Annotated in this window: 50 protein-coding genes (2 of these 50 cut by a window edge); 18 read left to right on the top strand and 32 right to left on the bottom strand. The window is 55.3% G+C overall.

The features are described from left to right. The 5 genes in view from Pla52nx_RS00465 to Pla52nx_RS00485 are tightly spaced (at most 13 nt apart) and all read left to right on the top strand, a layout consistent with a single transcriptional unit that may run on beyond the window. Window positions 1-740, top strand: partial view of a putative zinc-binding metallopeptidase gene (locus tag Pla52nx_RS00465; protein ID WP_231742236.1) — the 3' portion only. 253 nt of this gene lie to the left of the window's left edge; 740 of the gene's 993 nt are visible here — the last part of the coding sequence; its start codon lies off the left edge, out of view; it ends in the stop codon at window positions 738-740. Next, window positions 737-1,765 (top strand): D-alanine--D-alanine ligase family protein, encoded by a 1,029-nt coding sequence (locus Pla52nx_RS00470; RefSeq protein WP_146521868.1) that lies wholly within the window; start codon window positions 737-739, stop codon window positions 1,763-1,765. Before Pla52nx_RS00465 ends, Pla52nx_RS00470 begins: the two co-directional genes overlap by 4 nt. Before the next feature lie 7 nt (window positions 1,766-1,772). Then, on the top strand, window positions 1,773-2,135 hold the full coding sequence (locus tag Pla52nx_RS00475; protein WP_146521867.1) for a hypothetical protein: 363 nt from the start codon (window positions 1,773-1,775) through the stop codon (window positions 2,133-2,135). A 12-nt stretch (window positions 2,136-2,147) separates the two neighbouring features. Beyond that, the gene (locus tag Pla52nx_RS00480) at window positions 2,148-2,405 is read left to right on the top strand and encodes a hypothetical protein (RefSeq protein ID WP_146521866.1); all 258 of its coding nucleotides are present in this window, start codon (window positions 2,148-2,150) and stop codon (window positions 2,403-2,405) included. Window positions 2,406-2,418: 13 nt separating this feature from the next. Beyond that, complete coding sequence (locus Pla52nx_RS00485) at window positions 2,419-2,625, top strand: hypothetical protein (RefSeq protein WP_146521865.1); 207 nt, start codon at window positions 2,419-2,421, stop codon at window positions 2,623-2,625. A 64-nt stretch (window positions 2,626-2,689) separates the two neighbouring features. Here the strand turns inward: Pla52nx_RS00485 and ruvX are convergent, their stop codons facing one another. Further along, window positions 2,690-3,265, bottom strand: a complete 576-nt coding sequence (gene ruvX, locus Pla52nx_RS00490; protein WP_390620402.1) for a Holliday junction resolvase RuvX — start codon at window positions 3,263-3,265, stop codon at window positions 2,690-2,692. 272 nt (window positions 3,266-3,537) lie between these two features. Between ruvX and Pla52nx_RS00495 the strand changes: the two genes are divergently transcribed. Further along, the gene (locus Pla52nx_RS00495) at window positions 3,538-4,422 is read left to right on the top strand and encodes an alpha/beta hydrolase family protein (RefSeq protein WP_231742235.1); all 885 of its coding nucleotides are present in this window, start codon (window positions 3,538-3,540) and stop codon (window positions 4,420-4,422) included. A 57-nt stretch (window positions 4,423-4,479) separates the two neighbouring features. Here Pla52nx_RS00495 and Pla52nx_RS00500 read toward each other — a convergent pair whose 3' ends face one another. Continuing rightward, window positions 4,480-7,776 carry a GEVED domain-containing protein gene (locus Pla52nx_RS00500; RefSeq protein WP_146521864.1) on the bottom strand — a complete coding sequence of 1,099 codons (3,297 nt, stop codon included), beginning with the start codon at window positions 7,774-7,776 and terminating at the stop codon, window positions 4,480-4,482. Between the two features lie 277 nt (window positions 7,777-8,053). On the opposite strand from Pla52nx_RS00500, the gene tal reads away from it, so the two are divergent. Then, window positions 8,054-9,034 carry a transaldolase gene (gene tal, locus Pla52nx_RS00505; RefSeq protein WP_146521863.1) on the top strand — a complete coding sequence of 327 codons (981 nt, stop codon included), beginning with the start codon at window positions 8,054-8,056 and terminating at the stop codon, window positions 9,032-9,034. Window positions 9,035-9,263: 229 nt separating this feature from the next. Here the strand turns inward: tal and Pla52nx_RS00510 are convergent, their stop codons facing one another. The 3 genes from Pla52nx_RS00510 to Pla52nx_RS00520 are packed head-to-tail and all read right to left on the bottom strand — an operon-like array spanning window position 9,264 to window position 12,889. Continuing rightward, on the bottom strand, window positions 9,264-10,031 hold the full coding sequence (locus Pla52nx_RS00510) for a 3-keto-disaccharide hydrolase (protein WP_146521862.1): 768 nt from the start codon (window positions 10,029-10,031) through the stop codon (window positions 9,264-9,266). 27 nt (window positions 10,032-10,058) lie between these two features. Next, window positions 10,059-11,858 carry a translation elongation factor 4 gene (gene lepA, locus Pla52nx_RS00515; RefSeq protein WP_146521861.1) on the bottom strand — a complete coding sequence of 600 codons (1,800 nt, stop codon included), beginning with the start codon at window positions 11,856-11,858 and terminating at the stop codon, window positions 10,059-10,061. Continuing rightward, on the bottom strand, window positions 11,855-12,889 hold the full coding sequence (locus Pla52nx_RS00520; protein ID WP_146521860.1) for an ROK family protein: 1,035 nt from the start codon (window positions 12,887-12,889) through the stop codon (window positions 11,855-11,857). Before Pla52nx_RS00520 ends, lepA begins: the two co-directional genes overlap by 4 nt. Window positions 12,890-13,014: 125 nt before the next feature. Between Pla52nx_RS00520 and Pla52nx_RS00525 the strand changes: the two genes are divergently transcribed. From Pla52nx_RS00525 to Pla52nx_RS00535, 3 genes are all read left to right on the top strand, one after another. Next, window positions 13,015-14,340 (top strand): glycosyltransferase family 4 protein, encoded by a 1,326-nt coding sequence (locus Pla52nx_RS00525; RefSeq protein ID WP_146521859.1) that lies wholly within the window; start codon window positions 13,015-13,017, stop codon window positions 14,338-14,340. A 489-nt stretch (window positions 14,341-14,829) separates the two neighbouring features. Then, a complete protein-coding gene (locus Pla52nx_RS00530) occupies window positions 14,830-14,982 on the top strand; it encodes a hypothetical protein (protein WP_197454857.1) in 153 nt (50 codons plus the stop codon). 567 nt (window positions 14,983-15,549) lie between these two features. Then, window positions 15,550-16,686, top strand: coding sequence for a prenyltransferase/squalene oxidase repeat-containing protein (locus tag Pla52nx_RS00535; protein WP_146521858.1), 1,137 nt, complete (start codon window positions 15,550-15,552; stop codon window positions 16,684-16,686). 460 nt (window positions 16,687-17,146) lie between these two features. Here Pla52nx_RS00535 and Pla52nx_RS00540 read toward each other — a convergent pair whose 3' ends face one another. From Pla52nx_RS00540 to Pla52nx_RS00555, 4 genes are all read right to left on the bottom strand, one after another. Beyond that, a complete protein-coding gene (locus Pla52nx_RS00540; RefSeq protein ID WP_146521857.1) occupies window positions 17,147-17,329 on the bottom strand; it encodes a hypothetical protein in 183 nt (60 codons plus the stop codon). A gap of 332 nt (window positions 17,330-17,661) precedes the next feature. Next, entirely contained in the window at window positions 17,662-19,644 is a 1,983-nt protein-coding gene (locus tag Pla52nx_RS00545; protein WP_146521856.1) for an acyl-CoA dehydrogenase family protein, read from the bottom strand. Window positions 19,645-19,763: 119 nt separating this feature from the next. Next, the gene (locus tag Pla52nx_RS00550; protein ID WP_146521855.1) at window positions 19,764-20,726 is read right to left on the bottom strand and encodes a CBASS cGAMP-activated phospholipase; all 963 of its coding nucleotides are present in this window, start codon (window positions 20,724-20,726) and stop codon (window positions 19,764-19,766) included. A 751-nt stretch (window positions 20,727-21,477) separates the two neighbouring features. Further along, window positions 21,478-22,704 carry a nucleotidyltransferase domain-containing protein gene (locus tag Pla52nx_RS00555; RefSeq protein WP_146521854.1) on the bottom strand — a complete coding sequence of 409 codons (1,227 nt, stop codon included), beginning with the start codon at window positions 22,702-22,704 and terminating at the stop codon, window positions 21,478-21,480. A 374-nt stretch (window positions 22,705-23,078) separates the two neighbouring features. On the opposite strand from Pla52nx_RS00555, the gene Pla52nx_RS00560 reads away from it, so the two are divergent. Further along, a complete protein-coding gene (locus Pla52nx_RS00560; RefSeq protein WP_146521853.1) occupies window positions 23,079-23,405 on the top strand; it encodes a hypothetical protein in 327 nt (108 codons plus the stop codon). After that, window positions 23,402-24,493 (top strand): HigA family addiction module antitoxin, encoded by a 1,092-nt coding sequence (locus tag Pla52nx_RS00565; RefSeq protein WP_146521852.1) that lies wholly within the window; start codon window positions 23,402-23,404, stop codon window positions 24,491-24,493. Before Pla52nx_RS00560 ends, Pla52nx_RS00565 begins: the two co-directional genes overlap by 4 nt. A 1,218-nt stretch (window positions 24,494-25,711) precedes the next feature. Here Pla52nx_RS00565 and Pla52nx_RS00570 read toward each other — a convergent pair. The 14 genes from Pla52nx_RS00570 to Pla52nx_RS00635 form a co-directional block, all read right to left on the bottom strand. Continuing rightward, a complete protein-coding gene (locus Pla52nx_RS00570) occupies window positions 25,712-26,911 on the bottom strand; it encodes a hypothetical protein (RefSeq protein WP_146521851.1) in 1,200 nt (399 codons plus the stop codon). Window positions 26,912-26,931: 20 nt separating this feature from the next. Next, a complete protein-coding gene (gene cydB, locus Pla52nx_RS00575) occupies window positions 26,932-27,960 on the bottom strand; it encodes a cytochrome d ubiquinol oxidase subunit II (RefSeq protein ID WP_146521850.1) in 1,029 nt (342 codons plus the stop codon). Next, entirely contained in the window at window positions 27,960-29,429 is a 1,470-nt protein-coding gene (locus Pla52nx_RS00580; RefSeq protein ID WP_146521849.1) for a cytochrome ubiquinol oxidase subunit I, read from the bottom strand. Before Pla52nx_RS00580 ends, cydB begins: the two co-directional genes overlap by 1 nt. Window positions 29,430-29,476: 47 nt before the next feature. After that, window positions 29,477-30,208: a class I SAM-dependent methyltransferase gene (locus tag Pla52nx_RS00585; RefSeq protein WP_146521848.1), complete on the bottom strand. Its 732-nt coding sequence runs from the start codon at window positions 30,206-30,208 to the stop codon at window positions 29,477-29,479. Then, a complete protein-coding gene (locus Pla52nx_RS00590; protein WP_146521847.1) occupies window positions 30,205-33,567 on the bottom strand; it encodes an efflux RND transporter permease subunit in 3,363 nt (1,120 codons plus the stop codon). The genes Pla52nx_RS00585 and Pla52nx_RS00590 overlap by 4 nt, the downstream gene beginning before the upstream one ends. Beyond that, window positions 33,560-34,705: an efflux RND transporter periplasmic adaptor subunit gene (locus Pla52nx_RS00595; protein WP_146521846.1), complete on the bottom strand. Its 1,146-nt coding sequence runs from the start codon at window positions 34,703-34,705 to the stop codon at window positions 33,560-33,562. The genes Pla52nx_RS00590 and Pla52nx_RS00595 overlap by 8 nt, the downstream gene beginning before the upstream one ends. Continuing rightward, window positions 34,702-35,865 (bottom strand): FAD-dependent oxidoreductase, encoded by a 1,164-nt coding sequence (locus Pla52nx_RS00600; RefSeq protein WP_146521845.1) that lies wholly within the window; start codon window positions 35,863-35,865, stop codon window positions 34,702-34,704. The genes Pla52nx_RS00595 and Pla52nx_RS00600 overlap by 4 nt, the downstream gene beginning before the upstream one ends. Next, on the bottom strand, window positions 35,865-36,395 hold the full coding sequence (locus tag Pla52nx_RS00605; protein WP_231742231.1) for a rhodanese-like domain-containing protein: 531 nt from the start codon (window positions 36,393-36,395) through the stop codon (window positions 35,865-35,867). Before Pla52nx_RS00605 ends, Pla52nx_RS00600 begins: the two co-directional genes overlap by 1 nt. 55 nt (window positions 36,396-36,450) lie before the next feature. Then, window positions 36,451-36,999 (bottom strand): rhodanese-like domain-containing protein, encoded by a 549-nt coding sequence (locus Pla52nx_RS00610; RefSeq protein ID WP_146521843.1) that lies wholly within the window; start codon window positions 36,997-36,999, stop codon window positions 36,451-36,453. 145 nt (window positions 37,000-37,144) lie between these two features. Then, entirely contained in the window at window positions 37,145-37,504 is a 360-nt protein-coding gene (locus Pla52nx_RS00615) for an ArsR/SmtB family transcription factor (RefSeq protein WP_146521842.1), read from the bottom strand. A gap of 1,014 nt (window positions 37,505-38,518) precedes the next feature. Beyond that, the gene (locus Pla52nx_RS00620; RefSeq protein ID WP_146521841.1) at window positions 38,519-38,869 is read right to left on the bottom strand and encodes a YciI family protein; all 351 of its coding nucleotides are present in this window, start codon (window positions 38,867-38,869) and stop codon (window positions 38,519-38,521) included. A 58-nt stretch (window positions 38,870-38,927) separates the two neighbouring features. Further along, the gene (locus tag Pla52nx_RS00625) at window positions 38,928-39,335 is read right to left on the bottom strand and encodes a VOC family protein (RefSeq protein ID WP_146521840.1); all 408 of its coding nucleotides are present in this window, start codon (window positions 39,333-39,335) and stop codon (window positions 38,928-38,930) included. 59 nt (window positions 39,336-39,394) lie between these two features. Further along, window positions 39,395-39,865, bottom strand: a complete 471-nt coding sequence (locus tag Pla52nx_RS00630) for an SRPBCC family protein (RefSeq protein WP_146521839.1) — start codon at window positions 39,863-39,865, stop codon at window positions 39,395-39,397. Window positions 39,866-41,573: 1,708 nt separating this feature from the next. Beyond that, window positions 41,574-42,083: a hypothetical protein gene (locus tag Pla52nx_RS00635; protein WP_231742229.1), complete on the bottom strand. Its 510-nt coding sequence runs from the start codon at window positions 42,081-42,083 to the stop codon at window positions 41,574-41,576. Window positions 42,084-42,365: 282 nt separating this feature from the next. Between Pla52nx_RS00635 and Pla52nx_RS00640 the strand changes: the two genes are divergently transcribed. Next, window positions 42,366-43,931: an IS110 family transposase gene (locus tag Pla52nx_RS00640; protein ID WP_146521838.1), complete on the top strand. Its 1,566-nt coding sequence runs from the start codon at window positions 42,366-42,368 to the stop codon at window positions 43,929-43,931. A gap of 510 nt (window positions 43,932-44,441) precedes the next feature. Here the strand turns inward: Pla52nx_RS00640 and Pla52nx_RS00645 are convergent. Continuing rightward, on the bottom strand, window positions 44,442-45,332 hold the full coding sequence (locus tag Pla52nx_RS00645; protein WP_146523822.1) for a tetratricopeptide repeat protein: 891 nt from the start codon (window positions 45,330-45,332) through the stop codon (window positions 44,442-44,444). A 129-nt stretch (window positions 45,333-45,461) separates the two neighbouring features. Next, a complete protein-coding gene (locus Pla52nx_RS00650) occupies window positions 45,462-45,737 on the bottom strand; it encodes a hypothetical protein (protein ID WP_146523821.1) in 276 nt (91 codons plus the stop codon). Between the two features lie 853 nt (window positions 45,738-46,590). On the opposite strand from Pla52nx_RS00650, the gene Pla52nx_RS00655 reads away from it, so the two are divergent. The 3 genes from Pla52nx_RS00655 to Pla52nx_RS00665 all read left to right on the top strand — a co-directional run bounded on the left by Pla52nx_RS00655 (window position 46,591) and on the right by Pla52nx_RS00665 (window position 52,361). Next, on the top strand, window positions 46,591-49,452 hold the full coding sequence (locus Pla52nx_RS00655; protein ID WP_231742880.1) for a hypothetical protein: 2,862 nt from the start codon (window positions 46,591-46,593) through the stop codon (window positions 49,450-49,452). A 9-nt stretch (window positions 49,453-49,461) separates the two neighbouring features. After that, window positions 49,462-50,982 carry a hypothetical protein gene (locus Pla52nx_RS00660; RefSeq protein WP_146523820.1) on the top strand — a complete coding sequence of 507 codons (1,521 nt, stop codon included), beginning with the start codon at window positions 49,462-49,464 and terminating at the stop codon, window positions 50,980-50,982. 170 nt (window positions 50,983-51,152) lie between these two features. After that, the gene (locus Pla52nx_RS00665) at window positions 51,153-52,361 is read left to right on the top strand and encodes a hypothetical protein (RefSeq protein ID WP_146523819.1); all 1,209 of its coding nucleotides are present in this window, start codon (window positions 51,153-51,155) and stop codon (window positions 52,359-52,361) included. A 563-nt stretch (window positions 52,362-52,924) separates the two neighbouring features. Here the strand turns inward: Pla52nx_RS00665 and Pla52nx_RS00670 are convergent. The 3 genes from Pla52nx_RS00670 to Pla52nx_RS00680 all read right to left on the bottom strand — a co-directional run bounded on the left by Pla52nx_RS00670 (window position 52,925) and on the right by Pla52nx_RS00680 (window position 55,354). Then, window positions 52,925-53,326 carry a hypothetical protein gene (locus tag Pla52nx_RS00670; protein ID WP_146523818.1) on the bottom strand — a complete coding sequence of 134 codons (402 nt, stop codon included), beginning with the start codon at window positions 53,324-53,326 and terminating at the stop codon, window positions 52,925-52,927. 1,464 nt (window positions 53,327-54,790) lie between these two features. After that, a complete protein-coding gene (locus Pla52nx_RS00675; protein ID WP_146523817.1) occupies window positions 54,791-55,192 on the bottom strand; it encodes a hypothetical protein in 402 nt (133 codons plus the stop codon). Window positions 55,193-55,204: 12 nt separating this feature from the next. Continuing rightward, the gene (locus tag Pla52nx_RS00680) at window positions 55,205-55,354 is read right to left on the bottom strand and encodes a hypothetical protein (protein ID WP_197455171.1); all 150 of its coding nucleotides are present in this window, start codon (window positions 55,352-55,354) and stop codon (window positions 55,205-55,207) included. A 105-nt stretch (window positions 55,355-55,459) separates the two neighbouring features. Between Pla52nx_RS00680 and Pla52nx_RS00685 the strand changes: the two genes are divergently transcribed. Continuing rightward, on the top strand, window positions 55,460-55,630 hold the full coding sequence (locus tag Pla52nx_RS00685) for a hypothetical protein (protein ID WP_342190317.1): 171 nt from the start codon (window positions 55,460-55,462) through the stop codon (window positions 55,628-55,630). Here Pla52nx_RS00685 and Pla52nx_RS00690 read toward each other — a convergent pair. Both Pla52nx_RS00690 and Pla52nx_RS00695 read right to left on the bottom strand, forming a co-directional pair. After that, window positions 55,599-56,225 (bottom strand): hypothetical protein, encoded by a 627-nt coding sequence (locus Pla52nx_RS00690; RefSeq protein WP_342190318.1) that lies wholly within the window; start codon window positions 56,223-56,225, stop codon window positions 55,599-55,601. The two genes, Pla52nx_RS00685 and Pla52nx_RS00690, sit on opposite strands and share 32 nt — an antisense overlap. A gap of 223 nt (window positions 56,226-56,448) precedes the next feature. Next, a complete protein-coding gene (locus Pla52nx_RS00695) occupies window positions 56,449-56,631 on the bottom strand; it encodes a hypothetical protein (protein ID WP_146523815.1) in 183 nt (60 codons plus the stop codon). Window positions 56,632-56,736: 105 nt separating this feature from the next. On the opposite strand from Pla52nx_RS00695, the gene Pla52nx_RS00700 reads away from it, so the two are divergent. Next, window positions 56,737-56,907, top strand: coding sequence for a hypothetical protein (locus Pla52nx_RS00700; RefSeq protein ID WP_342190317.1), 171 nt, complete (start codon window positions 56,737-56,739; stop codon window positions 56,905-56,907). A 111-nt stretch (window positions 56,908-57,018) separates the two neighbouring features. On the opposite strand, the gene Pla52nx_RS00705 is transcribed toward Pla52nx_RS00700, so the two are convergent. Continuing rightward, window positions 57,019-57,330, bottom strand: coding sequence for a four helix bundle protein (locus Pla52nx_RS00705; RefSeq protein ID WP_146523814.1), 312 nt, complete (start codon window positions 57,328-57,330; stop codon window positions 57,019-57,021). Window positions 57,331-57,475: 145 nt separating this feature from the next. Then, window positions 57,476-57,671, bottom strand: the end of a protein-coding gene (locus Pla52nx_RS00710; protein WP_146523813.1) for a DinB family protein. Its footprint extends 380 nt past the window's final position; only the last 196 of its 576 coding nucleotides appear in the window; its start codon lies beyond the right edge, outside the window — the gene reads right to left on this strand; it ends in the stop codon at window positions 57,476-57,478.

Here is a 57,671-nt window from a genome sequence, read left to right on the forward strand (position 1 = left end):
GGACGCACCCGTGGTGCATGAAAATCCTGCGTCACGAAGCCGGTCATGCCATCGATACGGCGTTCAATCTCCGTCGACGCCAAAAGTATCGCGAAGTCTTTGGGCGGCCCTCGTTGCCGTATCCTGAGTATTACCGCCCCAAAACGCAGACCCGTGATTATGTTCTGCACCTCGACATGTGGTACGCTCAAGCACACCCGCTGGAGGATTTTGCAGAAACATTCGCCGTTTGGCTGCGTCCCGGCTCTCGCTGGCGCAGTCGATACCAGGGGTGGCCCGCGCTGAAAAAGTTGCATTGCGTCGATGAATTCATGAAAACCGCCCAGGGACGAGCGCCGAAGAATAACGTACGCCAGAGCCTCGATCCGATCAGTCGCATCCGCAAGACACTGCGAACTCACTATCAGCGAAAGCGTGAACACTACGGGTTGAACCATCCCAGTGTCTTTGACGCCGACTTGAGAAAGCTGTTTGCCCAACAAAAAAATGGCAACGGAGGTACCACCGCAGCCGCTTTCCTGAGCCGCAGTCGGGCGGAAATCCGAGAAGTGGTCGCGAAATGGACGGGCGAGTATTCCTACACCATCGACCAAGTGGTCCAAGAAATGATTGAGCGTTGCCGCGAAATGAAGCTTCGGGTGGGAAGTCCCGTCGAGCAATGCAAACGCGACGCCATGATCCTGGTGGCCATTCGAACGGCGAACTACCTCAACTCCGGTCACAGGCGGGTCATGCTGTGAGCAAATCTCGCGTTCTGGTCCTCGTTCGCGACGGGCATGTCCCGCCTGAGACACTCGAGGGTGTCAGCGACAAAAAACTCTACGCCTGGAAGGCCGAGTTCGATGTCTGTGAGACCCTGCGGCGTATCGGTCACGAAATCTTGCCGCTGGGTGTCTACGACGATTTGTCGCCGATCCGAAACGCCCTGAACGAGTTCGCACCGGACATCACGTTCATGATGCTGGAGGAATTTCATGGCGTCGTCACCTATGACTTTGCCGTGATCAGCTACCTGGAACTGATGCAGCAACCCTACACAGGATGCAATCCACGAGGGCTGTTGCTGAGTAAGGACAAGGCGCTGAGCAAAAAAATCCTCACCTACCACCGCATTCAAACACCTCGATTCGCCGTGTTTCCCGTCGGTCGTACCGTTCATCGACCCAAGAAACTCGAGTTTCCCCTGTTCGTCAAAAGCGTCGTCGAAGACGCTTCGTTCGGCATCTCACAAGCCTCCATCGTCCACAACGATGCCCAGTTGGCCGAACGAGTCGCCTTCATTCACGAACGCGCCAACGACGACGCCATCGCCGAGCAGTACATCGAGGGCCGCGAGATCTACGTCGGTGTGATCGGAAACCAGCGACTCCAGACCCTGCCGCCATGGGAAATGAACTTCGGCAGCTTGCCCGACGACGCAGCAAAAATCGCCACCAGCCGCGTCAAATGGGATCATCGCTATCAGGACAAACACGGGATCACCACCGACGCGGCCGAAGGACTCAGTGATGAACTGCAGGCTCGCATCAGCAAGACATGCAAGCGAGTCTATCGGGCACTGAACATGAGCGGCTATGCCCGAATGGACCTCAGACTCACCGATGCAGGTGAGATTTTCGTCCTGGAAGCCAACGCGAATCCCAACATCGAATACGGTGAAGACTTTGCCGAGTCCGCCGAATCCATCGGGATCAGCTACGAAACCCTGGTGCAACGGATTCTCAATCTGGGACTCCGCTACAAAGCCGACTGGATGACGGGCTGAGGCCGAAATGAATTTGCCCGCATTTCACGTCCACCTCTCCGCAGGCCGCCGCGCCTCGGACGAAATGTCGCTCAGTTTCGAAGAGGCGCAGCAGCGGCTCAGCGAGCTGGAGCGGCTGTACTTTGAACCCGACGGCTCGTTCGTCTGGGCAGGTGCCGGATTTCAGGTTTTCGGCATGCTGTACGACGCCGCCGGCAAATTGCAGTACGTCGAACTGCGGGGAAAATGCACGCTCGCCGCTTGGCGACGGCTGATCGAATGCTTCGTGACCATCAATGCGGCTGGTCAAAAATCGACCATCGTCGTCATGGTTCTGCCAGAACGACAGTGGCAAGAATTGCAAACCTTTGAAAGTTTGTTCATCGCCTGACGGATTGGGCTGTTGCAAAACACAGCACTTTTCCCCCGCCTCAACATCGAAAAAAAAGAAAAAAGCGGCAATTCTCTCGGTTTTTCATGGAAGGAAATTCCGTTTCGTGCGTCTAGTGTAGTGATTGGCACACTGGTTGCTTCTGGGGTGTCTCGCCAAGAGAACATCGAAATCGATTCCTGTGAAACGAATTTCGACGTGAAACTTGGCGGCACTCACGGGCTCTCAGAGCCATACCCAACAGTTGTTTCGGCGACTCACTTTTCATGAGGAAGGAAAAACCATGTTGACGATTGAACACATGACGGATGTTTTGGCTAAGCCCGCGATCGCTCATAATGAAACGCTGCCATCGGACGATGTCATCTCCCGACGGGTGGAGCGTATCCGTGCTCAGTGGAGCGAAGCCGAACGCGTTGCCCGCAAAGAAGAAGCCGAACGCCGCCTCGAAGCGCTGCTGGACACGTTGATGGCCGACCACGCCGCTTGATCAAACGCGGGGTGGTTTCCGAGTTCGACACGATGACTGAGTCGTCTTTGTCGGCGGTGACGACTCAGTTGTCATCGTCACTCAGGGAATCACCCCCATCGGTTTGATCGTGGATCGATTGGCCTGGGATCGCGCCGTGGTAACGGCTGGACTCCAAAAATGACTCCAACAAGACCAATGCGGCCACGGCATCAAGTCGCTGTTTTTTGCGACCGCGGGTCAGTCCGCCGCCGGACAAGCGTTGTTTCGCTGCCGACGTGCTGAAGCGCTCGTCGAACAGCCGCACGGGGACACCCGTTTGCTCAAACAACCAGCGTGCAAATGTTCGGCACTCACGGCTCTTCTGACTCTCGCCGCCATCACAGTGGATCGGCAACCCGACGACGAAACCAGAAACACGCTCTTCTTTGACCAGCGTTTTGAAGTACGCAGCGTCCTTGCTCGGCCCCGATGCCGGATACACTTCGTAGGGGCTCGCCAAGATCCTATCGGGATCACAGATCGCGATCCCGATCCGCACCGTTCCATAATCGACAGCGGCCAATCGCCCCGACTGTGGAAAATGGTCCGCGCTCGATTCGCCTGTGTTTGCTGACTGGTCGCTGATGTCTGTCATTCCGCCATCATAACCTTCACGCATTCCCGGTCATGCCCCCCCACGCCTTCCACTGGCCGCATCCAAATGAAAGAATCGTGCTAGTAGTCTGGGACAACTTATCTATAGGGTAGTGGATCTTGTTAAAGATCCTGTAGCGGTGGGATCATTGGCAAGATCCACTACGGCTAACCCAAACTTCTAGCTGTCCCAGACCATTAGTATCAAAGCTCAGCTCGCGGTTTGGGCACTCTCCCGCTCCCGCCATCTCACCACAATGGACCCTGCTCGTTTTGCTGACCACTGAATCATTTCGTGTGAAATTCCCCAACGGCGATCACAGCGTTGAGCTTGCCGGAATCGTGGATCGACCCCGTGAGCCGGCTCACCGCAACGGTCAAGCTCCGGTCGTTGTTTTCTCCCATTGCTTTACTTGCAATAAAGACCTCAAGGCAACGGTCCGCATCTCGCGTGCCTTGGCGAAGTCGGGGATCACCGTGCTACGTTTCGACATGACAGGATTGGGCGGCAGCGGCGGAGACTTTGCCGAGACCAATTTCACCACGAATTTGGCCGACTTGGCCGCCGCGATCCGTTTCGCCCATTCGGAGTTGGGGCCGGTCACCGGCCTGATCGGACACAGCTTTGGCGGTTTGGCGTCGTTGGTCACGGCGGCAAAACACTTCGCCAAAGGAGAAACCCAGGCAGACGCCTCGGTGCACTTGGAACATCTCAATGGCGTGATCACGTTGGCAGCCCCCAGTGACACCTCACACCTGGCAACACTGCTGGCCAGGATGAATCCAGAGATCGAATCCCTCGGCGCAGGCGACGTTACCATCGGAGGCATCACATGGACCATCCACCGGCAAATGCTGGAAGACTTTCGCCAGCATGATGTCACCCGGTGGATTCCCAACATTCGTTGCCCCGTGATGCTGATGCACTCACCGGTCGACGAAACGGTCGGCATCGATCACGCCCTGCGGATCATGAGTCTGATCAACAGTGCCGCTCCGAATACTTCGTCGTCGCAAACAAGCAAACCGGACACCAATGCGGTCAGCTTGGTGGCTCTCGCCGACGCCGACCACTTGCTGGTGCGCAACACGGACGATCTGACGTACGTGTCCCAAACCATGTCAGCGTTCTTGCACCGCTACGCGTCGCGAACACCGTCGCCCGACGTGGCAGATCGATAGCATCGCCCAACAGCCACTCGAAAGTCGCTCGACGTTCCACGTCGATAGCGTGTGCCGTCATTCGGCCAACGAGAGAACAACGCTCCCGGATAGCAATTCGTCCTCCAGCCATAGCTGATCAATCACTTGGTCCACCGTCGATGCGTTCGTGGCGACTTCCCCTGCAGGAGAGATAGCTCCGACCTCTGAGGGTCTTGCCAACGATGCATTAGGCATTGAAGCGTTCAGCATAGCAACGACGATGGCTGCTGGGATCGGCTCCTGTTGGACTTCATGCAACGTCGTGCCGAAGCGAACGAGTGCTTGGTCAATCGCTGTACCCAATGCAATCACCTTTCGTAGTCCATTTTCGTCCAAATCAACGAACTCCGGTTCCACTTCCCCCAAGCGAATCGCTCTCAATTCGTTGATGACTTGCAAAGCATCGTTGGCGGTCACTCGACCATCACCGGTTTGGTCATAGTAGACGCCGGGCCACTGCGCCACGTTCATCGGGTCCAGCAGGTCTAGAGTCGTGGCATCCGAGTAAGCATGGTTCTTTAGCTCATTGATGATGTCCAACGCGTCGCCGGCGGTCACCATACCATTGTTGTTGACGTCGCCAGGGCGAATGATGTTCTGCCAAGGAGCGGCCAAGTCGAACAGCAAAGACTGCGTCTCGGTAACACCCGCTTGAACCGCACTGCGAAGGAACCGCCCACCCTCGATGGACGTCGGTCCCATCAGCCAAGCACTGCGATCGACGAACGTGATGGTGTCGTCGACGCCACCCAAGATCGTCAAGTCGCCGGTGGCCGGACGCACGTTGAGCCACGCCTCCGAATCCAGTGTGATCGAATGAGCGTGCTGTGTACCAAGATCAATGGTGTTAAAACCCGTGATCGTGACGTTTCCATTGTCAGTGAAATCAATGGTTCCGTCGCCACCCATGATCGTCAACAAATCATCGCCTCCGCCGCCATTGAGGCGCAATTCCTGCGAGACGGTGGCTGGTAGGATGCCGCCGGAGAAGTCGATGATGAACTGATCGGCATCCGAGGTGCCGAGGATATTCAGTAGCCCGACGCTTTGATTGGGTGCCTGAAAGAGTACTTTGCCGCTGCTCTGCAGCACCAGGTCCGGTCCGTCGATTCGGAGGATGGCATCTTCGTGCGGTAAGTCAACCTGCAGATTCTGGACCGAGCTGCCATCCAAGATCGTCGCCACATAGTCTTCGACTTCGCCGTCGATCGCCGAGCCTGTCGGCGTCAAGCCTCCACTGGAACTCAGTCGGAATCTTGCAAAGGTATTGCCTGCGACAGCTCCGGCCGGTACAGCAAACGACAGAGTGTTTTGCCCCAAGTTGACTGGGACGCTGACTGCGATTTGCTCACCCGCGTCGTCCCAGGATTGGTCTTGATCAAAGTCGATCCATGCATCCAGGAATCCAGACGCGGACGCAAACACCGAGAAACTGCTGGTGGTCGCCGCATCGCTGCGAGACACCATGTCGGCGATCATAATGACGCCGTCATCGTCTGCACCATCACCATCCGCTGCATCGTCCGCCAACCCGTTGGGTTCTGAGTCGATCTGGCCGCCCAGTGTCAGCGACCCCACGGCGTGACTTGCCCCATCGGGCAACATCACCGGGTAGCCCACCGGTGCATCGCCAAAGTCCAATTCGGTTTGAAGTTCAAACGCGCCGATATCGACACCAAAACCATCGTTGCGATAGAAGCCACCGCCTCGCTGATCGGCTTGCAATACGGACAGCTCAATGTCATCGAGCCAGACCTGCAGGGCCAGCAACTCATTCTGCACGTAGAACGTCAATCGCAGCGATTCTCCCTCATGTTGCTGGAGCGTCTTGGTCACATCAAAGCCACGCGAATTGGGGCCAAGTTGTTCCACCGGATCGCCCGGCTGGGTGGAAAAGACCTCGTCGAGCAGACGGCCGGTGGAGTCTTCCAGAAAGACACGAAATCCTTGCTGAGGATCAACAAACTGGTTCGCATTGTTGATGATGCGATCGGACCACGACAACGTTGCTTCGGCAATTCCAGCGGGAACCAAAATGTCTTGATAAAGCCTTCGCGTATTCGGCCCCGTGTCTCTTAGGACGACGTCGGACGACCCGGAGATCGGCGAGTAAGGATCATCTGCGGCGAGAGTGTCGACGGTCCCATCGTTGATTTCAGCAAAACCGAGTGATGCGTCGGACGTCTCGAATGTCCATCCGGTCAAATCTGCTGTTTCGAAATCACCGTTGACCAGGAGATTCGTTGTGCCCATCGCGCCAGCGTTGATGGCCAGACTGTCATTCATCAATGCGTGTGTGGGGGTCGGCCCTCCGTTGTTGCCAAGTGCCCCGACGCCGGGTGAGTCGGAGAACACATCGTTGGCGCCCCCACTCGCGTCACCCGTTCCCAACAGGTTGTGGTCACCCGAAAAGTCACCGAGCAGATTGTTGGCCGATCCACCTGCTGTGTTTCCGGAAACGATGGAGCCGTTGATGATCTGGCTGTCCGCCGAATCATAAACACCTCCTCCATCGGTACCCGCAAAATTCTCCGTGATCGTCGACTGACTGACTGTGACCGCACCCAAAGAAGCGATCCCACCACCACGGGTATCTGCGACGTTGGACGAGATGGTGCTGCCCAGGACGTGTAGCCCGGCACCGCTGGCGTTCCATATTCCACCGCCGTCACCGGAGGGAGCTGCTGCTACGTTTCCGTAAACGGTGCTGCGGACCAGCGTCACGATACCGCCGTCGGCGTTGCCCACTCCACCACCGTCCAATGCGGCATTGGTGTGCACGTAGACTTCACGCAGAATCAGATTCTCCTCGTTGAGGATGGCGCCGCCGCGACCAAGCAGATCGTTGGAGGCAACATCGCCCCCGGTCAAAGTCACTCCGGCAATCGTCACGTTGATCAAGCCATTGGCATCTCCATCAGCAATGTGGAAATGTCGAAACCCGTCGCCGGTTTCAAATACACCATCGGAGCCAAATTGCGCATCGAGTATCAATCGATCGGCCCCGGGGCCTAACAACTTGACCGGCGATGTGATCTGCATCCCCGTGCCGTTGAGTTCGATCGTGACGGAGTCTGAGTTGAACAGTGTCGTAGCGAATGTGATCGTGTCCGCCTCCCCATCTTGATTCGCCAGATCGATCGCTTCCCGCAGGCTGACCAAGCCGTCATCGGCGACGACATCCAGACTGGTCGTTACCTCAATCGCGGCCAACAATCGGCGACTTTCCAACGTCTCCAGCATGTGTCGACGGTGACGAGTCGCACGAATTTGATTGCTCGGTTGACGTCGTTGACCAATGCGTGAATTTAGGAAACGAATGCTTGTTTTCATGACACGATCAAGGACGGGCGAAACACGAGGAAGAGGGTGACAGAGGCCCCAGTAGATCGCCTGTCATTTGCCAGACGACGTTCTCTGTCGCGATGGAGAACATCCAAGGACACAGTTTCGATGTACAAGAATACTCTGCCGCAAACCATTCGCAGCCGCGGCTGCGAAAAATCGGTGAATTCATACCGGATTACGCAGCAACGTTCTGGACCCGGCGTGGTATTTGCTACGATGAGTTGCGACGTTTCACCTCAATACGCAATGGAGATTCCTGAACGTGTCCACCTCCGCTTCCACCGATACGACGCAACTCGATCAACTCAAGCAGTTCACCAAGGTGGTTGCCGACACCGGCGACTTTGAGTCGATGCGGCAATACGCACCGCAAGATGCGACGACCAACCCCTCGCTCATCTTGGCTGCATCAGGACAAGAACAATACAGCTATCTGATCGATCAAGCGGTCAAGGAAGTCGGCAGCTCGACAGCCTCCGGTCAAAACCAGATTGACGCGACGATCAATCGGCTGTTGATCCTGTTCGGTAAAGAAATCCTCGACATCGTTCCCGGCCGAGTGTCCACCGAAGTCGACGCGAGGCTGTCATTCGACACTCAAGGCACGATCGACTTGGCCAAACATTTGATCGGACTCTACGCCGCCGAAGGCATCGAGCGAGACCGCGTGCTGATCAAGATCGCATCGACCTGGGAAGGCATCAAGGCGGCCGAGTTGCTGCAACAGGAAGGCATCCGCTGCAACCTGACCTTGCTGTTCTCCTTGCCGCAAGCCATCGCGTGCGCAGAGGCCAAGGTGCAATTGATCTCTCCGTTCGTGGGTCGCATCTACGATTGGTACAAGAAATCAACGGGCACGGATTACACCGGTGCGGATGACCCCGGCGTGCAGTCCGTCGGTCAGATTTACAACTACTACAAGAAATTCGGTTACGAGACCGAAGTCATGGGGGCCAGTTTCCGCAACACGGGCCAAATCACTGAGTTGGCCGGTTGCGATCTGCTGACGATCAGTCCCGACCTGTTGTCGCAACTGCATTCGTCCAATGAAACGATCGAGCGAAAGCTGGATCCGGCGTCTGCCAAGCAGAGCGATCTGGAAAAGATCTCTCTGGATGAAAAGACATTCCGGTTCCAGCTCAACGAAGACGCCATGGCGACCGAAAAAACCGCCGAAGGCATCCGCAAGTTCTCCGCCGACATCCGCAAGCTCGAAAAAGCAATCGCCGAGAAACTGGGTTGATGCGATATCAATCGCATCCCTCAAACGCGTCGGTGCTCAGCCACCTCCACCAAGGAACGAGACTGCTGATTGAGTGCGTTACGTTCTTACTGTGAGCCGATGGCGCTAGCCACGGGCTTCGAAGCATTTCGTCTTCACCACGAGGCCCGCCACTAGTGCCTTGCGGCTCACTCAATCAGCGTTCTCCTGCGCCGTTGACACGCATCAGGCAACTCCATCGGCAGCTATCTCACTCCGCGCTAAGCTCTTTCACGCGAATGTTCTTCCATAGCACGGTGCCTTTATTGCCCTTGTGGATCTGTAAACCAAAGAATCCTTTGGCGTAGGTTCCGTCGTCGACCCAGTGCGCGACGGGGACTCCGTTGATCCAAGTCTTCACAACATTGCCTTTCGCAGAGATCGTCAACCGATTCCAACCTTCACGATCAAGCGCCGCGCGAGCCTCAGCGTGTTCTTTCAGCCACAACGGGTAGAAATAACCGCCGCAACTCTGGCCATAGATTCCTCCCGACCAGAAACGATCCCCCGTGATGCCTTCCATCTCGGCTTGGGGGCCAAAGACGGTTTCGGAATTCTTTCCAGGCTTGGCTTGAGCGCGAAACATGACGCCGGAGTTCCCGTCGACTTCCCATTTCATGTCACAGGTAAAGACAAAGTCAGTGAAGTCGGATTTGTCCGTGCACAGATAGGTGCTCGCTGAGCCTTTGACGCATTGTCCGACCAGCATTCCGTCTTGGACCTTGAATTCGCACTCACCACCCTTGGGGGTCCAGCCGGTCAAGTCCTTGCCGTTGAACAGACTGGTGAATCCGTCCGTCACATCAGGTTCCGAATCCGTGTTCAACAGCATCGCATCCGCTTTCGGAGCGTTCTGTTGCCCTTTGTATTTTTCGAACCAACTCTTCTGCGCCGGATCGATTTCGCCTGCCGTTGCGGTCAAGGATGCCAAGCAAACCAAGATCGCCAGGACGAACGATGTGATGGGTGAACGTGTCATGATGTGAGCTTCCTGATGGAGTGGGAATCAATCGTTTTCGCTGTCGCTCAGGACGGCCATGAACGCTTTTTGGCTGATCTCGACATTGCCGATCGCCTTCATGCGTTTCTTGCCTTCCTTTTGCTTTTGCAACAGCTTGCGTTTCCGTGTGATGTCACCACCATAACACTTGGCGGTCACGTTTTTGCGCATGGCGGGGACGGTTTCTCGGGCAATCACTCGGCTGCCGATGGCGGCTTGCACGGCAACCTCGAACATGTGACGCTCGATCTCTTGCTTGAGCCGTTTGGCAACGGCGCGACCACGACGGTCAGCGTCGGCCCGGTTGCACACGACGCTCAACGCATCGACGCGTTTGCCATTGACCAAGATGTCGAGGCGGCACAAGTCGGCTGGTTCATAGCCTACCATCTCATAATCCAGCGTGCCGTATCCGCGGGTGCAACTCTTGATCTTGTCGTGCAAGTCATAGACGACTTCGGCCAACGGAATGTCGTACGTCAACATGGCACGCTGGGCGCCGAGGTATTCTTGGCTCTTTTGAATCCCGCGACGCTCTTGGCACAGTTTCATGACCGCGCCGATAAACTCACCGGGGACAATGACGTTGCATCGCACGATCGGTTGGCGAAACTCCTCGATGTCGCCGGGATCCGGAACATCCTGCGGTTTGTGAATCATCAAGGTCTCGCCACGCTTGTTGACGATCTCATACGTCACGTTGGGCGCGGTCTGGACAAGATCGATGTCGGATTCGTTCTCCAAACGCTGCTGCACGATCTCCATGTGCAGCAGTCCCAGGAACCCACAGCGAAATCCAAACCCCAACGCGTCGCTGGTTTCTGGCTCGAATTCAAAGCTCGGATCGTTGATCGCCAATCGCTCCAATGCTTCACGCAAGTCACTGAAATTTTGCCCGTCGCTGGGGAACAATCCGCAGTAAACCATCCGTTTGGGTCGCGAATAGCCGGGCAACGGTTTGGCCGCCGCATCACCAGGAATGCTGACCGTGTCGCCGATGTGAACATCACCCAAACTCTTGATATTGCAAATCAGGTAACCGACTTGGCCCGCGTGCAATTCCTCGCACGGCTGGCGGGCAGGGGCGAACTGACCCAGCTCGACGATTTCGTGGTTGGCTCCCGCACGCAGAAAGCGAATCTTTTGTCCCTTGCGAACGGTCCCCTGCATGATGCGGACATAGGTGATCGCACCACGGTAATCGTCGTAGTTGGAGTCAAACACCATGGCTTGTAACACCGCCGACGGATCGCCCGTGGGTGCAGGTACATGTTCGATGATCGCGTCGATCAGGGCTTCGACGCCCTGTCCGGTTTTTGCGCTGACGCGGATGCACTCGTCGGGATCGGTGCCGAGTGAATTCATCATCTCCTCGGCCACTTCGTCAGGCCGGGCGTAGTCCAAGTCGATCTTGTTGATCACCGGAACGATTTTCAAATCGTGTTCCATGGCTGCGAACGCATTGGCAACGGTCTGAGCCTCGACGCCTTGGAAAGCATCGACCAACAACAAAGCACCTTCACAACACGCCAGCGAACGGGAGACTTCGTATTGAAAGTCAACGTGCCCGGGCGTGTCGATCAAGTTCAGTTCGTAGTTCTGTCCGCCACGCTTGAACTTCATCACCACCGCGCGAGCTTTGATCGTGATCCCGCGTTGGCGTTCCAAATCCAAGTCGTCCAGCATCTGCGTTTTCAATTCGCGATTGCTGACGGTGCCGGTCTGTTCCAACAAACGGTCGGCGAGCGTACTCTTTCCGTGATCGATGTGGGCAATGATGCAAAAGTTTCGAATATGGGTCGTCATAGCGATTGGTTTTCTTTTCTCGCGTATCCGGCTACACCGAGGTAGCCCGCATCGGGACCGAGCGACGCAAAGCCGATCGACGTCCCGTCATAAATGTTCTCAAACGTACGTGACTTGAACTCTTCGCGAATGCTCTGCAAGAACCGCTGTCCGATCGGGCAATCGTCTCCGCCAAAGTCCATCGCGCCGCCCAAAGCAATGATGCCCGGGTCCACCGCGTGGACCAACGTCGTGATCCCGATGCCCAGCCATCTTGCCGTTTCATCGATGATCTCCAAAGCCAGCTTGTCGCCTTCGTTCTTCGCCGCCTCATAAATCTTCTTGGCCGTCAACTCGCTGTCCGAGCTGCCCAGCAAACCGCTCAAGCAACTCTCGGCACCCTCGGTCAACCGCTGACGGGTCCGCAACACGACGGCACTGGCCGACGCATAAGCCTCCAAGTGCCCGCGGCCGCCACCCCACACGCACAATTGCGCGGTCGGCGAGGGGTCGACGATCATATGGCCGCATTCGCTGCCGCAACTGTTCACCCCGTTGACCAATTCGCCGTCGATCACGATCCCGCCGCCAACGCCGGTGCCCAGTGTCAACAAGACCATCGACTCGGCATGGCGTCCGGTTCCCAGCCAAAATTCTCCAAACGCCGCCGCGTTGGCGTCGTTCAAGAACGAGACCGGTCGACCGGTCGCCTCGCCCACCGCGTCGCGAATATTGAATCCCCACCAGGATGGTAGTTGGGGCGGCGCGACCAACAAGCCTTTGGGCAGGTCCATCGGGCCGGGAGCCCCCAAGCCAATCTGTGGGACTTGGCCTACAATTCCAAGCGCCGACTCCGTTTTCGAGATGATGTCCGCGATCCGAGCCACGGCCGCAGACGCCCCCTCGGCTTCCCGAGTGGGTATCTTTTCGTACGCTACCGTCCGACCCAAATCGTCGACCAACCCGAGTTTGATCCCGGTCCCGCCGACATCGACACCCCAAAAGTAAGGGGCTTGAGCGTGTGAGATTTCGAGGAGTTGGGGTAGCGACATGGTCGTTGGGTTCCGCAGCGTCAATGGTATCGTCGGTCCGGCCTCTCCGGTACGGCATTCGTCAGGGAATCTTTCCGCGCCGGAGTATAGAAACGCGTGGAAATTGCCACAACGAGATCAATTACATGAAAGTCGTCTTTTTGACCGCTGGCGCCGCCGGGATGTATTGCGGCAGTTGCATGCATGACAACGCATTGGCCAAAGCACTTCGTGATCTCGGCGTCGATTGCGTCCTGCAACCGGTCTACACCCCGATCCGGACCGATGAAGATAGCATTGCGGACGCCCATGTCTTTTTCGGTGGCATCCACGTCTACTTGCTCCAACAGATGCCCTGGCTGCGTTTCGTGCCGGGCCCCCTCCGCCGTGTCCTGGACTGGCCTCCACTGCTGAACTTTGCCACACGCCGTGTCGCCTCCACCGATCCAGGAAAACTCGGCGAGCTGTCCCTGTCCATGCTCCGCGGCGTTCACGGCCGTCAAGCCGACGAGTTTCGACGGCTGGTCGACTGGATGGCGGACGAAATGAAACCCGACGCGGTGATCTTTAGCAATCTGCTGATTGGCGGAGGGATCCCCGAACTGAAGTCGCGGTTGCCCGACACCAAACTGATCGTGCTGCTGCAGGGCGACGATATCTTTCTAGATCACTTGCACCCGGAAACCAGACAGCAAGCGATCGAGCTGTGCACGGAGCTGATCGTCTCGCTCGATCACGCTTGCGCCCACAGCCAGTTCTACGCGAACAAGATGGGCGAGCTGCTGCAGATCCCACACGAAAAACGCGTCGTCTCGCGACTCTCCATCGACACCTCTGCATTCCACCCCATCGCGAACGATGATCCGGCCGCGTCGAATCAGGCAGAATCAAATCCGTCGGATTCCTCACCTAAACCGTTTCGCTTAGGCTACCTCGCTCGTATCGCTCCCGAGAAAGGTTTCCACCGGCTGGTCGATGCGTTCTTGCAAATCGCAAAGGATCCTGCAATGGATCACGTGCAATTGCATGCCGCCGGCTGGTTGGGTGAAAACAACCGAGCGTACTTTCAGTCGCAACTCAAGCGTCTGGAGCAAGCCGGAGTTGCCGACCGATTCGAGCATCACGGCAGCCCCGATCTGAAGCAGAAGATCGATTATCTGCGATCGCTGGATCTGCTGTGTGTCCCGACCGAGTACGAGGACCCCAAAGGGCTGTTCGTGCTGGAGTCGCTCGCAGCGGGCACTCCGGTCGTGATGCCCGATCACGGCGCGTTCAGCGAACTGATCCGCAGCACGGGCGGAGGAATCTTGGTTCCACCGGGAGACACCGACGCGTTGTGTTCATCGATTCGAGAACTCGTACTGGACACTCCACGTCGTAGGCAACTGGCACGTGAAGGCCGAGAAGCGGTCCAGGAAAAACACTCCATCCAATCCGCCGCCCAAGCACTCCGAGACCTGATCGCAAGCTAAGGGCGTAAGGGTAATAAGTGTCACGAAATTTACGTAGCAATCATCGCTCCGCGTGATTTTTGCAAAGAGCCAGGACGCTAATTTTTCGCACGTCCCGAAGGGACCGAACATGAAAGCCCAGGGCAGAGCGCAGCGCCGCCCTGGGGCTATTTTGTCTTGTCCCTTCGGGACGGATTCGATGACGTCCCTTGCAAGCGGTTTTCGGGTCGTCGGGGACAGGGTTGTCGGGAACACAGCACTTCACTGATTGCCGGGCGGGAATCACCGTGTTGACGCCCAAACCTGATTTTGTTTCTCATCGGTCCCGGGCACCGAACGCAACTCTCGGAGTCGGCAATTCCGCGAAGTTTGTCCAACGTCAGCGGCAGAGAGAAAAGTGATCTGTTAAATCCGATCGATGGGACCTATGGGACTTCTAGGACCGATGTGTCTTATTGGTCGTATTTGTCCTATTGCTCCCATTCAATTTGATCAGACGGAATCTCGCAGATGAATACCGATGTGAAATGCCATACGCCGCAACTCTCCTCGGTTGCAGCGACCGAAGCGGCTGGGGATTTCGGCAAATTGCGGGCGGTGTGTCCAGTGGGGCCGCGACTGATCAATCTGCGACCGCAGCAGGAGGCCGCTGCCGACGTGTAACGGTGTGCGTCAGCAATCGATTTGCGAGTCACGCGGAACGTGCGGGAAAGAGGTGTCACGAAATCCACGTAGCAATCATCGCTCCGCGTGATTGTTGCAAGGAGCCAGGACGCTGGTTTTCCGCACGTCCCGAAGGGGCCGAACATGAAAGCCCAGGGCAGAGCGCAGCGCCGCCCTGAGCAACCTGATTGCTGGGCGGGAATCTTCGTTTCGACGCCCAAACCTGATTTGTTTCTCGTCGGTCCCAGGCACGGAACGCAACTCTCGGAGTCGGCAATTCCGCGAGGTTTGTCCAACCTGGGCGGCATAAGAGTTTTGTCAATCTACGTTCGATGTTCACGGCTGACGCGTCGATCCGCGTGCTGACTCAAGCTGGGTGAGCGGAGGATCTTGGCAAAAAATGAAGCTCGACAAAGCACGAAACAATCGGGGCTTTCCCTGAAAGCGCAAATCGCGCTTCGTCGGGACTCTATTGCTCGCTAGAATTCCCAATTCGAAGCAGCCACTCATTGTAGGGCGTCTGTCGAAATCATTGAAATACGTAGTCATTGAAATACGGAGTGCCGGATGTCTCAGATGGCTTTGCGATTCACGGTTTTGTTCATCGTGCTAATTCATCATGGCGTCAGCCTTGCAGACCAACCGGCTCAAATTGATCGAGTCACTTCAGAAAAAGCGATTTCTCGTGGGTTGATTTATCTGATCGACAGACAAAACCGTAACGGTAGTTGGTCTCTTCAGGGGCACGGGACGGATGTCCTGCTGCACAGCGACAGCGCAGCAACTGGATTATGTTTGCTCGCGTTTCTTGAGGCGCCAAACTCAATGCGGCAGAAGCACGATGCGGTCATTCAGTCCGGTATTGAGTACTTGGTCAACGTTCAAGACGAGGAAGGGAACCTATACGGAAGTGAAAATGATGTCTCGGACAATAGCGTAGCATTTTACAGCCACGCCATCGCGACGCGAGCTCTGTGCGATGCCTTGAGGATTCGCAAAGACCCAGCATTGGAGTCACCTGCTCAACGCGCAATCGACTACATCGCAGCCAGCCAGCATCGAATGAGGGGAGGGTGGCGATACACGCCACAGAAAAGCTCCGATACGAGCGTGACTTGTCAGATGGCGTTGGCCTGTGCTGCTGCCAAACGGGCAGACGTGCAGGTGCCGGCCGCAATTGATGAGGGGTTATTGCGGTGGATCAAGTTTTGTGAGATGCCCGGAACCCCGCAGCAGTATCGCTACAACCCTTTTGCACCCGACACAGACACGCAACGTCATGGACGCTGGCCGTCGCCGTGCATGACGGCCGCAGGTGGGCTCATTCGCTTGTACGCGAACGGCAACATCCCCGACCAGCGGGACCGATCAAGTAGTGAGTTCATATTTCAATACCTTCCACAATTTCGTGTTCGGAGCTCGCCGCGCCGCGATGTCTACTATTGGTACCTTTCAACACTCTTTATGAACCGAATCGGTGGCGAATATGCGAAGCGATGGCAAGACACATTGCTGCCTATGCTGTTGAATTCACAAGTTCGCACGGCAGCAGACACCAGCGGAGAACCGGGAGCAAGTTGGCAGATCGATTATCCAGATCCAGATCGTTGGGGCATGCATGCCGGGCCAATCTATTTGACAGCGATGCACGTCCTAACGATTGAGTCCATCATCGATCAACGTTGGCCGAGCACGCCTGAGTGAGAATCAGGAGCTGAGCATCCACCTCACCGTTAGGCAAACCGAATGCGAGGATCCCGGGGGCGTCGAAATCAATCACCATGATGCGTCCCTCTTCCCGGACCTTCTCTAACGCCAATACACTTTGGTGACAAAGCCGACTCGGGGAACGTTATCGTGAAAGTGGCTAAAGTGAAGACAGGCACGGGCCAAAACTCGCATTCTTGAGCCGATCTGCGCCACACCGAAGTGAACTGCGGACTGCTGGCAGCGAGACTCTGAAGTCGGCCGCCGGTAGACGGAATTGGATCGACCGAAGTCGCGTCGGTCTCCGTCACCTCCTTCACGAAGGCGATCGCGCAAGCCCGAGCGGTTTGTCCAACCTCAGTGGGAGAAAGAAAAGAGATCTGTCAAATCCGACAGATGGGACCTTTGGGACTCTTAGGACCGATGGGGCTTATTGGTCACATTTGTCCTATTGGTCCTACTCAACTTGGTCTGACGGAATCTCGCCGATGAATGCCGATGTGAAATGCCATACGCCGCAACTCTCCTCGGTTGCATCGTCCTCGCTCAGTTCGGTCTGGCGAAGAACTGCAGCGGTTGCTGCCCCGATTGCCGACCGACGCGAGTTCTGCGGTAGCCGACCGAGTTGATTCGGTTTCATCGACTGGTGCATAAAATGTCCGGCGACCCGAAGTCGGCCGCCGGAGCATGGAAGTGGGTAACTATGAATGATGATCAGCCCCCCTGCAGGAATTACACAACCATCGAAAACGTAGGCGAAACGGAAGTATCTGACGCGGTATGTGCAGTCTTGGGTGCAGCAAATAACAGCGAAGATTCACTTCGCGAACTGATCTCGATTCGGGAATGTGTTTCGCCCGATATTCGGCAGGAGATCCTTTCGATCGCACATGTGGGACAATGCAAGTCAAACCGTGAGTGAGAAACGCAGCACGGCTGAACTTGATGCTTCAAACACTGAGCATCACTTTGCTACTGGTTTGACGGCGCTGCTGACGTCGAACTGTCGGGTTCGTCTGGATAGCTACCGTACACAGCCATTTTCCATAGATCGCTGCCATAGGCCTCTTTGACAACTGACATTCGCATTACGTCGGTTGTGCCGTCCGCGATTCGCAATCCCATCAGATCTCGAACACGATCGCCGAGGTCGACGTCTCGGCTGTAGCCCATAGCGCCGTGGGCTCGCATTGCTGCATCGCATGCCGACAAGGCGATTTCAACGCCTTCGGCTTTCAAGCCGTTGATTAACGAACTGGCCGCTTCATAGTCGCCATTGTCCAACAACTGAGCCGATTCTCGAGCAAGTGCCATCGCCATCAGCAGCTTGGTGTGATACTCGCCCAGCGGCTGCTGTAGGTGCGTGAATCGACCGATTGGGGCGTAGAAAGCTTTTCGCGTCTTGAGACGTTCTGACATCCGGTTCAACGCGGTTTCGCCGCATCCGATCGCGGCGGCGGCTTGCATCAATCTCCAGTAAAGGAAATGCTCCGTGAAGATCTTTCCGCCCTCGCCGTCTTGACCGATTAAATGATCGCCGCTGACAAACATGTCATCGAACTCCAGTCCACCGAATGAATTGCCTGTCAAACCGTGTGCGTAGCGATCGACCACCCTCAATCCAGGATGGTCAATGGGAATGAGAAAAGCTGAACGCTTTCCAGTGTGCTCTGGGTCATCGGCTGCCAACGTATAAAGCACGACGTGCGTAGCTTGTCGCAAACGCGCATTCCACAGCTTGCGTCCTGTCAGCTTGAAGCCACGCTCATATCGCACCGCTTTGCTTTGCATCTCCTTGGGGTTCGATCCCGCCATCGGCTCAGTGATCGAAACCGCAACATATGCTTCGCCTGCGACGATTTGCTCCAAGACCTTTCGTGCAATCGGAGAGTCGGACTTTACCAGTGGCCGAGCATGTGCCGCCCCCACGACATCACGCAGGTTTAAATTGATCTTTCCGCAGTGCCGAAACAGCTCGATAGTTTCGGTTGCCAAGTAACCACCGCCGCCAATACCCGTCGGCAAATCAACGCCAGGCAAGCCGAACTCGGCCCCCTCTCGCCGCCATGTGTTCGGCGATGTCAGCTCACCCGATGACCGCAATCTTTCGGCGAGTTTGTCTATCTTCGCTTTCAAGTTTTCAACCCGTGACTCGACGCTCCTGCTACCCTCCGCTGTTTCGGGCAATAACCGAACGGTGAATACAGTGTTAAGTTCGTAGGTCCGTTTCGACTTGTCTAAACCATCTGGCACACGAAAGAACACCTGCTGCTTAGTTGCAGTTGGCACGCCTCGAAACTCCACATCGAACATCCTTTTCTTTAGAGGCTTGCCAGGGTCGATGTATTGAATCCGGCCCGCGTTGTTCGTCTTCAGTAGCACAAAATGGCGGCCGAGGACCTTTCCGTCCTCGGTAGTCACCGTGTAAGCCAGGACCTTGAGTTCACCCGGGGCCGTGGTGAGGTCAGGCCCTGCGGTTTCAGACCATTTCTCGCCCAACGCGGCGTGAGGACTATTCGGCGCTGATAATGTGGATATCGCCACCGATGCCTTGGCCAAATCATCGCAAAGATAATCCAGCAGGATGACCATTCGGTCGTTACTGATTCGTCCTTGCAGCAGTTCCGGCTTCGATTGGAATACACGCAATGCGGTCCGGTGAGGGTAGGGATCCAAGGGGACACCGGACATAGCTCGTAGGCCTTGCGATGCGATCAAAGCGGCGGAGATCGGACACGCCCCACCGCCCTTGCAGTCGATCAGTTGGTCCAGTTCGCCCTGAGCCACCAGCACTGGAGTTGCCTCGGAGTGGCCTCGCTGAACTTTTTCCAGGGATTCGTTGGGATGCAAGAAGACCGATTGCGGGTCAAGTAGACGTGCAGTGTCGTCCGCAGAACAAATAGCCGAATTCCCGGCACAGAAGATGAAAACGAATAGTAGAGCTAGTGATCGCATTGGATTCTTTCGTCGCTTGGTAGGGGGCAATTGAGCTGATGTCCATTCGGTTGCGGCTGGCTGTTTTGGCCTCAACCCAAGATCATGATTATTGATTGGTTTGATTTAGCGTGCTGAACCTATTTCAGATTCAGGAAGGCCTTTATGTCGTCGGCGTGGTGAGTAAAGCAGTGATCGGCGTGGGCAATCCAATCGTCTCCCTTGGATGTCTTGTCCATCGGAAGATAGGTGTCTGACTCAAAGTTCAGTCGAAGCACACTCGTCGCGTGCATCGGATTCTGGCCAAGCATAAGACACAACGAACTATGGGCGTTTTGAGATTGCAGCTCGAGTATCAAGTCAACCAACTTCCCGCTTTGCCAACGGGTCATCAGGCCCCAGCCCTGCAGCCACTTCCACACACGTGTCCACCGGGGCACTTCAGACCGAGGGTAAAACTGGCGCGATGTTCCGGTTCCAATTGAGAGCACCCTGATGTTCTCAAAGGGAATTCCAAGGCGGTAATTCGCATCAATTGCAGCAACCATGCTTGGGTTGTTTGCCCACAGTCCACCATCAACGAGCTCGTAGCTGTCGACGATACGAGGATCGAAGTAGGTGGGGGCTGAGCACGACGCTAGTACGGCATCACTTACCCGGACTTTGGGATCACGACAAAATCCCTGGTCATAGCGAGATTTGAGCACATGGACCTTGCCATTGCTAATGTCAACCGATGGGATAATCAGCGGGCTGGTAACTTGCCCGAGTAGCGTTTCACCCAGCTTTTCGTCCAACAATTTCTTGAGCTCGACGCTCGAGTAGCGGCTCGTGAACAGCTTAAACGGATCAACCAATGCCCTTTTGCGGGGCTTGAAGATGATGTTCCCATGATCCTTGTAAAAATCGAGCAGGGCTTCTGCTCGCAAACCACAAGCAAGTCCGGCAGCGAGAATCGATCCGGTGCTGGTTCCGGCAAATAATTTGAATGTCCCTTTCCACTGGATCCCAAATTGATCTTCCATTTTGGCGAGAATATGAGCGGCGAATATCCCACGATACCCTCCCCCATCTATCGAGAGAATGTAGAAGTTGTCGTTCATCACTTTCGTCTTCCAATTAGCTTTTCGAGTTTTCGACGCCTGCGTCGGCGGTCTGTAGCAGGCATGAATGCACTTATGACTTTGATGTGGTCTTGCTGGAGACACCACGAGAGAATCCCAACCAGCTCGATGCCGAACTCGCAGGGCTTAAGGCACTTGGACAGTTCCTTCAGATTTCCGTAGTGACAATCCCGTATCGAAATCCCTGATCCACAATGGCACTCAACCTGACGTTCGATGTTTTTGTCCGCCAATATTTTCAACAAGCGTAGGGTTGGCTCAATCTCGGTGCCGAATCTCGTTTGGTAGTAGGCGAGGATTCCTTCATATCCGTGAGCCAGCTCCCCAAACGGGAGCGTCCCATGCTGTTCGCGATATTGAAAGTTAATGAGGAACGGGAGAACCAAATTTGACACGTATCCGTTTAGCGTTGGGTCGCCACGAAAGACCCGAACGACTTCGACTGGTGCAGCAAGGCATAGTTCTTGGGAGTCCGTAAACTTGTGAAATGAATCCGGAATCTTTGCGCTAGTCTCCTTCGCGGTCGGAGGCGTTGCCGGATACGACGCTGGGACCGCAACGGCGATTTGGTATTGGCCTTGAACTGGCTTGCCGTCGACCTGTGTGCCAAAGGACAGTTGGCCATCGAGCAGGTAACCACCATCACTTGCCATCGAGAGCTGGAAAGTGGGATATCTGAGCTGCAAGGTTTTAAACTGACTGAAGACTAGCTCTGCCAGCGCTTCGGTGGTTAGTTTCCCCACGGCTGTGACCGCACGGTAGGTGTATTCACTATCGGCGTCGCGACGCTTGATTTAGCTGGAACCAAGAGCGTTGGAACTGATGCGTAACCCGCCGTACGTTTGGCAAGCTTTTTCATTGCCGCGTTGGCGGGACGCTCCCCGTACGCATTGGTGATTACTGCGCCAACCTTGTCAAAGCCAGATTCCGTGAGCAAGTAGGTATGCTCGTGCTCAACTTGACGAAGCCAAGCGTCGAACACCTCGGCTTTCCTCGGTTCTTCCTCCCACTTGTCGGCAAAGTTCTCGAGCGGATTCACCGGGTTGGGAACCCACAAAACCCCCTGCCGATCCTCGATCCAACTGCGCATCTTGGGAACAACATTTAGCATCGCGACACCGAGGTCGGATTCATTGTCATAGGCCTGTGCCGCAAGCGTCGTGATGATGACTGATATTGGTCGATCGTCATCGTCACCAAAATTGACATCGCGATGGCGTTTCAGGAGCTGAACAAGGCGCTGCAAGGGAGTCCGTACTTCAAAGTCCTCTATCTCGGAGACTTCCGCCGCTCGCTTGGTCATGGCGAGCGATGACTTAAGTTGCTCCAGTTGCACCTCCATCCGTTCGCGGAAGAATTTCCCGTATCCGCTTGGATTGCTTCGGGTTGGATCATTCTTTAACGATGACAGCGGGGGCCAACCAGTCGCGTATTCCGGCGTCATTGAATCAGTAATTCGGATCGAATCCTTGATCCATTCGTTTTTCACATTGGCGGTCAAGGCATCAAGGCTGAGTGCCTCAACATCGGGGATCGCAGGGAGGACATCCAAATGAAAATGGGAAGTATCGGTGTATTGAATGGTCCAACAACGACGCCCGCCTTCTCTTGGTTCAATCATCTCTCGGTATCGACTGCTGGGACTCAATAAGCGATCGCCGACTAACTCTTTAAGCTCCTTCGGCACCAATCCCGCTGGCGGCGCCCGAAGGAGGAAAACGGAGTCGACATCGTATTCCCCACCGTTGATCGGTCGTGTCGCCGTACCGAGCGCAAACGATCCCTGTGGATAAACGAGTGGGTCGTAGTCTGCTAAACGGGGATCCTCTCCTAAAAATTCGCCGACTGCTTGGTAACGGCTTTTCGCGTCTTGGTATTTAGACGCGGGCACATCCAACTCATCGGACGTGTCCTCCAGTACGCGAGTCAATTCTCTAAAACGCCTCTGATTGCTCATTACATTGTTCCCTATTCAGTCGCCCAACTCGGACGAGCAGGTTGACAAAGTTTCACATTCGTCCCGAGAATGGCGTCAAATTAGGGCCAATCCGGCTCAACGCAGCCATGCTGGCGACCTACCGGCACTGCGTCTTTTGCTGACCAGCAACGGAGCTGGCCAACGCGTCCCTTTTATTATTGACCCTTAGGGTAATCAAAGTCAACAGAGCAAGGCGAGTCTTTATTTACCCTAGGGGTAAATTCAAGCGAAGATTCATGCGGGGGGCTTGTTTTCCCAGTGTTTGATGCGATGCTGTTTATTGACCCTTGGGGTAAAGTTCAGGCGAATAACCACCGATGCTAATTGGGTACGCGAACTCCAAACTGCAGAAGATGGCGACTCAAAGTGCGGTGGCGAAGAAAGAGCTTTCGGCCAGGTCCGCCGCTCTGGTAGTCCTGCGTCTCACGCAACTTTCAGCATTTGAAAACCTGGGACAAATTCCCCCGCGAGCTGCACCGTTACATTTGCACTTACTAACCATGCAGCGAAAAGGTCGGAAGAATCAGCAAGGTCAATTCGTCATCAAATTGCACGGAGGGGACGGAATTGTTTTCCGGCCAGCAGGCGAATTCCAAAAACTTGACGACGGTACGCCTGATGCGAGCACCGTCACTCAAGTTGAACTGGTCCTAATCGGTAACTATCACGGTAAGAAATGACAGGCATTGCACCCGCACCCTACCGGCCGGATGTAGCGATACCGCCAGGGGAAACAATTCGAGAAATCCTCGAGTCCATGTCGATGACGCAAGCTGAGCTTGCCAATCGAATGGGGAGACCGACGAACAAGGTCAACGAAGTAATTCAGGGCAAACGCCAAATTACTGCTGACACAGCTCTTGAGTTGGAGCTGGCGTTAGGACTGCCGGCCAGCGTTTGGCTTAATCTTGAAAAAGATTATCAGCTTGCCAAAGCGAGACTGCAGGAAGAAAAACGCCTTAAAAGTGAAGCCAAAATGTTACGGCATTTTCCGGTTGCGGAAATGTGCCGCCTTAACTGGATTGAGAAGCGGCCTGACTTAATTGAACAGACTCATGAACTGCTCTCGTTTTTTGCCGTCACAAGTTTTGAAAAGCTTTGTGACTTAAAAACTCTTAAGCCAGCCTGGCGGAAGGCGAAAGAACGAGAAGCTTCCGATTACATGCTTGCGTCATGGCTCAACTACGGCATTCAACACTCGAAAGCAATGGAGGTTGCCGAATTTGACTTGGCAAAACTACGGTCAAGCATACCTCAAATCAGATCGTTCACTGCTGAAGGTTGTATCGCGGAAACGAAGCCTGCGTTGACGCAACTCTGCTCAGACCTAGGAATTGCACTGGTTCTGGTTCCGCATCTTAAAGGAAGCCAGGTTAATGGTGCAGCTTATCGTGCGTACGACAAAGTTATCATTCAGGTTAGTGATCGTGGTAAGTACGCGGATATTTTTTGGTTCACCTTCTTTCATGAACTGGGGCATGTCATTCTTCATTTATCGAAGAAGAACACGCCTTTTGTTGATTGCGGAGAATTGCCAGCAGCCTCACAGAGGTTAGAGGATGAGGCAGATGAATTCGCACGCGATGCTTTGATTTCGCAGGACGATTTTCTTAGGTTGATGGAGCTGGACTACGAAAAACCAGCCGTTGTAGAGCAATTTGCGGACAGCATTTCGACTCATCCAGGAATCGTTGCTGGCCGGTTGGCCAAAGGAAAGCCAAGGCTCTATGGCAAATTTGCAAAGCTTAGAGAGCAATTTGAGTTTTGACCTGGGCTGAACGCCGCCGGCGTAGTCAGCTTGACCGAAGCGACTGATTCTTCCACCGCTTGCGACCACTATGGAGTGCGGACGAAGAGACATACGCGGACGTTTTTTGGGAGTTTGGGAAAGGCCTTTGCCTGCACCGGTGGCCGACGCCGGAGTAGTTAGGAGATTTTCCAGACACCGACACAAGTTGGAAAACTCCAAACATGCGTCGGTTTCATCGACCGATGCGGCTGGGGATTTCGGCATATTGCGGGCGGTGTGTCCAGTGGGGCCGCGATGGATCAACCTGCAACCACAGCAGGATGCCGCTACCGACGCGTAACGGTGTGCGTCTGCAATCGATTTGCGAGTCTCGGGGAATGCGCGGGAAAACGGTGTCACGAAATCCACGAAGCAATCATCGCTCCGCGTGATTTTTGCAAAGAGCCAGGTGGCTAATTCTCCGCACGTCCCGAAGGGGCCGAACATGAAAGCCCAGGGCAGAGCGCAGCGCCGCCCTGGGTAACCGAGCACCTGGCTACTGCCCACTCGCCCTGAAAGGGCAAGACACGGTTCTCAATCCCAGACGTAGACGTACCGTTCATCAAACTCAAATTCGCGCCGAAAAACCGTTGTCGCGCCCGCTTCGGGGCTTGGTGGGGATTGACGCACAATAACCCAGGGCGACGCTGCGCTTTGCCCTGGGCTATTCTGTCTTGTCCCTTCGGGACGGATTCGATGACCTCCTTTGGAAACGGTTTTCGGGTTGTCGGGGAAACAACGCTTCACTGATTGCAGGATGGGAATCAACGCGTCGACGCCCAAACCTGATTTTGTTTCTCATCGGTCCCAGGCACCGAACGCAACTCTCGGAGTCGGCAATTCCGCGAGGTTTGTCCAACCTCGGCGGCAGTGAGATAAGAGATCTGTCAAATCCGATAGATGAGACCTATGGGGCTCATCGGACCGATGGGGCTTATGGGTCGCATTTGTCCTATTGGTCCCACTCAGTTTGTTCAGACGGAATCTCGCCGATGAATGCCGACGTGAAATGCCATACGCCGCAACTCTCCTCGGTTGCATCGACCGACGCGGATAGGGATTTCGGCGAATTGCGGACGGTGTGTCCATTGGGACGCGACTGATCAATCTGCGACCGCAGCAGGAGGCCGCTGCCGACGTGCAACGATGTGCGTCAGCAATCGATTTGCGAGTCTCGGAGAGACTCGCCTATGTGCGCTACTGGGGTGTTTTCGCCGCGATGACTTGGAAATCTATGCTGCCGGTTTGCAGGGACAAATCAAAACCGGGGATGTCGTCGCGGCGTAGGCGGACGTAGCAACTCACCAGGTAATGACCCGGCGGCATGCCGTAGGTGTAGGGAGGGCGAAACTCGGTTTCAGCTGACTTCTGCTCCGCCACCCAGAATTCGACAGGCGTCAACTCCGGTGTGAAACCTTTGTCTTCATTGCCCTCGCGGAACTTGGGCAACTTGCCCGTGATCGGCTGAATCTCCAACGGCTCCAGCGTTGCGGAAAATGAACGCTGGGGACTGAACCCCGTCATGAAACCTTGGTGGGGCATGATCGTGCTGCCATCGGAATCGACAATGTTCATTCCCCATCCGTCACATGGATGCGACAACATCAACTGACACTTGACTCTCGATCCAGACACATTCTGGACGAACAATCCCAATCGAGCCAACTCGCCATGATGAAATACGGTTTCGACATTGGACTCATCACCCGCCGCCATCGTTCCGATTCTTAGTCCACCCACCGGGGTTCCCCAGCGAATCGGTAACGATCCCTTGGCATTGTCCATCGCCTGGGCTTGCTCCAGTCGATCGGGTTCGATTTTGCCAAACACCGGGGCGGGTAGCTTCAGTGACATCGGCAGACCGTGACTGGTCCCGATTCTTTCTTCGTCTCGAACAAAGACCGATGCCCCGAGGTGAACCGTGTAGTCGCCTGGCGAAAGCCCTTTGAGTGAAATCATCGATCGCCAGTGTCCCCGACCGATCACTTCGCCGGGGGCCAACTCCAGGTCGTCCTCCCATGATCCGCTGAAATGAACGTCGATCCGGTTGCCTGCGGACAACGTCAACAGTGACGGATCCCTGCCGTGAATCGACAAATGTACTTGCTGTCGTTCTTCGCTTTCATTGCGAACCAAATGCTGAATGATCATCGTCGGATCACCAGGCATCGGCCGGGAAAGGAAGCGAATACCAGCAGCCAGCCCGTCACGATCACGCGGTGACCAGTGAATGTCGTCCGCGTCGATGGTGTCCAGATTGGTTAGACGTATTGCCTGCTGAGTTGCCTGTGCCGATGCATGCGACGAACCGAACAATAGAAAGACAACGCCGATCACCACAGCCGCTGCCGGTCGGACAAAATGCCACCACTTACGTCGTTCAATGTTCGCTTGCATGGTTTCACCTCAGAAACATGTCAGTAACTGTGCGAGTCCAATTTGACTTTGCCTCGAAAGATCCAATAGATGATCACGGTGTAGCTGAGCACGCACGGAATTCCGATGGCGGCGATGATCAGCATGGTCCCGAGTGTTTGCTGACTACTGCGTGCATTCTGTATGTTCACGCTATACGCCGGGTCGATGGTGGACAACATAAAGTTTGGAAAGATTGCGACGCTGAACAAAGCTGCCAAAGCCAGGATAACCATCGACGACGAGAAAAACGCATAGCCCGGCTTCCCCAGATGCATCGCACGAGGAATGTTCAACACGGCCAGGGCATTGAGAACCGGCACGATCCAAAGCACCGGGTAATCCGACAAGTTCGCCGTCGCGTGGGGAACATGCCACCAAGTTACCACGGTAACAACCGTGTATAAGGCGGCGAAAACATAGAACAACGGCATGATCGCACGACGCACCCTTGCCTGCAGCTCGTGCTCCGTTTTGAGGAACAAATAGATCGCTCCGTGCAACGCGAACAACGACACGGTTAGGAATCCGACCAACAGCGGATACCAGTACACCTGACTCAACAGGCTGCCCTGATAGACATACTTTGGCCCCAGTTCCATTCCCGCCATCACGTTTCCACCGGCAATCCCCAGCAGCATCGCGGCCGTCAATGACGAGAGAAAGAATCCAAAGTCCCACATCCTTCGCCACGCAGGTGAATGGACCTTGGAACGAAACTCCAGACTCACCGCGCGCCCGATCAAACAGGTCAGCAGCAGAAAGAAAGCGGTGTAGAAGCTGCTGAACACGGTCGCGTAGGCAACGGGAAACGCGGCGAACAACGCCCCGCCAAATGTCACCAGCCAGACTTCGTTGCCGTCCCACAACGGTCCGATGGAATTCATCACCAGTCGCCGCTCCTGGTCGTCCTTGGCAATGAAGGGATGCAGGATTCCAACGCCCAAATCGAAACCGTCCAAGATCGCGTAGCCGCACAACAGCACGCCGAGTAGGACAAACCAAATCAACGTGAGGAGTTCGTAGCTCATCAGTTGTCGTCCTCCATCATCCCGCCGGCACGCGATGTCCCGTGTTGACCGAACGCCTCGGCCATGGACTGTCCAGCCAACTTTCGTTTGTGCTCCAGCAACTGATCAACTGATTCGGGGCCGTGCTGAATCTTGTGATTCAGCACAAATACCCATACTGCGAACAACAACGAGTAGATGATTCCGAACAAGATGATCGAGCTGAGCACTTGCTCGGCGGTCACCGACTCGCTCAAGCCCTCGGACGTTCGCAACCCCATCATCTCGACGCCGTTTTGGACTGATGGATATACGATCCACGGTTGTCGACCGACTTCTGCTGTGATCCAACCCGCTTGATTGGCCGTCATCGCAGCGATCGGCATGAAAACGATTGCCCACAGCAACCATCGGCGTTGCAACAGCACGTCGCGGTACCAAGACCAGCAGGCGAGCATCGACACCCCGATCATCATGGTGCCCAGTCCCACCATCAAATGAAAGGTCTGAAAGGGCAACCAAACCGGTGGTCGTTCGTCTTCAGGAATTTGATCCATCGCCGGTACGGGTTGCATAGGATCGTTGTAGACCATCAAGCTCAACAGGTTGGGAACCTGGACACCGAAGTGCACTTGCTCCGTCTCTGCGTCTGGCCATCCAAACAGGTACAAACCGGTCGGGTCGTCGGTGGAATGAAAATGTGCCTCCATTGCCGCCAACTTGGCCGGCTGTGTCTCCACCAACTGCTGAGCAGAATGGTGGCCAGACATCGCCGCAGCGATCGTGAACAGCAGCGAGGTGGGCAAGGAAATCGAAAGACAGCGTTTGGCGATTTCATCGTGGCGTCCCTTCAGCAAGTAGTACGCACACACCGAGGCGACGAAGAACGCTCCGAGGACAAAGGCACCGATCAAGGTGTGCGTCAATCGGTCCACGGAGGATGGATTGAACACCATTGCCCAGAAATCGGTGACTTCCGCGCGAGGCATCATTTCGCCTTGCACGTCGTGCCAAACGATCTCGTACCCCGCCGGCGTCTGTTGCCAACTGTTGGCAACCACGATCCACACGGCGCTGAACACAGAACCAAGAAACACCATCAACGTGCTCAGCAAGTGCATCGTGGGACCGACACGATCCCAGCCGAACACCAGTACTGCCAAGAAACCGCTCTCCAGGAAGAACGCAAAGATACCCTCTGCGGCAAGCGCCGAGCCGAACACGTCACCGACGAATCGTGAATAAGCCGCCCAGTTGGTCCCAAACTCAAACTCCATGACGATGCCCGTGGCAACGCCCATGGCAAAGTTCACCGCGAACACTCGAGTCCAGAACCGAGCCGCTGCTTCCCATGCGGGATTGCGAGTGCGATAAAACGCCAGCTCGCAGAGAAACAACTGCAGCCCCAAGCCGATCGAAAGCGGCGGGAACAGATAATGGAACATGATCGTGCCGGCAAACTGCAGCCGGCTGAGAAGTTCAACGTCCATTAGGGTTCCATTCGCTATCGCGTGGCGGCTGATGTGTCAGACGGTTCCTACGATTTGGGTTTGGTGAACCGCAACAAGTAATTCTCTTCAAATGCGTCGATGGTCACTTCATCTTCGAACTGAAATCCTGACTTCACGATTTCCGCTTGAAAGACTTCTTTGGGGGCACGGATATGTCCGAGCAAAAACTCCCGTGATTTGCCGGGGATCCGATTGAAATCGATCAACACGAGCCGCCCTCCAGGTTTCAGCGCCCGATAGATAGATGCTAACGACTCTGCGGGACTTTCAAAATGGTGATAAGTGTCGCAGATGAAAACGAGATCAACGGATTCGGGCGGTAGCCGAATGGAAACATCAGTCCCCAGAACAGTGGTCAAGTTCTCGATGCCGTCCGCAGTTGCACGTTTTGCGATGTGTTGCAGGAAACTGGGCGCGATATCGACGCTGTAGACCCACCCGCCCCATCCGGTCGTTTTGGCAAAGAGGCGACTGTAAAACCCCGTGCCTGCACCGACATCGGCGATGCGATCGCCCGGCTTGATTCGGCAAGCTTTCAAAACTTCGTTGCGTGCGGAATAGACCTCGCGACTCTCCACCTCAAATTTTCCGATCCACTCGTCGACGTTCAGATCGGGCTTCTTGAAATTGTCATTGATGCCCTCGGGGACTTTAGTCACCCCGGCATCCGGTTGGTCCACGACGGCTTCTTGAGCAAAGGTGGGTCTGACCAGCTGGATCAGCAGGATCGCGAGCAAACTGAATCGAAAAGTTTTCATGATGATGTTCCATTCTCAGGAGTTTGACGTGGTTGATACAGGAGCCAATATGCCGCCGGGATCACGATCAGTGTGAATCCCGTCGACGTGACGATGCCGAATATGATTGCCCATGCGAGTCCTGAAAACACAGGGTCCAACGTGATCACCCAGTTGGCCAACAGCGTCGTTCCCGCCGTCAACAGGATCGGCCGGGTTCGCACGGATACGGACCGAATGATCGATTCTCGCAAATCGTGTCCTTCGTTTTGGGCGATGTGGATGAAGTCGATCAGGACGACCGAATTGCGTACCACAATCCCTGCCAACGCGATCATCCCGATCATGGCGGTCGCCGTAAAGAATACCGGATTGGGGTGACCGCCGATGGGCTTGTCCATGATCCAATTCAAAAGCCAAAAACCGGGCATGATGCCGATCATCGTCAGCGGGATCGCAGTCATGATCAGCACCGGCAACAATCGCGAACCGGTCTGAAACATCAGGATCACAAAAATCCCCAACAACGCGGCACCGAACGCCAAACCCAAGTCGCGAAACACATCCAACGTGATGTCCCACTCGCCCTCGCCCGACCAAACGACCGAGTATCCGTCGGGCACCGCCCACGGTACGCCGCCGCCCATCGCCAGCCATGATCTTTCGCTCAGCGGGATCGGTGCTGGATTTGAATTCGCCGCTTGTGCCAAGTCAGAATCAGCGACTCGGTCGAACTCAATGTCCATGATCGCATCGGCCGGTGGACGACCGGCGACTTCCGCGTACACATAGACGACACGTTTCAGGTTCTTGTGGTAGATGGTTTTGTCTTCGACCTGTTCCTTGAATTGGCCCAGCGATCCTAGTTGGACCACCTGTCCGTTGTTGCCCTGCACATAGACCTCCTGCAGATCATCCAACGCCGAACGGCTGCTGCGTGGCAAACGTAACTCGATCCACAACGGATCGACTTCGCCGGGCAAGTGCAACACGGTCGCCTTGTTGCCACTGAGCATGGTCGCGATCGTGTCGGAAATGGTTTTGGTCGAGATCCCAGAAAGCGACGCTTTGGCTTTGTCAGTCTCAAAGACGTACCGCAGTTGGTCGTCCTCCGTGCTGACATCCAAGTCGACCAGCCCCGGCTCGGACGCCAATCGCTTTTCCACGCGGCGGGCCAAAGCGATCTGATCGGCGTAGTCTCCTTCGGGCGGTCCGTAGACTTCCGCGGTAATCGACGACAGCACCGGCGGACCAGGGGGAACCTCGACCAACTTGACGTTCGCACCCAACGAGTCCGCCAATCGCTTGATGTCGTCGCGGATTCGCAGTATCAACTCGTGCGACTGCTGCACCCGGTGATCTTTGTCGACCAAGTTGATTCGGATATCGGCGACATGGGGTCCTCGTCGCAAAAAGTAGTGTCGCACCAAGCCGTTGAAATCGATCGGCGATGCTAAACCGACAAACACTTCGTAATCGCGAACTTCCGAGAGTCCGCCCAGATACACACCCAGTCGCCTCGCGACCGCATCAGTGCGTTCCAAGGTCGTCCCCTCAGGCATGTCCACGATCACTTGAAACTCGTTCTTGTTGTCGTACGGCAACATCTTCACCGGCACCATGCGAAAAACCGGCAACAACATCGCAGCGACCAACATCACGCCAATGGCCAGCAATACCAGCCAAGCCATCAACCGACCCTTGAGAATCGGCATCAAGACGAACCGAGACATTCGATACAACGGCTGACGCGTCAGGTCATACTCGTTCTCGGGCGTTGCATCGAGTTGCTTCAACGAAACCATCGCCAGCCAGGGCGTGATGACAAACGCCACCAGTGTCGATATCGAAACCGTCAGCGGCACATTCAATGCCATCGGACCCATGTACGGCCCCATCATGCCCGTGATGAACGCCAAGGGCAGAAAGCTGGCGATGATGGCCAGCGTCGATAGCAACAACGCCGGTCGGACTTCCTGAACGGCACGCAAGACAGATTCACGCGGCGGCAACACCCGCATCGCAAAGTATCTGGCGATGTTTTCCACGTCGGTGATCGGGTCGTCCACCAACAGTCCCAACGCCAGGATCAAGGCGAACATGGTGACCCGATTGATCGAGTATCCGACCATCAAGTTGATGAACAATGTCAGGCTGTAGCAAACAGGAATCGCCAACGCGATCACCAACGCGGGTCGCCAGCCCATGGTCAGACCGATCAATCCGATCACGGTCAAGACGGCAACAACAAGCCCCTCGACCAACTCGTTGACTTTGTCGTTGGCCGTTTCGCCGTAGTCACGGGTGATGCGGTACGAAATCCCCGCGGGCAAATGCGTTTGGGCAAGTTCCTCCATCTTGGTTTCAACCGCCTTAGCAACATGAACCGCATTGGTCCCTTTGCGTTTCGCGATCGAGATATTGACGGCCGGATACACGGTCGCTGTGCGGGTTTCGCTGGCTCGTTCATCGCTGGGTTCTGAATCGTCGGCGTGCTCGGATTGCCCAAAGCCGATCCAGCTGTAGCTCTCCGATTCGGCCGGGCCGTCAATCACCGTGGCCACGTTCTTGAGATACACGGGACGGTTACCCGCTACGTTGACGACGAGTTCCTCCAGGTCCCGTACGCCACCGAGAAACGTGCCGGTTTCGACGAGGAACGACTGGTTCTGTTGTTCGAACTGGCCGTTTCGCTGTGTCACGTTACTGACTTGCAGGGCCGCGGCTACTTGCAAGGGCGATGTTTGATGCGCCGCCAAACGCTGGGAATTGAGCACCACATTGATACGACGCGGACGACCACCGATCACTTCCACACGATTGGTGTTGGGGATCGATTGCAACTCGTGCTGGATTTCTTCCGCGATGCGACGAAGTTCATGGTCGCCATATCGCTCGGTATCCTTGGCCCACAAGGTGGCGATCGAGATGGGCACGTCGTCCACCTCAATCGGCTTGACCACCCAAGAACTGACCGAGGGAGGGATCAAGTCCGTCGAGGAGTTGATCTTGTTGTACAGCTTGACCAACGAGTCCTCGCGATCCTCGCCGACATAAAACCGCACGGTGACGATGCAGGAACCCGGCTGAGACATCGAGTACACGTATTCGACGCCATCGATTTGGTAGAGCAGCTTCTCGATGCGATCGGTCACTGTGCGTTCGACTTCGGCGGCCGACAATCCAGGTGCGTTGACCATCACATCGGCCATCGGAACCACAATTTGAGGCTCTTCCTCTCGCGGCGTCAGCACCAGTGCGGCGGCGCCCAGCAGCAACGAAAGTATGATCAGCATGATCGCGACGTCGCCGCGCAAGAAGACTTCGACGATCCGAGTCAGCAGCGGTGAACTGTCCTGCAGATTATTTTCATCACTCATCTTTGCCGTCCTTTTCGCCATCCTTGACCGTGCTGCTGGACTGATTCGCGGTATGCAATACCACTTGCTCGCCGACATCCACTCCACTGAGCACTTCTTGGCGTCCGGGCATGCCCAGGCTGCCGCTCTTGATCATTCGTCGCTCGATTGTTTGATCGGGCAAGACGACGTCGACAAACTCCAACTGTCCGATTCGGACGATGGCATCCGTGTTGAGACACAGGTGCCGACGCTCACCGGAGGGAATCAGCAAACGCCCAAACATGCCTTCGTACAAGTCGTCGGACTTGGGCAAACTGGCTTTGACGAGAAACGATCGGCTCGGCGCGTCGGCTTGCGGGACGATCTCGTCGACGGTTGCCTTGAACTGACGATTCAACGCGTCAACGAAAACGTCCAACTCGTCACCCGACTTCAACTTCACTGCCAAATGTTCCATCACGGGAGCCTCCAGACGCAGAGAATTGGCATCGTAAAGCGTCAGGATCGGCTGTCCCGGTTGCGCGATGTCGCCCGGTTCGGCGCTGCGATCGACGATCCTGCCACTCTTGGCGGCATTGATCGTCGCGTAGGAAAGCATGACCTCCGCTTCGCGAACCGCTTGCATCGCCCGGGCCTCTTCTGCCACCGTCACTTGCACATCTCGACTGGCGTTGTCGAAATCCGATCGCGACGCAGCATTCTGACGCTGCAACTGCTGGACCCGCGAGAACTGCTTCTCGGCTTGTTCACGGTTGGCCGTGGCAGCCTCCAAGGCACGCTTGGCTTGCGCCAACCTGCTCTGGTATTCCTTGTCGTCCATGCGAACCAACACCTGCCCGGTCTCGACCTCGTCTCCCGCGACGACGGTGATTTCTTCGATCGACGAGAGCAACTTGGACGAAACGATCGTGCGACTGGATGCCTTGAGCGTGCCGATCGCCTCCTCGACATACGACTTCTCCACCTCATGCACCACATCGGTCGCTTGGCCGGTCAGACGCAGTCCATCAGACTGATTCCAGCCCGGCTGGATCTTGTCCTCGAACATCCCCGACAACCATGCGATCGTGATGATCAACACGCCCATCGATACGATCACGACGCCCAGCTTTGATAGGCCACGCAACCATTTCAGTGCGGCTTGCTTACCCTTCATGACTCTGCCCTTTGTTCCGCATTGTTGAGAGCTTCATTGATTTGAAACTCGCCGATAAACCGTTTGTCGATCCATGTCTTCAAGTGCCAGCACCAGCCTGCGTGAAACGTCAACGGTCCGTACTCCAGTAACGCCTTTCCATCGCCGGTGTTGAGCAGTTTCAGAAAGTCCTTCTGTGGCGTGAACCTTTGCAGCGAAGCGTTTGACAAAAACGCACGCAAGTTGCCCCAGAGGATGGGACACTGACGCACGGCGTACACACCTGCCTTAGGCGACGGCGATTCGATGATCGTTCCCGAATCGCCCACGGCAAAGATGCGTGGATCCGAAAGCGATTGCAGCGTGTCACGCGTTGCAACGAATCCGCGTTCGTCGCTTTGCAGCCCAAGGTGCTCCAGTACCGGCGGAGCAGCAGCGCCGGTGGCCCAGATCACGCAGTCCACTGCATGCCGCGTGCCATCGGCGGTGGTCAAATCGCTTTCGCCGACGTCCGTCACCCGCATGCCCGACCGAACAGTGATGCCCCGTTTTCGCAACAACCGCTCGATACGGTCCACGCTGCGTGGCTTCATGCCTTCAGCAACACGCTGGCTACTGGTGAAGATCTCGATCTCCAACTCACACTGAAAATCTCGCTTGCCACACTGTTGCTGCAAACAGAACGCGATCTCCACACTCGCTACGCCTCCGCCGACGATCGCGACCTTGGCGTGTTCGCGTTTCTGTCGCGTGACGGACTCCAGATGCGTATTCAGTCGTTGCAAAAAGTTCTGCATGGGCTTGATCGGAACCAGCAAGGGCGAATCGGCGTGTTCTCGCCAGCCGGCCGGCATCGATCCCACCCCGATCGACAACACGTCAAAGGGAATCGGCTCGTGATCCGAAAAGCGGATCATGCCCGACTCCAGATCGAGCCCGTTGGTGTCGGCTAAGATCAATGATGCCCCGGCGTTGGCCGCCAGCGCCGCCAAGTCGATCCGCATCTCGTCGTCGCTGAATTGCCAGCCAAGGGTACCGGGCAGCATGCCGGAGTACGTTGCGGTGGGGAACTTGCTGATGCAGGTCAACGTGCAACCAGGAATCGGATCGCTGGCCCACTGCTTGACCACGTGAGCATTCGTGTGGCCGATCCCCAACAGCACGACATTCTTTGTGTTCACTACTGTGTGACCTGTTCGTACTTCGCCGGGACACGGTAACGATCACTGTACGTGTGCACGCGGTTGGTGGGCTGGCCTTGCAGTGTGACCAGTGGTAACTCGGCGTCGACCCACTTCAGGATGCTACCCTTGTAGTTCCTGACCTTCACACCCTTGCCCGCTAGCTGGCTGGCATAGCTGCCGCTGCGACCGCCGACGGTGCAGTAAGGGATGACCAGCTTGCCTCGATACTTGGCTTGGTTTTTCTCAAATTGAGACTTAGTGATCGCACCCGGAATGATCGATACGCTCACCTCCTTGTCCGTGCGAACGTCGACCAGGACAAAGTCTGCCTCGGGCGTTGGTTGACCGGCCTCTCTGGCCGCATCTGCGACTCGGCGCTGCTGAGCAAGCATCTTGCTCAGCTCAGCGGTCTCGATGGTTTCAATCTTGGGGCCACGCCCGAAAAGCCCTCCAAATTGCGCGTTGGCGGTAACACCATTCAAACATCCAATCGCAATCAAAACCACCAACAAGGAACTTGTTTTCATCATGAATCTGTCCATCGAGGGATTGTGTGGCAACGAAACAAAAAACGTTTCGTCACTAGGTGGTACTGCAACAACTGCCGCCGTCGCTGCATTGATTCCAAGGCATCTTGGCGATGAAGGATGCCATCGGACATAAACCGGTGATTCCGGCAAACATCAGTCCTGCGCCCACGAATGCCGACAGCCCGATGAAATAGGGATGCAATAAACTTAGCGCGACACCGAGCACGACCAAGAATCCCGCCGTGATTTGAACTTGCTGCATCAATGGCAGCGACTTCTTGCCACGCACCACCGGCAGGCCCGCTTTCTCCCAGGCCATCGTGCCGCCTTCGACGTTGACGACGTTTTCAAATCCGGCGTCAAGGAACTTTTGGCAAGCTTGGCTGGAACGATTGCCGCTGCGGCAGATCACATACAGCGGATGGCCGGCGTTTCCGTTGCGTGACGCCATCACCGCCGCCGGATCGAGTGACTCCAGCGGAACACTGCGAGCGCACTCCGCGTGCACTTCTCGGAACTCGGTCGGCATGCGGACATCGATCAAATCGATCTCGCCGCCGCTGCGTTTCTCGGACAACTGTTTGACATCAATGGTTTGCATGGAAATCCTCTTTCCTGATCATTCTGTTTAAAAAACTTCGCGGGGCGTCGGCCCGTTCACTTGAACAAGCACCACGCCCGTCATATCGACACCTCGATAGCCGACGAGGTATTTTCTCAAAAAAAGTGGCCGTGGTCCACACCGTTTATTTGTGACGTTTCTCGGGGGTCGCCAGGAAGCGGCCCTCGATACACGCCATCAGCTTCTCTAGATGCGGTTCAGCGATTTGGTAATAAACACGGCGGCCTTCGCGTTCACTGGACAGAAACCCGCAGCGCTGCAGCAGTCGGAGGTGCTCCGAAGCTACATGGTCTTGGATTTCGCAATCGGCAGCCAGTTCGCCGACGGTGTAGCGTCCGTGGAGCAGAAGTTGAACGACACGAAGCCGCACCGGGTGCGCCAGCGTTTTCAGACACTCCGCCGCTTGAGCAAAATCGTGGACGGTCCCCCGCGGCTTGCCCGCCGCCGAATCACCGCGTTTCTTGGTGGTCGTTTTCGTCGCCATAAAGTTCCTTCATGTCACCCCGAGTACTTTAATATATCGGAACATCGCGACATGTCAATGAATGTTTCCATGGATTTTTGTGCAGCAAGGCAATCATTCCCAGCGCCATCACAATCGGCCCTCATCACAGCCCGGCCGCTCCTGCCGACGTCCGGCGTTCCCAAGTCGCGACGTGACCTGTCTTTTTGGTGCCACCGTTTTGTTCCCCCCTGTCACCTGCACCAAGGCACTTGGGGGAGGTCGAGCAGAGCCGTTCAGGCGAATGCGAGGGAGGGGGCATGCGTGAAGCAAACGGCGTCGCTGTAGAGAACGATTTAGAAAGGGTGCTGATTGCGGCAAACTTGCTGTTTTTTCTTAGTCCGATGGGATCAGATCGCGGATGCGGCGGGTCAGACGGAAGCGACGCTTGGCTTAGCGACTGCGATGCTCGTCCACCTCGCAAGTGAGCCTTACCGTGATGTGTGACCAAGAGCGATGATGATCAAACGGCAGTTGAATCAAACGCCGTCGAAAACCCAATGCAAGGCCTTACCGCAGCGAGGCTTTCCCACTCAACGTCTGCGCGTTGGGATGAGGGTCTGGGTTTTAAGAAGTGAACGCTCCCACCATGGAGAGCCGCGGAGGCGGCGGAAGCGTAAAGCCTGGGACGTAAGTCCCAGGTCTCGTTTCGCAGCGAACCCGATCAAGCCCCGAAGGCGGCGACAGATTGTGGGTGATACCCTCGCGTCTCTGTCGCCGCTTCGCGGCTTCGCTGACGTGGCAATGTGGCACCCCATGGGGCTGACGCCCCATGCTTTATGCTGCCGTCGCATCCGTGACTGTGCACGAGCACCGATGTTGAAAGGCGTCATCAGTGACTCGATCAGCTTTTAAAACCCCCTTCCCTTTATTGCTCGTTCGATGCAGATTCACGCTTAATACGGTGATTCCGCCGCGTTCTATGCGGGACGCTCTCCAAAAGGAGTGGTGCGAGATGTGACGTCCAAGAGGAGGTGACTGAGGCCGGAGTGCCATCTATGGCATGCCGGGCAATTCGACGATGCTGCGAATCTCCGTCGTTCCTCGTTTGGTACCGGGGATGCTGGCCGCCACCGCGATCGCTTCGTCGAGATTGGCAACGTCGATCAAAAAATATCCGGCCAATTGTTCCTTCGTTTCCGCGTACGGTCCGTCAGACACTGTTCGTTGTCCGTCGCGAACTCGAACGCAGGTCGCTGTGGAAGCAGGATGCAACGGCGCTGCACCTAAATAGTGGCCTTGTTTGTCCAATTCGTGACACAGCTGCACTGACTCTTCGCGAGCGACTTCCAACTCGTCCGGCGGCCACACTCCCTCTTCGGAGTAAATCAATAAAATGTACTTCATCGTGTTCTCGTTGTCTTAGATGTTGTTCACTAACGGGACGATTGCTGACGCGATACGTCTACTCAGTGGGCATAGCCGACATGTCCATCCAGAACATCTCCCAGATGTGGCCGTCCAAGTCAGCCAGGTTGCGGTTGTACATGAAACCAAGATCTTGCTTTGGATTGATATCGGCAATGCCACCATGCGTTGCCGCCAACTCGTTCAATTTGTCAACCGTTGCGCGATCATCGCAGGACAGAGCCAGCATGACCTCACTCGATGATTTCGGCGGGATCGGGCGACTGGTGAATGTACGCCACTTGTCGTGAGTCAGTAGCATCACATGAATGGCTTCGCTCCAAACCATGCATGCTGCCGTTTCATCAGTGAAGCGAGGGTTGTTCTCAAAGCCAAGTGCCTCGTAAAACGCCATTGAAGATTTCAGGTCGGCGACTGGCAAATTAACAAAGATCATTTTGGACATTGGAGTACTTTCTTCCTACGGGTTTTAAAGGATGGCTGATTCGATTCCGATGGACGAGATCAGGACGGCGTTTCTGCATCGCCCGGAATCTCGTGTTCGACAAGATGTGCCAATTGCAAGAGTGACTCTTGCCAGCCGAGATAGCACATTTCAGCGGGGATGAACGCTGGGAGTCCTTCGTGCAGAATCTCCATCTCGGTGCCGCAGCTGACCGTTCGCAAGGCAATCGTCTTGGTCATTTCAGCCGCCCAATCCGGGTCATCGAATGTGTCGGCCATACGAATGCGTTGATAGGGGACGAGCTCGACGAACTTACTTTCAAAGCTGTGGTGATGGCCGTTCTCAAAGTTAGTGAATGTCATGTGGTAACTGCCGCCCACTCGGGCGTCCATTCGGTCAATGGTTCCCAGAAAACCGTACGGCGGCAGCCACCGAATCAGGGCATCAGGTTCGAGAAATGCCCTGTAGACGCGTTCGGCAGGGGCTCGCAGCACGCGATGCAGGCGGACGGTGCTTGACGAATCAGTCATGGTGAGATTCTCCAGATTGTGAGTGGCTGATTGATGGATAGTCGAACGGAGACCCCGCGGTTCGACATCTCTTTCCAATCTTTTGGCCAAGCACGATCCGGGAGGAGGCCTGCGCTGGATTGCTCAAAGTTTGGTGCTGACCCGTCTTTTCGAAGCAACCGTTCTTTCCCCGTGTCACCGTCCCCGAGGAACTTGGGGGAGGTCGAATAGAGCCGGTCAGGCGAATGCGAGGGAGGGGCTCGCGTGAAGCAAGCGGCGTCGCTGTAGAGAACGATCTAGAAAGAATACTGATTGCGGCAAACTTGCTGTTTTTTCTTAGTCCGATGGGATCAGATCGCGGATGCGGCGGGTCAGACGGAAGCGAAGCTTGATTTGGCGACTGTGATATTTGTCCACCTCGCAAGTGAGCCTTACCGTGATGTGTGAGCAAAAGCGATGATGATCAGATGACGCGTTTCGTTTTGTCACCCCAGACGACACAGTCAATCCTCGATAAAGTGCTTGTCCCCAGAAGCCACCATCTGAGGTGGTGCTGTTCCTGTTTCCGCTTCCCTCAAGTTTGCTCACGCGAAGACGCAAAGGCGCGAAGAAAGATGCTCCCTCCTTCGCGTCTTAGCGCCTTCGCGTGCGAACAACCAAACCCAATTTAAAAACCCCCTTGCTCTTTTCGCATTAGTCTCGATCGAGCGAACAGCAACGCATTGGTTACCCAAGTCACACTGGGCAGTCTTGGCAACCAGGTGAACCAGCAAGCTCTCGCTGGTAACGCCCCAAAGAAAGAAACCTCACTCAACGTCTGCGCGTTGGGATGAGGGTCTGGGTTTTAAGAAGTGAACGCTCCCACCATGGAGAGCCGCGGAAGCGGCGGAAGCGTAAAGCCTGGGACGTAAGTCCCAGGTCTCGTTTCGCAGCGAACCCGATCAAGCCCCGAAGGCGGCGACAGATTGTGAGTGATACCCTCGCGTCTCTGTCGCCGCTTCGCTGACATGGCAATGTGGCACCCCATGGGGCTGACGCCCCATTCTTTATGCTCCCGTCGCATCCGCGACGGTCACGGGCGCCAAAGTTGATTGGCGACATCAGTCACTTTGATCAGCTTTTAAAACCCCATTCCCATTATTACTCGTCAAGATCCCTCGGCTACGCCAAGAATTGACTTGCCATTCCATAAATTTTGGCTTAACGGTGCGGTTCAGCGGGTGGCGGCGAGCGATTTAGCCATTGCGAAAACGGTCACTACCGCCACCCCGTTGCAACCGATGGTTCGCCGTTCTTTTCGAGTTTGTAGTCGCGTACGGATCGACGCCAGCGGATCGGAGCCCCGATTTCCAAGCGGCGTACATCAAATATATGAAGCCGATCTGGGGAATCCAAGCACAAACTGTCCCGGGCACAACCCCGATAGCGGACGTCGGGGAATCAAGTATCGCCGCCACCGAATACGCAATGCACAGCATTAACACCAATACACTCGTCGCAATGCCGTATCGAGTGTTCCGTGTCGTGCCGTACCGAGAAATCGTGAAGGCAATGGCTGGGCCAAAAATATACGTTATTGCTAGGGCCGTCACTGTTCCGGGCAAGCCAAGCATTCGAGCGATCGCAAACACCGTTGCAAGGACGGTAGTTGCAACAAGTAAGTGGTGGATACGGAACTGAGTCGGACGAGCGATGTGTTCGTTCAGTGCATGTCCTTTGTCGGCGAACGTTACCGATCACCCGGTCGGCGCGGTTGATCTTCCACTGCCGAATCGCCCCGACTCGCCGACTCGGGTGCATCGGCTGGATTGCCCACTTGGTCTGCTAGCGGCGGGAGATAGTCTACCATCTCGTGAGACCATCGCGGATCACCGTCCGAATGTTCAATTGGAGATTCAGAGATTGAGTGGATGTATCGGTCGACGAGGACATCATAGTCGTCGCGCGTCTCGTATGTCGGCCGGAAATCGTCACGCAGTACCCGTAGTTGTGTGAGAACATTGTCGACGTTGTCGTTTTCCAGTTCAACGATCGTGTTTTGAATCAAGTCTTTGGTCGCTTCTGAGAAGTAAACATTGGATTGGACGCGATCCAGGGATCCGACGATCCATGCAACCCCGAACGACATTGCGATCGCACAGATCCCCAACGTGATTCGTGTGGTGCGGTTGTCGTAGAACTCGGAGATCAACCAAGCGATGGGCAAAGCGACGACGAGCAGCAGGATCAATTCGAGCATCGGCTGGCACTGTCGTTAAAGTCACTATCTCGTTCGACGAACGGTAGACATCACGGGGGACGGACGAAAGATTTTCCATTCGAGCAAAGCTGCAAGCCGTCCTCCCGTGCATGTCATGGTTCGCTGCATTCTAGCTGGACGGAAAAGGCTTCGGCAGGCAAAACCTGTTTTAAAACCCCCTTCCCCTGGTATGTCCCCTAGATCAAAAAAAATCTAGAGAAAGGACCATCCAAACGCTCCATTGGAAGAGCTTTTTACCTTCCAACCAATGGAGCAATTCAGATGGTCTCTCGTACCAAGTCTACCAGAAAGAACAGCAACAAGTCTTCCAAACGACGCTACATCGGCAAGCCCGGTGGCGTCATCCAGGAAAGAGTCCTGAAGGTCGGTCCGCAACGATTTGGGATCGTTGCGGTCGACTGTGCAAAGCGGCGATCCAAATGGATGCTCTGCGATTTCTACGGACGTGTCATCATCGAACCGACCGAAGTGGATCACGAACGTGGGACGCTCGATGCAATGGTCATGCGAGTCCTCGAAGCTTGCCAAGCAGAAGGAATACAGGACTCTATCGTCGCCGTCGAAATGACCGGTATCTACCACAAGCCGGTGCAACGTGCGTTTCGCAAGGCGGGCTTTGACACACGCACGGTTCATCCCTTCGCATCGGCACACTACAGAGGAGCACTGCACCCGGACAACAAAACCGATGACAACGATCTCGAAGCGATCTTCCTCGCCGCTGCCGCTGGATACGGACTGTCGGTGTTTCCAGTCGACGAGACCTATCGTTCGCTCCAAAGGCTCGCACGTCACCGCCGTAACTTGGTCAAGCAGCGTTCCAGACTGAATGTTCAAATCAGAGTTCTCATGCATCAGACGATGCCAGGCTACGCGGACCTTTGGGAAGAAGACAAACTGTTCAGCCACTCGGTTGCAATGCTGATCGCAAAAAACTTCTCGTCGGCCGAGTCGATCAAGAAAGCCAAACAGGCCGGCTTGGCAAAATACTTGCGACGCTCCAAAACACGATTCCAAGAACGCACGCTCGACAAGATTTATGCATGGAGCCTGCAAGCGGCCGAGCCCGATCCACTTATCGAACTATTAACCGAGCAGTGGAAGCAACTGCTGGAGTTGCGTGACATGCTTTCTGCACAGATCACTCAAACGGAAAGGCAATCGGCATCATTTCTCGCTAAAACGCCGTACATTCTGCTGCTTTCGATCAAAGGCATCAACGTTGTCTCAGCATCGGAGTATGCCGGCGAAGCAGGTCCGATTGAGCACTATGCTTCCGCCACCGCAATCAACGGTCGTGCTGGTCTTTATCCGTCACGATACCAAAGTGACGAAGTCGACCGCACCGACACGGTTGCCAAGAACTGCAACCGACGACTCCGCGCGGCTTGCATCTTGTTGGCCAAGAACCTCATCAAGTGCCATCCCTACTACCGCGGGTTATCGGCCGTCTGGGCGACGCGAAACATTAAAACTCAAGATCGCAATTGTCGAATGGCCAACCGGGCCAATCGGATGGTATTTCAGATCGTCAGCGGTCGCCAAGTGTGGCGTGGCAGAGGCATTGATTGCGAGGCGATTCTGTTCAAGCTACGTGAATTCCATCACGCGCACGCGACGCCACTGGATCAAACCGTCGCTCACATGAACGAGGCTTATCAATGGCTTCCCAAGTCGGTGCATCAAACCGAAGGCAAGCCGTTAGCAGAGCTGGCGGGCAAGAAGCGGCGGGGCACCTCATCGATCGGCGAATTACTGATCCCACTTCTTATTCGACTTGGAGTTCGCGAAGCGAGCGAGTTAGAATCAAAGACGTCCGAAGCTTAGGGCCCACATTGGTTTGTCATCGCTGCGCAAGCGGCGCACTGACAACATCGATCCTTCCCCGAGGGCAGGCGTGGCTTTTCGAAGCTGCAGTCAATAAGCCCGTGGAAAAAGCGTGATGCTCTGTCAGCGGTTCCAACGCCGGATAAGACAGTGTGAGGCTTCTAAGCTTCGGATATCTACCAGGGTGGCGAGACGGAACCATCCAAGCTGCCAGAGACGTGCCTAGGCAGCGGACAAACCATTGGACTTTGAGTTCAAAAAAAGTTACCGTGAGGTAATGCCGATGGAGGTACGCGCGTATCTCGCCAAGGCGGCCAAATCAAAGTTCGACCATGACAGTGCTTTTCGAACCTGTTTCTTCCCCTTTTCGCGTTCTTCGAAACAGCGGCAAGCAAAAACCAAGTGAGCTAGTCAAACCACTTGGCAGGACCGCGGGCTTCTTGAACATCGGCTGCGTTCGTTCCTCACTCCCCGATGTCAAATCCTTATTGGTTATCCGGCTTTTCTGCGTTAGAGCCCCACTTGTTCACGAAGATGACTGACATCAAGGCCACAGTAATCTGCTTGATCGAACATCTCTTGTGCATATTCATGATCCATTTCGACACCGTCGCCAGTCGCGTAAATCACGGCCAGACCGGCCATTGCAGATGGGTTTCCAGCATCGGCAGCTCGCTCATACCATTTGACGGCTTCCGGCATGTTTTTCGGCGTTCCACGTCCAGTCGCGTTGAATGCACCAAGGTTATACATGGCCCGAGAATGTCCGGCATTCGCGGCACGTTGACAGGCATTGAATGCCAGTTCTTCGTCTACAGGAACACCGAGGCCATTCGCATGGTGGGCATAAATCTCAAACATGGCGTCAGCGTTGCCAAGATCAGCCGAGCGTTCTTGCAATTCAAATCCTGATTCAGGTGAGGCAGCAACGCCAAAGCCGTGCGTTGTCAGCAATGCAAGAATGTAGATTGCATCAGCGTCGTCAGGATCGGATGCAACAACTTCGGAAACGAATTGATACGCCTGTTGTGTTTCGGACTCAGTAGCGGAATCGCGTTTGAAGAACCAGCGAATCTTGGCGAGTTCAAGTTTCGCATTCTCGACGTTGGCATCAATCGCCGCCGCAATTGCGTATTCGGCAGACTTGAGATCGGGTTCGCCGAAATCGGGATAAGCGTGCCACCAAGCAAGCGTTACCCACGCGCTGGGTTCCCCATGTTGCGCAGCGGTTTGATACGCCACGGGAATCTTCGCGACTTCGTCGAATGTTAGGATGCCGAGCATCATATCGCCACGAGCGATTTGATTGCGAGTTAAATCGGCCCACGCAACGAGTTGGCCAGCGACAGCATTCGATGGCGTGCTTTGCAGAAGAGCGTCAATGTCTGGCGTGTCACTCATCGCGGTGGTTGTTGCGGGATAACGAATTGCGATCTATGCAGGCACGGGACGTGCATGCATAGATCGGGCGTTGAACTTTGTCGGAGGCTGGCAGTCCCGGAAGACTTGGATCGGAGCGTCCAATCCGCCTCAAAAAGATTCTATCTCGAACGACACTCCCGGTGTCAAACCTGGCCCACTGCCAATCCGAAACGGTACATCTGGATCGCCCGGCCCCGTTTCCTTTGCGACTTCTACCTGCGTTTCCAGGTTCACGTCGTAATCATCCGAACCGTACTGGGCCGTCCATAACTCTCGGTGTGACTCCCGCTGACGCTCCGCGTACCACTCCAGACACGTCTCACTCTCCCGCCAAAACAACTCTTTCCATGTCGGGAAAAGCTTCGCCGGGGTCAGGATTTGCATTGGGTTTTCAGTTGTAGTCTGTCCTCAATCGAAGTCGTCCGTCGCCGCCACGTCGGCGACTGGGCACAGGGATTACAGGGACAGGATTACAGGGACAGAACGCATTGCTGGGGTGGATGGCATTGGCCCCTTTGGTGACTTGGGTCAACGATCGGTCACGGAATGCGTTTCGCCTGCGTTGATCGACGTGGTGAGATGCTTTCGCCAGTGAAGTTGAGTATCTGCCAACGGAATCGAGCCCCAACACCGTTATAGGTGCCGGGACTCGAACGGAGACAGTCGGGGGAAGGCGGGAAGGTTAGAAGGAACTCATTTATAGGGCGATTGTGATCCCTCAGCGTTGGTGGTTGTGCTGGGCCGTTTTGCCTGATTTGGGATGACGTGCGGTCACGCGCGGGGCTTCACTGGTTTCGTTTCGTCTTGTCACTCTCGATGGAACCGTCAACCCTTGTTGAAGTTGCTGCACCCCGAGAAGTCTGCCCGCCTCAGAAAACATGCTAGATGTCGAACGAGCAAGGTTGGAATGTGATAAGCTCGTTTTTTTCCAGTCGGGGAGAATTGCCTCATAATGCAACTCTGACCCGCAACGGTTGCTCTATTTGGCGGGGTGCTGACGTTGCCTATTTCAATATCTTGTCCCAACGGGCATTCCATTCTGGTCGATGCCCGACTGCAGGGGACCCGTGTGCAGTGCCCTCAGTGCGGAAGCGTTTTCATAGCAACAACCAGCACACCTTCCCACCAGTCCGTACCACCAGAGAACCGACAACGCAATGACGAGGCCTTGAAGCCTTCTGCTTCTGACGCGCGCGTCGCAAATGGCTCAAAAGCTGTCCTCCCGATCGCTGCCGGATTGTCCTCGCTAGCGTCTGTCCTGATCGGTTTGAGCGTCACGATCTGGTTGCTGGTTCTGCCCAGTCCCCCGACGATACCTGTTACCCAAGCTGGGCCACAACCAGAGCGGGGCTACGAGTTTGCCGACGATTTTGAATCTCAGGGAACGGATCCAAACGACCGTCCGCCAGTCACCATTGATGTCTTCGCCGAAGAAGTCCCCGAGGACGAAAAGCTGGCGATCAAGGCCCGAGAAGAACGAGAAAGGCAACGAAAGTTACGGGAAGACAAACGCCAACAAAAACTCCGAGACGAATCGTACGCGCGGGCGCAGAGCTACGCGAAATCAATCTCATTCCAAGGAAAAATCGTCGAGCTTCCCATGCCTGCGGTGAGAGCGGCATTGGACGAGAGCACCGGAGACATCGTGATCACCGGCTCGGACAAGCCAGCCCTCATGCTGCGATCCGCTTGGTTTGATGGAACGGCTCCGGTCGAACAGATTGACGTTTCCGCGTTTCCGGCAAACAAGCTCCCTGGTGTTCAATTCAAACGTCTGAAAGATCAAACCCTTCTTGTGACCTTTGAAGCCAAACTATTGGGCACAGCTCCCCACGGCGTTGTTCGGTTGCTTGATGCGAAAACGCTTGAGCCAATCGATCCCGAGACGACGGGCTTGCGGCAGCAATTCCCAGTCTTTGGCAGGGAAATATACACCTCCAAGAACCCGAAAGATCTTTCGATCTTCACCGACAATGGTCGGTTCTTTCTCGATCGCCCCCTCTCAGATCCTCCCTCCGCGTCCTATCAGAGAAGAATTCACGGAGTCAGCGAGTCGGGAAGGATAGTGCAAGATACTTTCGCGCTCCATCTGCAAGCACCACCGGGATTTCCGAAGGGCCGCGCCTGGAAGGATGCCGATGAGAGAGACGGAGTTTTAGATCCCCTCGACCAATACTATCACTATGGCTACCCGATTTTTGGCGAAGGAAAAAAGGAACGCATTGATTCACTCGCAGAAGTTCAGTTCTTTTTTCCAGATCGGGACTTGGTGCTTCTGAAGTACGGCAGATTCAAAGACAATCGAAGGCTCCGTCTGATCCGTCGCGACGGCGAGTACATCCATGAAACCTGGATGCGTATGCCTTCGGATTTCGGTTTGAATCCTCAAGGAAATATATACCCTTACAAGACACTTCTCGATCGGCTTCATCAACGAGTCGTCGTGATCGCGGGCGACGAAGCAGCCTTGATCCCGTTTTCAGCCTTGCCAGACGACACTGAGATACCTTCTATCACACTCGATGATTTGCCAACTTACATTGAGCCTCGCAAGGAGCTTTCGGTGGACGTATCGTCCCATAGGAAAGGGACCGAAGTTACGCTGACCGAAAAGCCAGACGGAGTGCAGTTTCTGGACCACAAACTAAAGTGGACTCCCACGCCAGACCAGATCGGCATTCACCGCCTCACTTTCCAATTGAAACTCGGCGAGAAAGAATCGGAACAATCCTACGACATCGTCGTCAGTGAACGCGGTCTGTCGCTGCCGTTTGATTGCCACAGGTTTTTCTTGAGCAAAGATGGCGGCGAAGCGATTGTGGTCTCATTGGGAGCAACCACACGATTTGCGATCATCAATACGAAAACGCGGGAGACGACGGTCAGCGAGCCCTTTCCTTGGGAAGCAAAGCAACCTCGAATTCTCCGCGATGAAGACCAGCTTTTTGTGGTCGACAATGAATTCATCGTTCACACCATCGATGCAAAGACTCTCAAGGAAACTCATCGCGTTGCGATTCCCTTGGATCCCAGTCTTACGGAGTTCGAACGTGAGCAGCTACGTTGGTCGGTTGAGGCAAATTGCCTGACCGGCTCAATGAACCAAAATACACTTCGGTTCGTGCTCCCGGATCTCCAAACGCTCACGCCACCGACCGGCCTCGGAATTGACAACCAACCTCTTCGCGTCATCAACAACGGACGCTTCTCCATCGGTCCAGCGGTGCTCGATGAATTTTCCCAAAAAGTGGATTACTTGCTTGAGATCCCCGGTGCCGTACCACTGGTTCCTCGCGCCCCCACAGGTTTAGAGACTCAGTGGCGAATGCGAAACAATTCCAGGCAAAAGAAACTCGTCTTCAGGGGAGAGGAGACCCAGTCGGGTGACGTCATTGTCCATATGGAATCAGATGGTCAACCGCCTCTGGCACGAAAGATCACCCACCTCACCGCGAGCAAGAAAATCCGCTACTCAACAAATTTCGTCCAGTGCATCTACGAAGCCGGAACGCTTGGCGTGACCTGTCGTGGGGTTTTCTTTCTGTTCCGACCAGCCGAGATGGGGTGGCTGAAAGAAATGCCCAGCACGAGCGCTGAGCCGATCAAAGTGACTCCAAGGGACCCACCCTTAGTCATCACGCCAACTGGGAAAACGAAAGTCACCTATTCCCTATCGGGAGGCCAAGACCCCGCGTGCGCCATGCGTCTGTACACGGGCACTACGAAGCCCCCGGAGACCCCAGCAATCAAACCGTTGCCAAACCCCGGTGACTTCGAAGTCGATGGATCAGCCTTGGTGAAAATGATCCTCTCCAACAGAACGGCTATCGATGCGCTCAAACGCAAGATTTCGATGCAGGGTGCGAGATTGACTCCGCGAGACATCGAGTTGTTTGCCAAAAACTACCGAGACGAGATTCGTCTCTCGCTGGGAGAGCACTTTCAACCCAAGCTCTCTGGAATACCGATCTCGGTAACCTTTCAAGTGGTTGCTGGTAGCCGGGAGGACAACCAGATGATTTTCCATGCGATGCTGGTGGATGTGCCGACCAAAATGCTCTTTGCACCACTGAGCACCAACAGCCAGCAACAGCGATAAGAGAACGTAATGAGTACAAAGAAACTTACTGTGGTGTCACTCTCGGTCGCTGGGGTCTCCCTAGTGATTTGGACGCTCGTCATTGCGATGATCATCAGCAGAAGAACACAGACGGCATCCGATGGATTGGTCGCGTCCGAATCGACAACCATGTCCGCAAGCCCAAAGTCAACGGATCCCGAGAGCAAACCGGATTTGGAGACGATTGCAAAGAAAGCCGCGAGTGAATTACGAAAAATTCCGACGCCCAGCAAGAGTCGACTCGCCGGCGCGTTGGAAGGAAAATTTCCCTTCCTTCGATTTTGGGAGTCTTCGCTCGATTGGGCTTACGACGACGTATCGGGCAACATGGCAATGTTCGGGTACGAGAAATATGTTGCCATCTTTGATCTCTCTAAGCTCAACGGAAAAGACATTCCGCCGACCGAGATCGACCTGACTTTCAAACCGCAGGCCATTGGGCTCAAGAAATTCGCTGACAAAAGCTACTTCTTGGTTGTGGGAGAGCGAGATCTCATGCTGATTGATGCTCATACCAAAAAGGTCGTCAAAACCGGCAGGATATCCTTCGGCGACTTCGTCCATGTGTTCGATTGCGTTGATCGGAAAGACCCGACAATTCTTGCCAAAAAAGTCGGCATGTCGAGATACGATAATTTAGCCACACCCATTCAAAAAGTCGAAGGTCGGCATGGGAGTTCGAATACCATCGCAATCAATATCGAAACGCTTGAAAAAACTCGTGCAGTCTTCGGCCTTGTCTTCGGTGTTTCTCCAGATCGCAGTGAATGCTTGTTCATAACAGAGACTCCCAAGCCCAAGCAAATGCGTCTTGGATACTGGCCCAAGGACCCGACCAAAATGTTCAAGGCAACCGCTTCGACGGAAAAATGGCCTGACTCGGCGTCCATCCGACTCATTGGCGACGTCGTTGCGTTCGACAACGTGCTCTACAACCGTGACCTCCAGGAGATTGGCAAAACCGCGTTTCCTGCTCAAGCTCAAATGCCAGGCACCGCCTATCTCGCCTGCAGTGACGGATTCACTTTCGAGATTGTGTCGGTAAACGATCTCAAGCCGCTTTTCACCTACCGACTGCCAAAAGGTTGGGATGAGATCCTTGAGCAATCGCCGACTCGTGAAGTATCTCCTCGCGTGATCTGCGATGCCAAGTACAGACGTTTTCTGTTCTATCGGCGCGGCCATCTGATTGCATTTCCGCTGGATCAGCTGGGGCTGGCTCCGCTGTCAAGTGTGCACTTCACTTGGCGTGATCACACGCAGCTTGAGGCCGATTCGCCTTGGCAACTGCAACTCACCGGCAACGGCGAGTTGGGTGATCTCTCACTTGAAGACGCTCCCAGCGGTTTAACGATTGATGGCTCGACACTCGCCTGGGTGCCAACCTCCCAGCAGCTCGGAACGCATACTTTCTCGATCATTCACAAATTGGGTCAGTCGCAACAGAAACGCTCCATGACTTTGACCGTTCAACAGGACCCGGTCCAGGTGGAGAAGGATTCATTATGAAAATCACAGTTTCCTGTCCAAACGGGCACAAGATCTCTGCGACCGCTCGATCCGAGAAACGGCGAGTGAAATGCCCAAAATGTGGAGCGCCCTTTGAGATACCAAGCGCAACGGTGCCTGAGTCTCTTTCTACTGAGCCGCTTTCTACTGAGCCAGTGCCCCCCGAACCAATGCCCTCTGAGCCAGTGCCCCCCGAGTCAGCACCGTTGGAGGTCGCGTCTCTCGCTTCAAGTTCAGAATGGGCATCGGTCCCGGGTCACGATTTGTCCGATGACAATCTATTTGGCAAGTCATTTGAGCCGTTGTTCGACTCCAATGCGAACTCCCCGGCAGCGTTTCCCGATCCATTGGCGGCAACGTTCCCAGAAGTATCGGCCAGCGCGTTCCCGATGGCTCCTGCCGCAACGTTCCCCGTTCCACAGGTTCAACCCGAGCCTGCTCAGCCGAGCCCCGGCAAAGAGGATGCGCAGCAAAAGCAACGATTGGCTCCTCTGTGGTTGATCGGTTCTCTTTTGGGAAGCTCACTTTCTCTGATCGCTGGACTTACCGCGTTGCTATTTGTATTGACCCATCCGCAACTGGGGCGACCACAGATCAATCCCATTTTGCGTTGGAATTTCGGTGTCGGAGATCACTTTGAGGTTTTCACCAAGAACTCAGACATCACACGCAATGTCACGCTCGATGTATCGACCAAAAGCAATGTCAGTATCTGGGAGCGGTGGCAGGTGACGGATGTGGATCCGGCGGGAAACGCTACGATCGAATCGGCGATCACCAGGATGGTGATCGAAGTTGAATCGCCAGGAAACGTTTTCATTTTCGATACCAACGAGGAAGATGTGACGTCGAAACACGAGACGTTGGGTGCGAACATTCGCCCGGCGATTGGGCAAGCGGTTCCTCGAACGGTCAGTCCCCAAGGAGAAGTGTCCAACGTTCAACCGCCCGAACGCCTCCGGTCACTCAATCTGATCGGTAATCTGACTCTCGAAAAACACGCCACCTCGTTCATGATGAAGACGCCCCAGGGTTCAGTCTCTCCAGGTGATCAGTGGCAGAGCGAGGAACCAAAAGAGTTCTCGGGGGTTCATATCACGAGGTTAAACGAATACACGTATAAGGGTGCTCAGCAGCAAGCTGATAAGATTCTCCACGCTGTGACATCCAGTCAGAAAACCCGAATTGATCAAGTCCCTGAGGGTAGCTCCTTAAAAATCGTCGGCGAAGACTCCACGGGAGAATACCTTTACGATTTGCAAGCAGGCCACTTGGTTCGATTCACATCCACCGCATCGGCAACTCAAGTGGTTGGTGAAAATCCTCCGACAGAAGTAAACATGCAAACGCAGATCCTGATGACGGTAGAAAAGCGATAGCACCCCGACGCCTCCTCCCTCCGACGGCTTCACGCGATAACACGAACGCGTCGAGCTGATACGACAGCGGTTCGAGGTCTCTTTCCAATCTTTTCGCCAAACACGATCCGGCAGGAAGCATGCGCTGGATCGCTCAAAGTTCGGCATTGACCCGTCTTTTTCGTGCCACCGTTCTACTCCCCGTGTCACCTCCCCCAAGAAATCTGGGGGAGGTCGCGTTTAGCCGTTCAGGCGAATGCGAGGGAGGGTGCTCGCGTGAAGCAAGCGGCGGCGCTGTGGCGAAAAATTTAGAAAGGATACCGATTGCGGCAAACTTGCTGTTTTTTCTTAGTCCGATGGGATCAGATCGCGGATGTGGCGGGTCAGACGGAAGCGACGTTTGGTTTGGCGACTGGGATGCTCGTCCACCGCGAGAGTGAGCCTTCCCGTGGTGTGTGACCAAAAGCGATGATGATCAGATGACGCGTTTCGTTTTGTCACCCAGACGACACGGTCAATCCTCGATAAACTGCTTTGTCCCCAGAAGCAAGGCTCATGCGGGTTGACCGGGGCCGAGCGAAAGATCAACCATCACCGACGATCTCAATGCCGATTGCTTCCTGCGCGAGTGCAAACAGTTTCTTTGCCGGTTCGCTGTCGGAATCAAACGCGTAAGAAATCTCGGCTCCGCCGCACAAGCCAAAAAGATTGTTGCATCGCCAACAGACCGACGCTTCAAGATAGACGGTTCCGTCAACAATGAATCGCAATCCAATCGGTGGCACGTGACATCGCGCCGACTGACCGGGCGTGAGAGCACGCCACGCATCTGCAAACGGTCGTGCGGATTCACCATCAACCCAAACGCTGGTCTCGTCGACAGCATTTTGCATGTACTGCGAGACCCGATTCGCATCGACGCGTCGAATGTCAACGACTTCTATCGCGTCCACATGCGGTAGCGAATTCGGATCATAGTCATCCATTATAATCTACTTCGGAGGACGGCGGCGATCACGCGGTCGCCGCAAGTGATCATCCACTTCAACAACCATGACTCGTCGGCGAGTAGGCCGAGGTCTCTTTGGTTTAGGTTACGGTTTGTTTTCCCTGTCTGCCACCCGTTTGCTCTGGTGGTGTCACAATACGGTAACCATGCCGCATTGATCCCCGGCCCCTCTCAGATCCGGACGTGCCGTGTTTTAGCATCCGGCTTCCAGATGTCACTTGTCTGCCGCACGCACTGGCTGCCGGGATATCGCGATCAGGTCCCTCAATCGAAAAGCAACCGTAGGTCATGCTCTGCATGACAAAATACGGCACGTCCTGCCTTCACGCTTGACCGCTTGGATTCGGGCAATACTCCTGCCGAGGTTCGATGCTACCCAGTTGCGATGAACGGATGGTGTCGCCTACAGCAGCCCTAATGGATGGCCGCTAAATCACAGAACAGACAGTTGGGGCAAAAAAATGTGCGGGCAAAAAAATACAGGACCAAAATAACCGTAGGTCATGCTGTGCATGACGAAATACGGGCCGCCCATCTCCACGGTTGGCCGCCCGGATTGGGGAAGACATCTGCTGACGACCGATGTTGCCGACTTGCGATAGACAATTACCGGCATGCAAACCATGACCTACAGCAACTGCCGGACAAACGCTGCGTCAGAGAACCGACAGCGAAAGCCCAAGAATGGAGCATCAGAATGAACAGGAGCATTTTTTTGCCCTTCCATTTTTTTGCCCAAACTTCTCGCACCGAGGTGTCTCTGGGTCGATCTGGCAACCTGGAAGTATCGATCGATCAGACTCGACTTTGTTCCACTTGATTGGCTTTCAAGCTTCAACGGTAGCATTCGGTCGTCCGAATCCCTGAGTGCCATTTGTCGTCGTCGCTCACTCCACTTCTGGGGCATACTCGAATCGGCACGACTGGATGCCGTGGTCGATCAAGAACCTCAGGGTCCTCACCGGTTACCTGATTGACGTGATGTGTAGCGTGCGTGAGCCGACCAAGGCGAACAGCAAGCGTTCTTCGGGGCGCCGACTCCGGGTCTCTCCACGAAGCTCGCCAATGACGCGTCGCGGAGTGCTGCCTTGGGGCATGCACAAACCTTGGGCACTGTAAACCACTGGATAGGGGCCAACAGGTACCAAATTTCGGAGCGATTCCCGTTCACAGCCGCGCACACCACCCACAGTCCATTCATCCTCACTCCCTTTCTGCCTGCCTCGTTGTAGAAAGCCAGGGCTTCAACGACTGACTTCGCCCACCGGTCTTATACAGCCGCTGCAACACTCAATACTGGGCCTGTCAATACTGGGCCTGTCAATACTGGGCCTGTCAATACTGGGCCTGTGGTTAGCAGTTACCCAGGTGGGATCTCCCCCGCTCGTCAATCAGACCTTGCCAGTCCGCACGTGCAACGGTTTGTTCTGCCGTGTCCTTGTTAGCTGACTTCAAATCGAAACTGCGCGTACTCGTTACGCGCAATCCGCAAGCAGTTTGCCAGTGATTCAAGAACTGAGCAAATGCAATCGGGTTCTTCGAAGCGTCCAGCCATTTTGGGATCGGTCTTGATCGCAGCGATCATACCATCAATTGTTTCAAGGCCATCATCAATCGAAAACCATTCGTCCCATTCACCCAGTATTTCGTCAAGTTCGTCAGGATCGCCGTCAAAGTCTTCGGGAACGTCACGGTTGTCGCCAAAGGCTGTAAAGGGAGTGAGGCTGAGTTCTCGCGCGATGCTGTCGAGTGCGGCATGTTCACGCAACAAGAGTTTACCGTCAGCGTCAAATGACGCGGCAGGGACTCGCGGATGGAAAACGGGGTAAACTTCAGCACCCACGACATGGCCTCCTCAAAGGCAGAACGGCGGCGTTGACCGAGCGACGCCATTGTGGTGTCCATGTTCATCCGGCCGATGCGTCGCTTCGGTCCAACGCATGGTTCTGTCGTCTTCTTTAGCGGCACTGTACCGCTGGGATGCGACCATTGGATTGTATCGCATGCTCGGACCGCACTGCAATTCGAGCCCTGATTTCGCTCCTGATTTCGTCCCGCCGACGATGTGGCCGAAGTCGAATGCTGAGGCCGGACCGTCACACGCGATCCAATGGCAACAGATGATGATACGAGTCCTGGATCGCCAGCACACGATCTCATGCACAACAGTTCGGCGAGAGGACGCATTGCCGAAGTCAACAACATGCTGTCGGCCCCAAGATCTGCCAACTCATTCGACTGGTCGATCACTACATCGAGACGCGACGATCGAGCACTGTAACGACAGAACGGCGGCGTTGACCGAGCGACGCCATTGTGGTGTCCATGTTCATCCGGCCGATGCGTCGCTTCGGTCCAACGCATGGTTCTGTCGTCTTCTTTAGCGGCACTCTACCGCTGGGATGCGACCATTGGATTGTATCGCATGCTCGGACCGCACTGCAATTCGAGTCCTGGTTTCGTTTCTGAATATGTCCCGCCGACGATGTGGCCGAAGTCGAATGCTGAGGCCGGACCGTCACACGTGTTCCAATGGCAACAAGTGGTTCGAGCATCCGGTCGACCACACTCCATTTCACTCGCAACAGTTCGGCGAGAGGACGCATTGCCGAAGCCAACAACATGCTGTCGGCCCCAATATCTGCCAACTCATTCGACTGGTAGATCACTACATCGACACGCGACGCTCGAGCACCGTAACGACAGAACGCAGAGATCACCCAGCCGCGGCGGTGGTCTCTTGTGGTATGTAACGACGACACCCGCGGCTTGGGTGCATCGACATGGATCATCGCGGTACAAGGAGCGACGGTTGGGAAGCATCGCCGCCCGTTGCCATTGTACCGGTTGAACTCGACCGTGGGCAATTCGATCACTCTGATCAGTGCCTGCCTCCACTCTGCACTCGATCACTAGCCGCGTTGATCGCAGAGATCACCCAGCCGCGGCGGTGGTCTCTTGTGGTATGTAACGACGACACCCGCGGCTTGGGTGCATCGACATGGATCATCGCGGTACAAGGAGCGACGGTTGGGAAGCATCGCCGCCCGTTGCCATTGTACCGGTTGAACTCGACCGTGGGCAATTCGATCACTCTGATCAGTGCCTGCCTCCACTCTGCACTCGATCACTAGCCGCGTTGATCGGCGGCGTTGACCGAGCGACGCCATTGTGGTTTCCATGTTCATCCGCCCGATGCGTCGCTTCGGTCCAACGCATGGTTCTGTCGTCTTCCGAGGCGGCACCGTACCGCCGGGATGCGACCATTGGATTGTATCGCATGTTCAGACCGCACTGCAATTCGAGCCCTGATTTCGCTCCTGATTTCGTCCCGCCGACGATGTGGCCGAAGTCGAATGCCGAGGCCGGACCGTCACACGCGATCCAATGGCAACAGATGATGATACGAGTCCTGGATCGCCAGCACACGATCTCATGCACAACAGTTCGGCGAGAGGACGCATTGCCGAAGTCAACAACATGCTGTCGGCCCCAAGATCTGCCAACTCATTCGACTGGTCGATCACTACATCGAGACGCGACGATCGAGCACTGTAACGACAGAACGTTGGCGTTGACCGGGCCGCCGCCAATCAACATTGACTTCAAGAACGACGCGACCGGCGGCTCCGCGTCCAACGCTTTGTTCGTCAGGCCTTCCGAGTTCGGTCATTGGGCATCGTACTCGTACTCAGCATCGCGGTACTCGTACTCGTAAACACGCAAGACATCGTGGATCGAAGCACATTCGAGTGCCGAACCGCGAGCGATTTCGAAGAAGCGATTCTTGTCCTTGAGGCTTTGTTTGCCGTTGCCCTCTGCGATGTTCAGTGGAATCGACTGGGCCGCTCGGAGCCATTGGTCATGCGCCGGTCGATTCATTCCGGTTAGGCCTTTGGCGATGCCGTATGAGAACGCGACGTAGTCAATCGAGAGGCGATAGACGTCCAGTCGTTCATGGTCGAAAGTCGGTTGCGCCATCACGCTCCTTTCGAGTACGAGTACGAGTACCGTTGCACTGAGTACGAGTACGACTTGCCTGACGAACGATAGGGTTCAGCGGGGCCGCGCGAGCGACTGACCACTTCAAAAAACGTCAACTCGCGGCCTCCGTTGCAACCCATGGTTATTTGGCGTTCTCTTCGTCGGCGAAAACGCTGCGACTGGCCTTGGTGCCCCAAGTTCGGTTGTTGTGATCGCCAGACAAACCGGGCGCAATTGTTAGCCAGCGCCACTCGCCATCGTGGACCATGCGTGCGATCATCACAATCTGGCCGACGTGATATGTCAAATGAGTTACGGAGCGAGTGAGTGCTGCCGCG

Origin of the sequence: Stieleria varia, assembly GCF_038443385.1 — a bacterium.
GTDB lineage: Bacteria > Planctomycetota > Planctomycetia > Pirellulales > Pirellulaceae > Stieleria > Stieleria varia.

Bases quoted from the DNA above. Each gene is read 5' to 3' on its own strand.
- Pla52nx_RS00475 (WP_146521867.1), top strand. From the start codon at position 1,773: ATGAATTTGCCCGCATTTCACGTCCACCTCTCCGCAGGCCGCCGCGCC.
- Pla52nx_RS00665 (WP_146523819.1), top strand. From the start codon at position 51,153: ATGCCCTCTGAGCCAGTGCCCCCCGAGTCAGCACCGTTGGAGGTCGCG.
- Pla52nx_RS00625 (WP_146521840.1), bottom strand. From the start codon at position 39,335: ATGTCCAAAATGATCTTTGTTAATTTGCCAGTCGCCGACCTGAAATCT.
- Pla52nx_RS00555 (WP_146521854.1), bottom strand. From the start codon at position 22,704: ATGAGCAATCAGAGGCGTTTTAGAGAATTGACTCGCGTACTGGAGGAC.
- Pla52nx_RS00565 (WP_146521852.1), top strand. From the start codon at position 23,402: ATGACAGGCATTGCACCCGCACCCTACCGGCCGGATGTAGCGATACCG.
- Pla52nx_RS00705 (WP_146523814.1), bottom strand. From the start codon at position 57,330: ATGGCGCAACCGACTTTCGACCATGAACGACTGGACGTCTATCGCCTC.
- Pla52nx_RS00525 (WP_146521859.1), top strand. From the start codon at position 13,015: ATGAAAGTCGTCTTTTTGACCGCTGGCGCCGCCGGGATGTATTGCGGC.
- cydB (WP_146521850.1), bottom strand. From the start codon at position 27,960: ATGAGCTACGAACTCCTCACGTTGATTTGGTTTGTCCTACTCGGCGTG.
- Pla52nx_RS00640 (WP_146521838.1), top strand. From the start codon at position 42,366: ATGGTCTCTCGTACCAAGTCTACCAGAAAGAACAGCAACAAGTCTTCC.
- Pla52nx_RS00695 (WP_146523815.1), bottom strand. From the start codon at position 56,631: ATGCGATACAATCCAATGGTCGCATCCCGGCGGTACGGTGCCGCCTCG.
- Pla52nx_RS00610 (WP_146521843.1), bottom strand. From the start codon at position 36,999: ATGCAAACCATTGATGTCAAACAGTTGTCCGAGAAACGCAGCGGCGGC.
- Pla52nx_RS00650 (WP_146523821.1), bottom strand. From the start codon at position 45,737: ATGCAAATCCTGACCCCGGCGAAGCTTTTCCCGACATGGAAAGAGTTG.
- Pla52nx_RS00485 (WP_146521865.1), top strand. From the start codon at position 2,419: ATGTTGACGATTGAACACATGACGGATGTTTTGGCTAAGCCCGCGATC.
- Pla52nx_RS00700 (WP_342190317.1), top strand. From the start codon at position 56,737: ATGGCAACAGATGATGATACGAGTCCTGGATCGCCAGCACACGATCTC.
- Pla52nx_RS00660 (WP_146523820.1), top strand. From the start codon at position 49,462: ATGAGTACAAAGAAACTTACTGTGGTGTCACTCTCGGTCGCTGGGGTC.
- Pla52nx_RS00560 (WP_146521853.1), top strand. From the start codon at position 23,079: ATGGCGACTCAAAGTGCGGTGGCGAAGAAAGAGCTTTCGGCCAGGTCC.
- Pla52nx_RS00520 (WP_146521860.1), bottom strand. From the start codon at position 12,889: ATGTCGCTACCCCAACTCCTCGAAATCTCACACGCTCAAGCCCCTTAC.
- Pla52nx_RS00545 (WP_146521856.1), bottom strand. From the start codon at position 19,644: ATGCGATCACTAGCTCTACTATTCGTTTTCATCTTCTGTGCCGGGAAT.
- Pla52nx_RS00620 (WP_146521841.1), bottom strand. From the start codon at position 38,869: ATGAAGTACATTTTATTGATTTACTCCGAAGAGGGAGTGTGGCCGCCG.
- Pla52nx_RS00585 (WP_146521848.1), bottom strand. From the start codon at position 30,208: ATGAAAACTTTTCGATTCAGTTTGCTCGCGATCCTGCTGATCCAGCTG.
- ruvX (WP_390620402.1), bottom strand. From the start codon at position 3,265: ATGCGTGAAGGTTATGATGGCGGAATGACAGACATCAGCGACCAGTCA.
- Pla52nx_RS00580 (WP_146521849.1), bottom strand. From the start codon at position 29,429: ATGGACGTTGAACTTCTCAGCCGGCTGCAGTTTGCCGGCACGATCATG.
- Pla52nx_RS00630 (WP_146521839.1), bottom strand. From the start codon at position 39,865: ATGACTGATTCGTCAAGCACCGTCCGCCTGCATCGCGTGCTGCGAGCC.
- Pla52nx_RS00635 (WP_231742229.1), bottom strand. From the start codon at position 42,083: ATGCTCGAATTGATCCTGCTGCTCGTCGTCGCTTTGCCCATCGCTTGG.
- Pla52nx_RS00570 (WP_146521851.1), bottom strand. From the start codon at position 26,911: ATGCAAGCGAACATTGAACGACGTAAGTGGTGGCATTTTGTCCGACCG.
- Pla52nx_RS00605 (WP_231742231.1), bottom strand. From the start codon at position 36,395: ATGAAAACAAGTTCCTTGTTGGTGGTTTTGATTGCGATTGGATGTTTG.
- Pla52nx_RS00500 (WP_146521864.1), bottom strand. From the start codon at position 7,776: ATGAAAACAAGCATTCGTTTCCTAAATTCACGCATTGGTCAACGACGT.
- Pla52nx_RS00645 (WP_146523822.1), bottom strand. From the start codon at position 45,332: ATGAGTGACACGCCAGACATTGACGCTCTTCTGCAAAGCACGCCATCG.
- Pla52nx_RS00540 (WP_146521857.1), bottom strand. From the start codon at position 17,329: ATGAAACCGAATCAACTCGGTCGGCTACCGCAGAACTCGCGTCGGTCG.
- Pla52nx_RS00670 (WP_146523818.1), bottom strand. From the start codon at position 53,326: ATGGATGACTATGATCCGAATTCGCTACCGCATGTGGACGCGATAGAA.
- Pla52nx_RS00535 (WP_146521858.1), top strand. From the start codon at position 15,550: ATGTCTCAGATGGCTTTGCGATTCACGGTTTTGTTCATCGTGCTAATT.
- Pla52nx_RS00530 (WP_197454857.1), top strand. From the start codon at position 14,830: ATGAATACCGATGTGAAATGCCATACGCCGCAACTCTCCTCGGTTGCA.
- Pla52nx_RS00590 (WP_146521847.1), bottom strand. From the start codon at position 33,567: ATGAGTGATGAAAATAATCTGCAGGACAGTTCACCGCTGCTGACTCGG.
- Pla52nx_RS00685 (WP_342190317.1), top strand. From the start codon at position 55,460: ATGGCAACAGATGATGATACGAGTCCTGGATCGCCAGCACACGATCTC.
- Pla52nx_RS00510 (WP_146521862.1), bottom strand. From the start codon at position 10,031: ATGACACGTTCACCCATCACATCGTTCGTCCTGGCGATCTTGGTTTGC.
- Pla52nx_RS00615 (WP_146521842.1), bottom strand. From the start codon at position 37,504: ATGGCGACGAAAACGACCACCAAGAAACGCGGTGATTCGGCGGCGGGC.
- Pla52nx_RS00550 (WP_146521855.1), bottom strand. From the start codon at position 20,726: ATGAACGACAACTTCTACATTCTCTCGATAGATGGGGGAGGGTATCGT.
- lepA (WP_146521861.1), bottom strand. From the start codon at position 11,858: ATGACGACCCATATTCGAAACTTTTGCATCATTGCCCACATCGATCAC.
- Pla52nx_RS00680 (WP_197455171.1), bottom strand. From the start codon at position 55,354: ATGCGATACAATCCAATGGTCGCATCCCAGCGGTACAGTGCCGCTAAA.
- Pla52nx_RS00595 (WP_146521846.1), bottom strand. From the start codon at position 34,705: ATGAAGGGTAAGCAAGCCGCACTGAAATGGTTGCGTGGCCTATCAAAG.